Source organism: Sphingopyxis sp. Geo48 (assembly GCF_949769155.1).
Classification (GTDB): Bacteria; Pseudomonadota; Alphaproteobacteria; order Sphingomonadales; family Sphingomonadaceae; genus Sphingopyxis.
Window position 1 is genome coordinate 279,330 of sequence record NZ_CATKPA010000004.1, and the last position, 57,671, is coordinate 337,000.

A 57,671-nucleotide genomic window follows, 5' to 3' on the forward strand; every position below is an offset into this window, starting at 1 on the left:
GTCACGGCCTTGCGGGGGATGGGGAATGCAACAGTCCGGTCGTTCAGACGCGAACGAATTTCGATGGTCATCAAAGCGCGGTGGTTGCAGTCTGACGATCGAATATCATCGATTCGTAGCCCGAATTCCGTACCGATTGAAGTTCTGAACGGTAATTGCCGAGACCACCGAGATAAAACATCACTGCGTTTTTCTTGCCAGGAATGTTCGCCCCGAAAATCCACGATTCCGCCTTAGGGAACAGTGTCATGTTGGCAATTGTCCGGCAGGTTTCCACCCAGGCATCTTCGGCTTCCTGCGTCGGCTCGATAGTGGAGCGGCCGTCAGCTTCCATGGTTGCAATCGTGTCGGAAATCCATTCCACCTGGCTTTCGAGACTGGGAGGAAGGTTTGTGAATGGACCGTTGGGGCCCAGGATCATGAACATGTTCGGAAAGTCGGCTTCCATCATCCCGAGGTAACCCAGAGGGCCATCGGCCCACTTGTCCCGGATGGTGACGCCACCGCGTCCCCGAATATCGATCTTCGTATAGTTTCCATCGACCGCATCGAAACCTGTAGCGAAAATCACCGCGTCAAGTTCGTGTTCGATCCCACTGGCCAAGCGGATGCCTCTTGTCGTGAATTCTGCGATCGGATCGTCCTTGACGTCTGCCAGCGATACGTTTTTCCGGTTGTAAACACCGTAATAATCCGTCGCGCACAGCGGGCGCTTGGCATAGATATCGCCGGGCGTCAGTTTCCGGGCGATTTCTGGATCCTTCACGATCTTGGCAATTTTCCGCTTGATGAAGTTTGCCGCCGAGGTGTTAACCTCATCGCTGATCGCGACATCGTTGAAGGTCTCGAACATGAAGCGGAATCCACCACCGCGCTGCCACGCTTCCTCGAATACGCACTCCCGCTCGGCCTCGGGGACGTCGATTCCCGCAACGGTGCTCTCGACAAAACCGAAGGCGACATTCGAACTCTTTATCTGCTTCCAGATTTCGTCATAGTTGGCCTTGTAGGTATCGATCGTCTCAGTGTCTTCGGGCCAGTTTCCGATCGGAACGACGTATTGGGCAGATCGTTGGAATACGGTCAGGTGCTTTACCTGGGGCGCCAGGGCAATGATCACCTGAATTCCGGTTGAGCCCGTCCCGATTATGCCGACACGCTTTCCGCTGAGATCGACCCCTTCAGGCCACGCGCCTGTATGGTAAATGTCACCGGCATAGTCGTCGATGCCACAGAACGTCGGCTTGTTGATCGCCGAAAGAAGTCCCAGGCCGGTAATGAGATACTTGGCCGATGCCGTCTCACCCTTGTCCGTTACTACATGCCATAGCCCAGTCGCTTCGTCGAAACGGGTCGATACTATCTTGGTGTTGAACTGATAGCTGCTGCGCAAGTCGAAGCGGTCAGCGACATTGTTGAGATATTCCAAAATCTCGGGCTGAGTGAGATAGCGGGTCTGCCAGCTGCCTTGATCAAGGAGTTCCTTGTCGAATGAGAAGCGATAGCAGAAGCTCTCGGTATCCGAGAGCGCTCCCGGGTAACGATTCCAGTACCAGGTCCCTCCGACATCGCTCGCATTGTCATAGGCCTTTACGTGGAGACCCTGGTCATTACGCAGCTTGTGGACCGCATAGAGCCCTCCGAAGCCTCCGCCGATCACAATTGCGTCAAAGTCCGCGCCAGGGGTCTTTGTCGCGGTCACATTTCTGATCATATTTACCTCCAGCGCGGGATTTCCGCGCAAACCATTGTTGCAAGATGCGTTTTTCCGGCGGTCAAAGTGCGCGATACCACGCTGAGATCCTGAGCAATTCGTCGTCCGCCTCATGCGCGCGCCCGGCAAGGGCCGGAAAGACATGCTGCATTCCGGGGACGACCGAGAGGGTGACGGAAACGCCTGCGTTGCGAGCTTTTTCGCTCAACGACTCGGCATCGCTCAGCAATGCCTCGGCTCCACCGGCATTGATATAAAGCGGCGGGAAGCCCTGAAAGTCATTCTCGAGTGGATTGGCCAGCGGATCCAGCGGGTCCGCAGTGCCGCCAAGAAACATCGAGATCATGCCCTCGAGTATCTGGCGCCCGACAAGAGCGTCCGTCGCCGCGTTGGCTTCGAGTGTCGCGCCACGCAGCGCCATGTCCAGCCAGGGAGAAAAAGCTATGATGCTGCCCGGAAGTTGCCGGCCCAGCTCACGGAGCCGAAACGCAATGGCAATGGCGAGATTGCCGCCCGCACTGTCCCCCGCAGTCGTTATGAATCCAGGGTGGAAACCTCTTTCGATCAAACCGAGATATGCGGCGATCCCGTCTTCGATCTGGGCAGGGAACGGAAATTCGGGGGACCGCCGGTAATCGGGAATGAACGCAGTTACGCCCAGAGCGCTGGCAAGATGCCCTGCGAGCTTGCGATGACTATCTGCCGATCCCACGGCGAAACCTCCGCCGTGGGTGTAGAGAATGACGCGCGCGGAATCGGCGTCTTGCGGAAATGCCCATATTCCCGGGACTCCGCCGACTTCATCTGATTTGTAGCTTACGCCCTCGGGTTCACGTGCTGGTTTGCCCCACTCGTCGAACATACTGCGCAAATCGGCAATCGACATTGCGGGATTGGCGGCCATCCGGCTGCTCCAATCCTCGTACAATTCGCGCAGGAAATCTGCTTCCCGATTGTCCGCCATTTGGCCTCTCCATCCATCTTTTTTTGAACGCCCCAATCGATCGTTGTCCGAAACTTCGGGCGGCCGAGAGCTGATCCAGTGGAGAAGCTATGTCGTGCTTGGCTTCAGGTCTTGAATTTTACTGCGCGTTCCGTTGTCGTTTTTTGCGGCCACCCAGAGGCAGGTCTCCTAGACCCGCTCCAGCAGCAGCGCGCTTCCTTGTCCGACGCCCACGCACATAGACACAATGGCGTAGCGCCCGGTCCCTTGAGCAAGTTCAATCGCTGCGCTGCCCGTAATCCGTGCCCCGGACATGCCCAGCGGATGACCGAGCGCGATCGCTCCGCCGTTGGGATTTACGCGATGATCTTCATCATCCAGACCCAACGACCGCGTGCAGGCCAGCGCCTGGCTGGCAAAGGCTTCGTTCAGTTCGATCACGCCGATGTCGCCCATCGTCAGCGATTGCCGAGCGAGTATCTTTCTGATCGCCGGAACCGGACCGATACCCATGATCCGGGGAGGAACCCCAGCTGCCGCAGCGGTCACCACTCGGGCAAGGGGTGTCAGCCCATATCGACGAACAGCTTCCTTCGACGCCAGCAGCAATGCTGCGGCACCATCGTTCACCCCGGATGCGTTTCCTGCCGTGACGGTCCCGTCGGTACGCACGATTGGTCGTAGTCGAGCGAGGTCATCTATGGTCGTGTTCGGTTTCGGATGCTCGTCAGCGTCAATTATCGCGGCTTGCCCCCGCTTCACTGGGGCGCTGACCGCCACGATTTCCCGCGCCAATCGTCCGTTGCTGCCTGCTCTGGCAGCCTTGGCCTGCGACCGCAGGGCAAAGGCATCCTGATCGGTCCGCCCGATCGAATACTCCATCGCGACGTTTTCGGCGGTCTCGGGCATCGAGTCGACGCCATAGCTCGTCTGCATCGCCGGATTGACGAATCGCCATCCAATGGTCGTATCCTCCATGGCGACAGCGCGTGAGAACGCGGTTTCGGCTTTTAGCTGAACAAACGGGGCTCGACTCATGCTCTCCACGCCGCCAGCGATCACAAGCTGGAGTTCACCGCACCGTATCGACCGGGCACCAGTGATAACCGCCTCAAGACCTGAGGCGCAAAGGCGATTCAGGGTCAGGCCGGGAACTTCCTCGGGTAGGCCCGCGAGCAGGGCAGCCATGCGGGCCACGTTTCGGTTGTCCTCGCCTGCCTGATTTGCGCAGCCAAGCAGGACCTCATCGATCTCGACCAGGTCGATCGACCGATTTCGCTCGATCAGGGATCTGATCGGAACAGCGGCCAGATCGTCGGCGCGTACCCTGGCAAGGGCCCCGCCGTGGCGGCCGATCGGCGTGCGGATGAAATCGCAGATGAACACATCAGCCATGTCTTCAGACCTATCTTCAAGTTCAGGCATCCGCGAACGACCTGGCGTCGCGAACCAGGTTCGTGATCAGTGAAGGGACTCTCCAGCCCAGAGGGTCGGCGGACGAAAACTCGGTGATCCTTGCAACCACGCAAGCCGGAGTCAATGTGTCCGCGTGATACATCAGTCCCCCTCGCCAGCGAGGGAATCCGTAGCCATGAACCAAGACCAGATCGATGTCCTGTGTCGAGGCGGCGATTCCTTCTTCAAGAATAAGGCAGGCTTCGACGATCATGGACGTGATAATTCGATCGACAATCTGCGCCTCACTCAAAGTCCGACGGGCAAAGCCTTCTTTCGCCGAGATCGCCACGATGAGGTCTTCGACCAAGGCGGACGGCCGGAGCCGACCCGCGTCATCGTAATCATACCAGCCAGCCATCGATTTACGGCCAAGTCTACCATGCTCTTCGACCAGGCACTCGAGTATGGGAAGCATTCTTGCGTCGGCGCGGCCGTCCAGGCGTTGTCGCTGGCGATTGGCATATGCAATATCGAGACCCGACATGTCCTGGGCTTCATAGGGGCCCATGGCCATGCCGAATCCCCGCATTGCCGCATCGATGCTCGACGGTGTTGCGCCCTCGGCAAGAAGGATGTCCGCCGTTTGGCGATATCGGGTCAGTATCCGGTTTCCGATGAAGCCATCGCACACACCGGCCACGACCGGCACTTTGCCTAGCATCCTGGCGAGCGCGATGCCCACGCCAAGAGTTTCCGGAGCCGTTCTGCCACCACGCACGATCTCGAGCAGTTTCATCACGTGCGCAGGACTGAAGAAGTGCAATCCCAGGAAGCGCGCGGGCTCGGGAACACTTTCCGCCAGAAGATCGACATCCAGGTACGAGGTATTCGTTGCGAGAATTGTCGAAGGCGGCAGATTGTCACCAAGGGCTGCAAAGATAGCCTTTTTGACAGCGAAATTCTCGAACACGGCTTCGATGGCGATGTCAGCCGCCCCGAGATTTTCGAGCCCCACCACCACGTTCGTCAAACTGCTGATACTGTTAGCCTCTTTCTCGGTCAGGACCCCCTTCTTTGTGCCTTGTTCGACCAGCCCCGAGAATCGCCGCCGGGCATCTGCTGCCCGCTGGGCATCCATCTCGACCAAGGTCACCGTGATTGAGGCTCGGGCAAGGGCGTAGGCTATGCTCGCGCCCATATTCCCCCCGCCTACGACAATCGCCCGTTCGATCGGACGGTCTGGTCTTGGGTAACATGACCGGGTTGAAGCGGCGCGCTCGGCGAAGAAGATGTGGCGCAATGCCTTGGCCTGATCGGATCCGCGAAGTTCGAGGAAGGCCTCCCGCTCGCGATTCATCCCGACATCAAGGTCCCAGTCGGTACTCCCGGCCACCAGTTCCAGCGCGCGCTCGGGGGCCTTCTGCCCTCGGGCGCGGCGGGCAGCATCCCTGGCAATGGCCGACACCGCATCTGGATGTGCCGCTGGCGCGGGACGCCGGTCGGCGACCAGCATGGTATCGAGTTGATTCCGGTCCATGCCGAGAGCGGCGGCGACGGGATCGGATGCAACACTATCGACAAGTCCGATATCATGCGCCTCCCGTGCCGACAGCAGCCTTCCGTGCACAATCATGTCGAGCGCGTGGGGGATGCCCACAATACGGGGCAGACGCTGCGTTCCACCAGCGCCCGGCACTACCCCGAGCGTCACTTCGGGCAGGCCCAGCCGGGCCGAAGGTGCGGCAACCCTGCACCGGCAGGCCAGCGCAATCTCGAGGCCTCCGCCAAGCGCGCTCCCATTGATCGCAGCGATGGTCGGCACGGAGAGTTGCGCGATCTCCCGCAGCACGTCGTTCAAATGCGGCTCTATCGGAGCATCGCCAAATTCCCGGGCATCGGCCCCGGCCACGAACGCCTTGCCTGCCCCGGTTATGACAATTCGCTCGGGATCGCTGGCGGCGGCCGTGCGTATCGCCGCAAGCAGGGCGGCACGTACCGCAGCCTTCAGGAGGTTGAGCGGAGGATTGTCGATGGTCAGAAGCGCAACACGATTTCGCCACTCGATCCGCACCAGTTGCCCATCGCTCACGCACAAACTCCTGCGAAACGCGAAACGAATTTCGTGTTGAGGTAGCCATCGAAAGTCTCGCTGCCGCCTTCGGTGCCATATCCACTGTCACGGACCCCTCCGAACGGGGTTTCGGGCAAGGCCAGTCCAAAATGATTGATGCTGACCATGCCGGCCTGCAGGCATGCCGCAGCGCGGTCCGCGCGTTCAAGCGAGTTGGTGAAGACATAGGACGCCAGGCCGAACGGCAATGCGTTTGCCCGATCGATGGCATCGCTCATGTCGTCAAAGCGCGAAACCACGGCGATGGGGCCAAAAGGTTCATCCCGCATCAGCGCGATACGATCGTCCGCAGTATCGACGATAGTCGGTGCGAAGAAATAGCCCGCATTCCCCTGTCGTGTGCCGCCGGCAAGGATGGCGGCTCCACCGGCGCGCGCGTCGTCGACCAGGCGTTCCATTTCGGCAATCCGCCGGGCGTGACACACTGGCCCCATCTGGATATCGGGCTCAAGGCCGTCACCCACTTTGACCGTCGCAAAGGCATCAACCAGAGCTGCGACAAAGCGTTTGTGAACGCTCGCCTGCACAAAGAACCTGGTCGGCGATATGCAGACCTGTCCTGCGTTGCGCAGCTTGTTGCCGGCCAGCACCCTTGCGGTCGCCTCGGCGTCTGCATCATCGAAAATCAGGACAGGCGCATGACCGCCAAGTTCCATCGTGGCGCGCTTCATGTGACGACCAGCGAGTTCGGCAAGGCTCTTGCCGACTTCGACCGATCCGGTGAAGGTGATCTTGCGAACATCGGGATGGGCCACCAATGTTTCTGAAATCATTGCGGCATTGCCCCAGACGAGATTGAGGCATCCATCAGGCAATCCCGCTTCCTGCAGATAGCGGGCGATGGCCATACACGCAGACGGGGCTTCCGCAGGGCCTTTCAGGATCATTGTGCAACCGCAGGCCAATGCTGCGGCAACCTTTCGCACTGCCTGGCTCAAAGGGAAGTTCCATGGCGTGATTGCCAGGCAGACGCCCACCGGTTCCCGCAGAACCTGCTGCTGTACAGCAGGGGATCGCGATGGGATTATGCGACCGTAGATGCGACGCCCTTCTTCGGCGTGCCAATCGATATGATCGGCCGAAGAACGCACTTCAACAATCGCTTCGGCCAATGGCTTTCCCTCGTCGAGGGTAATGGCGGCTGCAATTGCCTGTTCGTTCTCACGAAGCAGATTGGCAAACCTGCGCAGTATGGCGCTGCGATCAAGCGGCGAAAGCTGCCGCCACCCTTCGAATGCCACGCGGGCCGATCTCACCGAAGCCTCGAGATCATCGGGCGTCGCTTTCGCGATAAGCCCGATCTGCTGGGCGGTCGCCGGGTTGATGACGGGCTGGGTTTCGCGCTCTTCCGGGCCGATCCACGTGCCTGCGATGAACAGTGCGATGTCTGCATAGTCATGTTGAGTCATAACAATCCTCTTCACCGTCGAGTTTTGGCAACCACGCGGAACTGGACAAACCCGATTTTATTCCGCTCTGCGGAAATATATTCCGCAATATTGACAAACCTCTTACTACCAGTGTAGAGACATTTCAAGTCGGCAACGGCCGGGGTGAGAGGAGTATTGCGGTGCGACCGCGCAAGGAGCTTTCAAAACAGGAAGGTACGGACCGCGATTTCGTGGTTGCCCTGGCGCGTGGACTCGAGGTCTTGCGCGCTTTCCGCAGGGAGGGTGAGGCGCTGGGCAACGGCGATTTTGCCGCTCGGACCGGCTTGAGCAAATCGACCATATCGAGATTGACTTATACGCTGCACCGCCTTGGCTACCTCAGCTTCGACCCGGAAACAGCCCGATACCGCCTCGCCCCGCCGGTACTTTCGCTGGGATTCTCATGCCTTGCCGGATTGCCGGTCATAGATCTGGCCAAGCCGTACATGCAGGAACTTGCAGACTATTCGGGCATGCCTGTTGCGCTGGCAGGCAGGGATCGCCTGACGATGATATACTTGGAGCGTTGCCGCGGCTCGAACCCGATCACGCTCGCGATCGACGTGGGAGCCCATATCAAACTGGCGACCACGGCCGTGGGCCGCGCCTTTCTGGCGGGGATATCCGAAGAGCGCAGATCTGAAATTATCGAGGACATCCGCCACCACGAGGGTCAGGCATGGCCGGCAATCGAGAGAGGGATAAATGATGCTCTCGAGACCTACGCCAAACACGGATACTGCCTCTCGATCGGCGAATGGAAGGCGGATGTGAACTCCGTTGCCGTGCCCTTCATCCCTGCAAACGGTGCGCCCGTTCTGGCCTTCAATTGCGGCGGGGCGGCATCTCATCTGACTCGCGACTGGATCGAAACCGACATTGCTGCCCGGCTGATTGAACTTGTCCGCAACGTCAGCGCCATTTCGCCCTGAGCCTTTAGGAAGCCCATTTCATGTCAATGGACAACGAAACTCTTTCACAGTTCCTGGACACGCTGGATCGCTTTGTTCGCGAGCGGCTCATTCCGTGCGAAACCGAGGTGGCCGAGAATGATGCAATTCCCCAGGCTCTTGCCGAGGAAATCCGGAACATGGGTCTTTTCGGCATGTCGATACCCGAGGCGTTTGGTGGCCTCGGCCTGACCATGTCCGAAGAGGTAAAGGCGGCATTTATTCTTGGTCAAGCATCTCCCGCATTCCGATCTCTGTTCGGCACGAACAACGGCATTGGATCGCAGGGTATCATCATTGACGGCACGCCTGAGCAAAGGGAGCACTACCTGCCTCGCCTAGCCACGGGCGAATTGATTTCATCCTTTGCCCTGACAGAGCCCGATGCTGGCTCCGACGCTGGCTCACTTTCCACATCCGCGAAGCGGGACAGCGAGCACTTTGTGATAAATGGCACCAAGCGCTATATTACCAACGCTCCGCTGGCAGGGTTATTTACGGTGTTCGCCCGTACCAAGCCGGGAACCAAAGGTTCCTCCGGGGTCACCGCCTTCCTCGTGGACGGGACTACCCCTGGTATCTCGTTCGGTGCACGCGATCGCAAGATGGGACAGAAGGGATCGCAGACCTGCGATGTGATCTTCCAGGATGTGCGTGTGCATGAATCGTCGATCATCGGCGGGCCTGAATTCGAAAACAAAGGGTTTCGGACAGCGATGAAGGTCCTTGATCGCGGCCGCTTACACATATCAGCTATATGCGTCGGGGCCGCCGAGCGGCTGATCAAGGAAAGCCTCGCTTACGCCCTGGAGCGTAAGCAGTTCGGTGAACCCCTAGCCGAAAAGCAGCTTATTCAGGCCATGCTGGCTGACAGCAAGGCCGAGGCTTTTGCCGCACGATGCATGATCGAGGAAACCGCTCGTCGGCGCGACGCGGGCCAGGACGTGTCAACCGACGCGGCGTGCTGCAAGATGTTCGCCAGCGAGATGGTCGGCCGGGTCGCGGATCGCGCAGTCCAGATTCATGGCGGCGCGGGCTATATGTCTGAATACCCGGTGGAGCGGTTCTACCGCGATGTGCGCCTGTTCCGTATCTACGAAGGCACCACCCAAATTCAACAACTGATAATCGCCCGAAACATGATCAAGGAAGCCGCCTTCTGATCGGAGCAACTTCCTCACCGGAGAAACTTATGGACCTCAACTTCCTGTCTTGTCCGCGCATTATTTGCAAAGCGGGATCGCTGTCCCAAGTCGGTGACCTCGTCTGCGAGCTGGGAGGCAGCCGAGTCCTGCTCGTCACCGATCCTGGCATTGTGGCTTGTGGATTTTCCGAACAGGCCATGTCCAGCCTCGGTGCGGCAGGCATCGCGGTCGAGATTTTTGACCGCGTAGCAGCAGATCCGCCCATGGCAATCGTCTCGGAAGCTGTTGGATTCGCCAAATCGTTCGGAGCCGACGCAATTATCGGCCTAGGTGGAGGAAGCTCCCTCGATACGGCCAAGGTGGTCGCGCTGGCAGCGGCGAGCGGCCAGACTATCGACGGCATGATTGGTGTCGGCAAAGCAATCGGCCAAAGGCTTCCACTCATCCAGATTCCCACAACCGCCGGCACTGGCTCGGAAGTGACGTCGGTTTCCGTCTTGACCAGTGCCAAACAGGAAAAGCTGGCTGTTTACGCGCCGCAACTGCTTCCAGACATTGCGCTGCTGGACGCAGCGCTTACACTCGGCATGCCTCGCAAGATCACGGCAGCGACCGCACTCGATGCCATGGTCCACGCCATCGAGGCTTCGACGAGCAGGACTCGCAAGAATTTGATTTCCGACGGTCTGGCAGACAAGGCCCTTTCGCTCCTGGGGCAAAACTTGCCGCGCGTCCTCGACACCCCATCGGATCTAGCCGCACGCGAAGCAATGTTGCTGGGCGCAACCCTTGCAGGCATGGCATTCATCAACGCCAGCGTGGGTTCGATCCATGCACTATCGTACCCGCTGGGAAGCCATTTTCACGTGCCGCATGGACATGGCAATGCTCTGGTTGCTGCACCAGTGATGCGCTTCAATCTGGTAGTCGCAGAAGCTGAATACGCGCATCTTGCCAAGGTATTCTTGCCGAATCGGACCTTTGCAAGCAACGCGGAGGCTGCCAATAGTCTCATTTCGGCAATGGAGGAAATGTTCGCAGCGAGCGGTCTGGAAACGCGGCTATCGCAGCTGGGCATTTCTGCCGATGCCGTTCCGGCGATGGCGCGCGAAGTCACCACGGGACTTACTCGCCTGATAGCCAACAATCCTTGCGACATGTCTTATGATGATGTCGTGTCACTATACGAAAACGTGCTATGACCTCGGGTCCCCTCACAGGAATCCGTGTCGTTGACCTCAGCCGTGTTCTCGGCGGACCATACTGCACGCAAGTTCTCGCCGACTACGGCGCCGACATCATCAAGATCGAACCACCTCAAGGAGACGAGACGCGAGGATGGGGCCCTCCATTCAAGGATGGTCTCAGCGCCTATTTTTCGGGCGCAAATCGCAACAAGCGATCGATCGGCATCGACGTTGGCAAGCCCGAAGGACGCACGGTCGTGCTCAAGCTGCTGGAGAGCGCGGATGTGCTGGTCCACAACTTCAAGAGCGGGACTTTGGAAAAATGGGGGCTGGGCTACGATCAAGTGCTTCAAGCGCTGTTCCCGAAGCTTGTCCTTTGTCATGTGACGGGCTTCGGCGCTGACGGTCCCCTGGGCGGACATCCGGGTTATGACGCGGTGGTCCAAGCAATGACCGGATTGATGAGCATCAACGGCGACCCCGGAAACGGGCCGGTCCGTATGGGCACTCCGGTGGTTGATATCGGGACCGGCCTTATTGCCTGCAATGCAATCCTTGCCGCATTGATCGAGCGCGGCAGATCGGGGCTTGGCCAGAAAATCGAGGTTCCGCTCTACGACTGTGCGATCAGCATGCTGCATCCTCAGGCCGCCAACGCCCTGATGTCAGGCAAAATTCCGGTAGCAACGGGCAACGGACATCCGAACATCGTGCCTTATGACATGTTTGAGACGCGCACCGGAAAGATCTATCTTGCCGTTGGCAACAATGGCCAGTTCGCCAAACTTTGTGCAGTTTTGAAACGCCCGGATATTGCCGTGGACGCCCGCTTCGTCGATAATGCCGCAAGAATCGCGCATCGCAGGGAACTTGGCGAGTTGCTGACGCAATGCCTTGCCGAGCTTGAGGCCGAAACTCTCGAACATATGCTGCTGAATGCCGGCGTGCCGACAGGCGTTGTGCGCAACGTGAGCGAGGCGCTGGCGCATCCCCATACCATTCACCGAAACATGGTGGTGAAGATGGGCAATTACAGCGGCACGGGAATTCCGGCACTGTTCGGCCGGACGCCCGGGTCTATCCGCAGTGCACCGCCAAGCTTCGGGCAGGACAGCCGGTGCATTCTGCTTGAATCTGGGTACAGCGAAGCTCAAATTGCACAGATGGAAGAGCAAGCCATAGTGTTTGGTGCAGGAGAGAACGAAACTGGCCAGGTTTGAAATGGCCGATCTCGACTGAGATTTTTCCAATCACCATGCGCTCTGGGTTGGGGGGTGAGCCATGAATGATCTAATTCCGCCAGAAGATATCACGAAATGGATTCCTGGACGCAAAACGATCGACAGCACTGCACAAGGCTGGCGCGGATTAACATTAATGGGTTATCGTTACGCTGGCCTCGAAGTCGAGATTCCGCCGATGCGGGATTATATGATCGTGGTCTATCAAGACGCCGATACCAGCATGCGCCGTCGTTGCAATGGCCCTTGGCAAACCGAGAAACTTCGGCCGGGCTCCATTTCCCTGCTCACACGGGGTGAACAATCGACGTGGCAATGGGACGATGCGATCAACGTCAGGCATATCTATCTTGGCCATAGTGCGATCAGCGAAACCGCTGCCCAAATATTTGACCGGGACCTCGCGAGCATCGATATTGCAGACCGTGTTTGTACGACGGATAATATGATCCAATTCTGTCTAAATATGCTTGAACAGGAATACAGTGGTTTTGGAGTAGGCGAGTGCCTCTTCATTGATGCATTACGAACGCAACTTGCAGTCCACCTGATCAGAAACTATGCTGATATTGCAATAAAGGAAACTCATATTGGTACTTTAGGATCAAATTTGCGGAAGGTGGTTTCAGAGTACATCGAGGAATCGCTAGGCGATCGAATTCATCTCGAGGATTTGGCATCGATCGCGGGATTAAGCCCGTTTCATTTTTCCCGAAGGTTCAAGCTCGAATTCGGCGTGACACCACATGCATTCGTAATTCAACGAAAAATTAAGAAAGCAAAGGCATTGCTTCTCAAACGGGATCTGCCTTTGAAAGCGATTGCGGCTGATTGCGGTTTCTCCGATCAAAGCCATATGAACAGAACATTCAGAAAGGTGTTAGGCATTACACCAGCGGAATATCGCCGATCTGCCTAGCACTACTTTGGCAGAAATGTGATTTTGGGGATTCCCCTGACGTCGAATGCGTGATTCATGGAGAGCCAGCTTTGACGGAGGCTGGCGATGGGCGAGAACTGGCAGGCAGACTTGGAGCGGTGGCTTGGAGCGGTGGCTTGGCCCGTATTTGGAGGGGCTGGGGAACAAGACAGGACGTCGGATGTGTCCGGCCTATATCGCCGGCCTGATTGGGCCGGGTGATCGCAAGAGCATTCAGCCCATGGCGGCCCGGTCGGACGCGGTCGCTTATGACCGGCTGCATCATTTCATCGGTGCCGGCCTGTGGGACAGCGCCCCGCTGGAAGCGACCTTGTGGAGCCAGGCGGACGAACTGGTTGGCGGTGACGACGCTTGGCTGATCATCGACGACACCGCCCTGCCGAAGAAGGGCAAGGCGTCAGTGGGTGTCGCACCCCAATACGCCACGGCGCTGGGCAAGAACGCGAACTGCCAGACGCTGGTGTCAGTGACGTTGGCCTCCGGCGAAGTTCCACTCATGCTGAGCTTGCGTTTGTTCCTACCGGAAAGCTGGACGAGCGATGTTGGGCGGATGGACAAGGCCGGCGTGCCTGCTTCCTTGCAGGAATATCGCACGAAGCCAGAGATCGCGATCGAGGAGATCGATCGCGTTATCGCGGCCGGGGTGCGCTTCGGCTGCGTGCTGGCCGATGCCGGTTATGGGTTGTCCGCTCCGTTCCGGCAGGCACTGAGCGAGCGCGGCCTGTGCTGGGCCGTCGGCATCCCCCCGGCACCAGAAGATCTACCCGGCCGACGTGCAACTGATCTTTCCGGTCGCTGGTCGCGGGCGGCCCCGGGTGCGGCACGTGCCGGACGTCAAATCCCGGGCCGCACACACCATGCTCGAAGCCGCGAAGTGGCGTCAGGTTAGTTGGCGCAAGGGAACGAAGGGACGCCTAGCCGCACGCTTTGCCGCCGTGCGTGTGCGCATCGCCGACGGAGCTCCCCAGCGGATCGGCTCCGCCGGAGCCCAGCACATGCCGGGGGAGGAAGCCTGGCTGGTGGGCGAGCATCGCTCGAACGGCGAACGCAAATGCTATCTCTCGAACCTGCCCGCCGGCACCCCGGTCAAGGACCTGGCCGGCGCAATCAAAGCGCGCTGGATATGCGAGCAAGCTCATCAGCAACTCAAGGAAGAGCTCGGCCTGGATCACTTCGAGGGCCGGTCCTGGACCGGACTCCACCGCCACGCTTTAATGACCATGATGGCCTATGCCTACCTCCAAAGCCGCCGGATCGCTCAGGCGGGACGGAAAAAAAAGAGTCCTTGGCCCGCCGCCGCAACCCACACTGCCAGCAGTGCGCCAAGCCATTCTTGACCACCTGTCACGCTCTCCACCGCCCCAATGTCCTCGCTGCGGATGCCTCTTGAACGCAAGGTCAACCAAACTTCTGCCAAAGTAGTGCTAGGGTCTCGGCCTTTGCATACCATTCGTGCCCCGCAGGGAGGTCCCCAAGCTCGATGTGGACAGCGCCCAACAAAGTGCATGGTCTATAGTCGCTTGAGGTCAGTTGATGCGCTTCGCTTGCCAGTGCCTTCGCCTCGTCGAGGCGGCGCAGGTCACGCATTGCTCCGCCACGCGTTGTCGCCAAGGCCGACCTAAGTTTGGGATTTGATCCGACCTTTGCCAAGGCCGCGTCGGTCAGACGCAAAGCTCGCTCCGGTTCACCAGCCTTACGCCAATGCCCGCTCGCATTCACGGCATTCCAGGGATCACCGCTGCTTTCCCATGCTTTGGTCAGGGCTTCGGCTTCCAACGCATGCCAGGCTCTCTGCAGTTCGTCGGTCCAGCAGTAATCGGCCTCGGTCTTGAGCCATGCGAGGTCCTCGACAGTGAGGCGTTGCCCGGTGGCGACCTGCCTGAGTAGCGCCATCACGCGCCGATAATCTTCGCTTTCGATATATCCCACGCCGAAGCGTTGCCGCAGTTCCTTGGCCTCTCGATTTCGACGGAGGGCGGGGTCATTAGCCATGGCGGCGAAGGTTGCCTTGACCGCAGCGGCTCTGGCATCAGCGCGTTCCGCCAATTCTGCCGCATCCTTCACGGCCTTGACCGAAGCCTCTTCAATGCGCGCGGCTTGCTCCTGCTCGGCCGCGGCCTGAAACTCTCCCAGGGTTGCCTTACCGTCCGTCAAGGTGACGAGTGCATGCAGGCCGGTCGTGGCGAGAAACTGCCGCTGTAGCGTGGCCACCTGCTCGCCTGCATCGATCCTCAAGAGAATCCCGTTTAACCGGGCGCCCAGTTGAGTGGCGCCGGGGAGGTCCTCAAGAAAATAGCGTTCCGCTAGGTCCGTGTGGTGAGATCGTGTCATTGCCCTATTTTACGCTCGCGGTCCTGCGCGCCGAGGATATCTTCACTTCCGACATCGTGCGACTTTCTATGTGGCACGCTGGCCTTTTGGATCTCTTAACATCTCAAGGCGAGCTCGTCGTATGGCCGTGAGCCTATTGCCTGCTGTTGACATGATGCTGGAAGAAAAGGAGCTCGGCGCCATGCAAAGTGAATCGACCATCCGCCGCCTGCATGTCCCGGTATTGCGACCCGAAGACGTGATCCATCACCTCGGATCTCCAACGCATTGGCAGCCAGGTCGTTCTGCCAAATCGGTGGCTGATCTCTGGTTTTCTGTGAACGGGCTTCCGCCTTCAGTGAAATCGGCTCTCAATCATGACCCCGCGTTCAAGGGAGCTACATTGGTCGATGCGTTTTTTGAGCGCCCGGTCGACCTTGGTGATGGTCAGCGACCGAGTCAGACCGACCTCATGGCGATCCTTCGTCTTAATAGGCACCTTGGTGTTCTGGCCGTCGAGGCGAAAGTGGACGAGACTTTCGGCCCGACAGTCCAGGAGTGGCTTTCAGAAGCAAAAGGGGATGCGACCGCACGCCCGGCACGCCTGGAGCGGCTATGCCGAAATCTCGATCTCGATCCGGCGACGGTCGGGAAAATTCGATACCAACTCATTCACCGCACGGCCTCCGCAGTCATCGAAGCCCAACGCTATTGCGCGCGCGATGCAGCGATGATCGTTCAGAGCTTTTGCCCGAAACGCTCTTGGTTTGACGACTACCGGGCCTTTGCCGAGGCCATGGGTTTTCCAGATGCGCCAGTCGGCGCAATCACTCCGGCAAAGGTCTGCGACGGCGTTGCGCTGCGGATCGGATGGGTAGCGGAGCCAAACGGAGGGGCGATCAAGCGGCTCGGGACGGCACGAACCGTTCCTGCGCTCACGGAATTGGGCCGGGTACAGCTGTCGAAATCCTTCTTCATGCGTGATATGCTCTATTCGGAAGTGGCCATGGTCCACGGGCTCAACAACGCGCCCGATGACCCGGACCTAGCCATTAAGGCGGGCAAGCGGCTGTGCGAGGACCTGCTCGAGCCACTGCAGGATCAGTGGGGGCGGATCGCGATCCGCTCGGCTTACCGCTCGTGCGAGGTGAACGGCTTCTGCAACGAAATGCAGCGCAAGAAGAAGGCTGGCTACACCTGCGCGTCCAACGAGAGCAACTACGCCGGACACATTTGGGATCGCCTTGACGCCGGAGGCTGCTTGGGGGCGATGGCCTGCGTAGTCGTTCCCAGTTTCTGGGCGAACAATCAGGAGCCAGGTGATTGGCGGATCCTGGCGCGATGGATTCACGAGAATCTGCCTTATTCGACGCTGTATTTCTTTCCGACCTATTGGGCGTTCAACATCGGCTGGCATGAGCGGCCCGAACGGACGATCAAAAGCTATGCGGAGCCGGCAGGCCTATTCACGCCTTAAGATGGAAAAGCGAACAGACGTAATCATGGAGGCAAGGTCGCCTGTCTCGGGTCGACGCCAAGTCAGCAATAGCTCGACCGCACCCTCCCTTGCGCAATCAGCAAGCCTCCGTTAAGGCGTTACCTATTAGGTAACGAAAATGAGCCATTCTCTTGGATATCGATTTTCGAAAGCGCAAGCTCGAGAAGACCTTCAATGCGCAGGCAGAATTGCTCAAAGCCTATGGGACACCCATGGCCAAGGCGATCATGAAGCGCATGACGGTGCTTCGTGCTTCGCGCGACCTGAGTCTGGTGCCGGTTACGCCTCCCGAACGAAGGCATCAGCTGACCGAGCACCGGGACGAGCAGTTTGCAGTCGACTTGGTTCATCCCAAGCGACTGATTTTTGAAGTGAACCATGATCCAATCCCTCGCAACGAAGACGGGGGAATCGATCTAACCAAGGTGACAGCGATAACGATCATCGAAGTGGTCGATTATCACTGATGGAGAATGCAACGATGGCGACCGCAGCCAATCAGTTCCGACCGGACTATGCCGTTCCACCCGGCTGGATCCTCGAAGAACGCCTGGAAGTCCATGGCATGTCACAAGCTGAGTTCGCTCGGCGATGCGGGCGCTCGGCCAAGCTCATCAGCGAGATTATTGCCGGCAAGGCACCACTTGAACCGGAAACTGCAATCCAGTTCGAGAAGGTTCTCGGAGTTGACGCCGATCTGTGGCTCTCGATCGAGTCCGGTTACCAGCTCCATCGAGCCCGTGAGGCTGACGCAGCACGGGCAAAGGACGCTATCGCCTGGTCGAAGACATTCCCCATCAATGACTTGGTAAAGCGCCGCTGCTTCCCAAAGCCCGTCAATCCCGTCGACGCGGTCTCGAAGCTGCTTGCGTTCTTCGGCGTAGGATCGCTCGACGCTTGGAATAGCCAGTACGGCTTGGCGAAGGTTGCCTATCGGCACTCACCGTCGTTCAAAAGCAATGAAGTTGCGCTCGCGACCTGGCTGCGTCTCGGCGAACTCGATGCGGAGCAGCAGGAGTGTGCAGATTATAGCGAAACGCAGTTCAAGCTGGCGTTGAAGCAGATCCGTGCCCTCACGCGTGAACCCGTCGAGCGAGCCGTTCCCCTTGTGCGCGCGCTCTGCAACGAGGCCGGTGTCGCAGTCGCTTTAGTGCCGCCGCTTGCAAAGACCGCGCTTAGTGGCGCCGCATGGTGGATTTCGCCTCGTAAGCCCGTGATCCAGCTCAGTGCACGCCATAAATCAGACGACCATTTGTGGTTCAGCTTCTTTCACGAAGCCGCGCACATTCTGCTCCACAGCAAGAAGAACGTTTTCGTCGATGACAAGTCGCGCGATGGCACCGACGAGGAAAAGGAGGCCGATGCATGGGCCTGCAACACTCTCGTTCCGACTTCCGCGTGGAGACAGTTCGTCGCAACCGAACCGCGCAGCGAACGGGCGGTTCTCGACTTTGCTGACAGCCAGGGTATCGCGCCAGGCATTGTCGTCGGCATGCTTCAACACAGCGGCATCTTGCCTTGGACCCATTTGAATGGCCTGAAGATCCGCCTCAAGTGGTCAACCGGCGCCGAGGATTGAGCGGTCGTGCGCCTCGCTCTGACGGGGCAACGCTCGAGCCGGCGGATTCACGCTAGCTGCATGCCGATCCAGATGACGCGCCCTACGATCTGTATCGCGTTTCTGATTAGTCCATCCCAGTTGGGATAGTTTGGATTGTCAGTCAGTACGGCGATGCGGTTTCGCGCCGGTTCGAGCGCGATCCTTCGTACCAGCAATCCGGTATCGGCTCGGATGACGTAGAGTCCGTCGCGAGGATTTTCGTTGGCGAGATAGCGCTGAATCAGCACCTCATCGCCATCCCGCAATGTCGGATACATCGCGTCGCCTTCGATTCTGACGATCGAAACTCCCGTCGGCTTGTGACTGAGACTGCGCAGCCATGCCTCGTCGACCAGACGGACACGCCCAAGGCTATCGTCAGCATCGGTGGCGCCAAGAACCGGGATCGCAATCGTCGATAGCCCCGCGCTTTCCGGAACCTCGTCTCCGCCAAAGACAGCGGCGGGGACGCCAAAATGAACCGACAGCTGCGCGATGTCGCTGTCGTCGAGATGCGCCGGGCTACCCCGCTTGATGAACTGTTGGATGTAGGCCGCATTCCGGCTCAGCAGGCGCGAGACTGACGAATAAGATTCGCCCCGTTCCTTGATTAGCTCGTCGAGCGCGCGGCGAGGATCGAGCTTGGCCATTCCTACGATTTCCTAGAACATGTTTCGTAATTCGAAGGAGCAATCCCATTCGGCGAATCCATTTCCGATTGCTACCCTCACATTGGTTTGCGGACGTCGGAAGTTTGCAGGGCTCCTGCCGCGAGATTAAATGACGCCGCGCCAAAATGCTATGTTTTCATGGAGGATAGTGTTGGCAGGTCGGAGGTACTGGGTTGGTTTGGATACCGGAGTTGCGGAAACAGCAGTGTGCCTCATCGACGAATTCGGTGAAATCCTGTTCGAAGGAAAACGAGAAACGCATGCTGGCCAGATAAAGGATATCCTGCGCCCATTTGGTGTCGAAGCGGTGCAGCGCATCACCATCGAAGCGGGCGTAGGCACTCACATGGTGCGTGAACTCCAGGCTCAGGGCTTTCCCGTCTATGTCGCTGAGGTTCGTCGTGCCTCCAAGTTCCTCGCTATCCGGCGGCAGAAGACTGACTCCAACGATGCGAGAGGGCTTGCGGAGCTCGGCCGCGTCGGACGCACCATCGGGGCAGAGGTCTTCGTAAAGCCACTCGACTGTCAGAACTTGCGCAGCCTCCTCAATGTCCGCAAGAACCTCATTCAGCAGCGCATGAAGATCGACGCCCTGGTTCAGTCCATCGTCCGTTTGCACGGAGGAAAGCTGAAGACGAGCAGCGGGGTTGGCAGGCTCGCGAGCGGCATCGAAGATCAGCTGGAAATTCTGCGGGCGGACGGGCTCGATGTCGATGCCGACGTCCGGCCGCTCATTTCGATTGCGGAAAACCTTCGTTCGCATATTGCAGGAATGGACAAGCGGCTCCGTGCGGCAGCTCTTGCTCATCCGGTTTGTTCAAACCTCATGACCGTCCCTGGCGTCGGTCCAATCACCGCCTTGTCCTTTTACAGCGCCATCGGCGATCCGTCGCGCTTTCAGCGAACCCGCGATGTTGGCCCCTATTTCGGATTGACCCCAACAATCCATCAGTCGGGCGTTCTCGCCCGGGTCGGCCGGATCAGCAGGTTCGGTAGCAAGCTCACGCGGACTCACCTGGTTTCGGCTGCCACCGTCTTGCTGTGCTCGACAAAGACGGAAAGCGCACTGCAGGCATGGGGGCTGACACTGAGGAAGAAAGTAGGCTTGTCGAAAGCCAGGGTTGCTGTGGCTCGAAAGCTGGCGGTCGTCATGCTTCACATGTGGAAGTCTGGATCCTCCTTTGACCCGGCTCGCACATGACAAGTTCCTCCTGACGGAGGGGCAGGCCTGGACCCCGCATCGTTTTCTGGGGCTCTCACCCCGGCGTAGGTAATTGGGCCAGGCCTGCCGATCACAGCCGCCAGACTATCCATTCCAATCGCGTGTTGGACGAGATCGCCTGAGAGTACGCGGGCCAAGTTGGAACGCTTCATGAACGGTTTTCTGCGGGCCTTTCGGTCCCTACAAGGCTAGATTTTCTGCTTTTGTTCACGGTGCAAAAATGGCGGAAATCCGCCATTTTTTGAAGATTCGAGTCCTAGCAAAAGACTCGAACCTCTAAACCACACCGAAATGCGGGCTTTTGTGCGGGCCTTCGCAAAAACCACATCGTCTATGTTGCTGTTATAACACAGAAAAAATTATTCGATGCGGGTCCTCTTCTGGGCACCATCTGTTCTCCTCGGAATGTCCGAGGACGTCCAGTAAGCGGCTGGTTTCTCACCGCTTTTTCGATGAGACTCGCTGAGTGGAATCCAGGCTGATCCAGCCGGAACCATCAGCGTACCATCAGCTTTGATGGTGTTTTTGATGGTTTCGGTCAGCCTATCGAAGGTGAAACCATCATGTCGCTTACCCACATCCAGATTTCGAACGCTAAGCCCAAGGAAAAAGCCTATAAAATGGCTGACGCCGACGCCCTGTACCTCGTGGTCAGGCCGAGCGGCGCAAAAGTCTGGCGAATGAACTATCGCTATCTCGAACGGCAAAAGACGCTGTATTTCGGGTCGTGGCCCGATGTCGGCATCGCGTCCGCTCGGGAACTTCGCGACGAGGCGCGCAAGAAGCTTGTCGCCGGGCTTGATCCCGCAGCGGAGAAGAAGGTCGCGCGGATCACCCAGAAGATCGCGCAGGACAATACGTTCAAGGCGATCGCCGAGGAATGGCTGGTGAAAATCGAACGAGAAGAGCGCGCGCCAGTCACGCTTCGGAAGGTGCGATGGCTCCTCGACATCGCCGAACCGATGATCGGCAGTCGCCCGATATCGAAACTCACCGCGCAGGAAATCCTGGCCGTTCTCCGTAAAGTCGAGGCGAACGGCCGATATGAAAGCGCGCGGCGCATGCGGAGCGTGATTAGCCGAGTGTTCCGCTACGCCATTGCGACCGCAAGGGCCGACCGCGATCTGGCGGCCGATCTCCGTGGTGCGCTGATCACTCCGAAGGTGAAGCACCACGCCGCCATCACGGCCCCGAAGGAAGTCGGCGCGCTGCTCCGCGCGATCGATGGCTACGCTGGTCACGAGCTCACCGCGGTCGCGCTTCGATTGACGCCGCATCTTTTCGTCAGACCGGGCGAACTGCGCCAGGCAGAATGGGCGGAGATTGATTCCCATGATGCCGTCTGGTCGATCCCGGCAGAGAAGATGAAAATGCGCCGCTCGCTTTGCGTCCCCCTGTCACGGCAAGTTCTTGCGATGCTCGAAGAGCTCCACGCCCTTACCGGCCATGGGAGATACCTCTTTCCGTCCTTTCGGACGCCCCGCCGTTGCATGTCGGAGAATACTGTCAGCGCCGCGCTTCGGCGGCTGGGCTACAGCCGTGAGGAGATGACGGCTCATGGATTCCGCGCGACGGCCGCCACTCTCCTCAATCAGATGGGAATGTGGCACCCGGATGCGATCGAAAGGCAACTGGCACATCTCGATGCCAATGCGACGCGCCGGGTCTACACCCGCGGCGAATATTGGGACGAACGTGTTCGCATGATGCAGCATTGGTCCGATTATCTCGACGAGCTGCGCGATGGGGCGCAAATTCTGCGCCCCGCCTTCGGCAAGAGTGCGACCTCGACCGCCTAGCGGCCGATCAGGGCCTTGAGGCTCGTATAGAGGACCAGCGTGGACCGGCCGACTTTGACGACCTCAAGGTCGCCGGACACGATCAACTCGTAGATTCTTGACCGACTGAGCCCTGTCAGTTCGACTGCGGTCGGAATCCGCACGGTCAATGGCTCCATGAAGACGATTTCGGACCGTGACAAATCGAGATCCTGCATTTTCCTTGTCCTCGGGATGGATCAATGTCGCGAGCGCGGTTCCAACGCAGCATTCGCCATCGCAAGCGTGCCGGTTGCTACGCCACCTCACAATAATCAGGGCAGGATCGTGCCGTTGAGCGGTGTCGCCGCGCCGCGTGACTTCGTCACCAGGTGGCCGCGAAAAGCACGGCAGGAGAGAGGGGGAGCTTGAGCGAAGTCTGATCTGATTGCGAGAATTCCAATGTCTGTTGCCCTTTCGACTCTCCATGATTCCGAATTGGAGGCTGCCGGGGCCGCACTGGTCAGGGGCCTTGGCGGTTTCTGGCAGGGGTCGACTGGAATGTGTCGCTGCCCAGCCCACGATGACCGAACGCCGAGCCTATCGGTTCGCGTTGGCGACACCCGACTCTTGTTCAAATGCTTTGCCGGCTGCGACACGCGCGACGTGCTGCGCGCCATTCGGCGGCTCGATCCGAATGCCTTGGGCGCAAAGGGCAATGGAATCGCCAAGCAGTTCAAGCTCGACCGATGGCTGCAAAAGCGCGCCTTCGATCTTTGGAGGGTCGGACGGCCGATAAATTGGACTATCGCCGAGACCTACCTACGCAATCGGTCGATTCACATCGCGCTCGACTCTTTGCGCTTCTGCGACCGAACTCCGCTCGGCAAGGGCAAGGCGGCACGGTTTCGCCCGGCGATGCTCGCCGCCGTTACCGACGATTCCGGTCTGCTCGCCGTCCAGAGGACCTTTCTCGATGCCCGCGGGCGGCGTGCACGCGACCTTCGCCATCCTCGACGCCTGCTAGGCAACCCCTGCGCCGGTGCTGTTCGGCTCGCTTCCGCCACCGAGACGCTTGGGATTGCCGAAGGTGTCGAGACAGCGGTTTCGGCGATGATTCTGCTCGGCATCCCGGTCTGGGCGACGCTCGGCAATGAACGCCTCCCCCATGTTGCCATCCCGAAATCCGTGAACCGCCTCATCCTGCTCCCCGACAATGACAATGCGGGACGCTTGGCCGTGCCGCTTGCAACCGAGGCCTATACGGCACCCGGGCGGCAGATCGGCACGATCTGGCCGTGGCACGGGCGGAACGACTGGAACGATGTCCTACGGGAAGGAGGGAAGGGGGTGGGGGACTGGCGGCGCCGAGTGGCCTGATGGTCGGGCCTCCGCCGCCAGGAGACGGACTATGACATATCCGATCGTATACGCGCTTGCGCGTAACTGCGTCGCTTCCCCGCTGAATGTCCGAACGGAAAGCGACTCCGACGCCGACGCCGAACTGGAAGCGATGATCGGCCAAGCCGGCTTCGTGCTCCAGAACCTGATTGGCACCGCAATAAAACGCAAGAAGGACAGCTACAGCATTTTCGGCGGCGGCCGGCGTCTCGCGCGGGTTCATGCCCTGATCGAAAAGGGCCAGCTTCCCGAAGACTTCTGCGTGCCGGTTATGGTGATGCCGGACGCGAAAAACGCCATCGAGCTCAGCCTCGCTGAAAACCAGAAGCTGCCGATGACCGCCGCCGATGAATGCACGGCCTTCAAGAATATGATCGAGAAGGAAGGCAAAACCCCCGCGCAGGTTGCCGCGCGGTTCGGCAAGACCGAGCGTTTCGTGCTCGGGCGCGTTCGTCTCGCCGATCTTCACGAGACGATCTTCGAGGCGCTCCGCAAGGGCGACATCACGCTCGAGGTCGCCAAGGCCTATGGCAGCACGTCCGACACCGTTCGTCAGGCCCGTGTGTTCGAGCAGTATCAGGACAGCTATTACGGGGACGACGTCTACACCATCCGGCGCGAGCTCGCCTCCGGCAGCTATCGCGGCGGTGACCCCAAGGCGCTGCTTGTCGGCCGCGAAGCTTATCTCGAAGCGGGCGGACGGATCGACTCCGACCTCTTCTCCGACAGCGCGTCCGAAAACTGGATCGACGGTGACATACTCGACCGGCTGACGGATGAAAAACTCGCGGTCGAAGCCGAGGCTATCCGCGAACGTGAGGGTTTTGGCGAAATCCGTGCGCTGCCGACGACGCGCGTCTCCTACATCGAGCTTGACGGTCTGAGCCCGGTTCGCGGAGAGATTCCGCCACCCACGGCAGAGGATGAAGCGCGCTGCGCCGAGATCGAGGCCGAAATGACCATCATCGGCGAAGCCGCGAACGAAAGCGACGACGGCATCACCGATGATGACGAACAGCGTTATCGCGATCTGGAATCCGAACTCCGTGAAATCCAGAATCGTCCGCCGGTGTTGTCCGATGACCAGAAGGCCTCGGCGCTCGCCTTCGTCGTCCTCGGTGAGGATGGCCAGCCCCGGGTTCATCATCAGGTCTACCGAACCCCCGAAGCGATGAGCGAAACCGATGACTCGGACGATGACCGCGACGATGCGGCTCCTGGCGGAGCATCAGGCAAACCCGCGATCAGCCAGCGGCTTGCTGACGAACTCGCAACGATGAAGGCGGAACTGCTCCGCGTCCATGTCGCCAGCGACCCGCGGTTCGCGCTCGATCTCGGGACGTTCGTGATGGTCGATGCCGCGCAGCGGCGTTACGGGGCGAGCGATCTCGCGAGCGAACTGAGGGCCGATGCGGCGCCGTCGCGCGTCATCGGGTTCGAGAGCGGCACGACGGCGGCCGAGGAATGGGCTAAGCTCGAAGCCGGACTCGATCGGAGCTGGATCGACCCCGATGCCGGTGTCACTGGCCGCTACGATGCCTTCTGTGCGCTTGGTGAGGAAGCACGCGCGGCATGGCTGGGTTGGGCGATCGCCCGTACGATCCACGCCGTGCCCGCCAAGACGACCGGCAGCGATTTCGTCGACCATCTCGGCTGCAAGCTCGGGATCGATGTCGCCGCCTGGTGGCGACCGACCGCGAAGAATTACTTCAAGCGGCTCACCAAGACGACGATCCTCGACCTGTTCGCGGAAATTGGCGGCAGCGAACTCGGCCAACGCTATGGCGCGTCAAAGAAGGATCTCCTTGCATCCTCGGCCGAACAGCTCTTCGCGGGCAACATCATCGTGGAAGCCGACGTCAAGGAAAAGGCGCTCGCCTGGCTTCCCGACGCGATGCGCTTCGAGCATCCCGTCGCTGCGCTGGCGAACGACGATGCCGACCTGGAGCCTGCTGATGCCGCCGAAATAACGTTCGACGACGAAGCGGTCGGTGATGGCGACGAGGACGAACCGATCGCCGACGCGGCCTGACCCGGCAAAGCCGACCTCGATTGGGGCCGTGACCACGCGTCGCGGCCCCTTTTTCATGCCGCCTTCCACCCTGGAGGAGAGGGGGGAGGGCTGTGTGCGGCGGGGGCAGGTGCCCCGGAGCCCGTTCAGGAGATCTTCCATGACCCTTCCGCTTCTCAATCTCGCCGAGACCCCTGATTCCAGCGCCCGGGAAAAGGCCGAGCGTCTTCACGGCGTAGCGCGGGCTCTGCAATCCCGGCTCGCCGACCCGCATTCGGTCACCCGTTCGCTGCTCAAAGGGCTCATGTCGGAGGCGTTCGGCGGATCCGATGCCGACGGACACTGGTCGATGCGCGACGCCTATGATGCGCTCGAAGCGGCGCAGGCTTCGAACATGTTGTCGCTCGGTGAAGACCAGAACCCGGACTGCCCGCCCGAAGATGCCTTCGCAGCCATTCTTGCATTCGAGAAGGCGCTACCAACGCAGACCTATCGCAGCGAGCATCAAGTCGAGATGCAACAGTTCAGCACGCCAGACGCGCTGGGCTGGCTAGCGACACGTGCAGCGGCGATTACGGCCGACGACCATGTGCTCGAACCGTCGGCGGGCACCGGCATGCTCGCCGCCCGCGCGATCGCCACGGGCGCCTCCGTAACGCTCAACGAACGCGATGCCTGCCGCGCCGCACTGCTCGCTCTCGTGACGAACAGCGACGTCACCACACACGATGCCGAATTCATTCACGACCGGCTGCCGACGGATGTCCGTCCGACCGTCGTCCTGATCAATCCGCCCTTCAGCCGTAGCGAAGGCCGCGGCGAGGATCGCCATGCCGGCGCTCGCCACCTTCGCTCCGCGCTCCTCCGTCTTGCCGACGGCGGACGCTGCGTTGCGATTATGTCGCCGGGATTCGCGCACGACGGCAGCGGTGCCCGCGGCTATGTCTCGGTCGCCGAGATCGGACGTCCGCGCGTTGAGATCACCATTCTCGGCCGCCCGTACGTCAAGCATGGCACCGGCATCGCCGTTCGGCTGATCGTCTTCGACAAGGGCTGGATCGGCGAGACCGAACGCCACACCGTCGACTCGATCGAGGCGGCGCTGCCCATCGTGCTCGCGCTCCCGCCGCGATTGGGATCGTCCGATGAGCCGCCCCCGGCCACCCCGGCGGTGATCCCGTTCCGTCCGGCGCTCAAATCCGGATCGGCATCGCTCTTTTCCGGGCTCGCGAGCCCCAAGGTCATCGCGCCGTCGCGGATCGCCGCGAAGGACGATCGCGCCGAGCCGCTTGCTTACTCGGTTCGCGACGCGCCGCTTCCGGTCGGCGATCCGGTCGGCATCTACGCTCCCTGGCGGCTTGCGCGCATCGATATACCGGGCGCGACGCCGCATCCGGACAATCTCGTGGAATCGCTTGCCATGGCGTCGGTGCTGCCGCCGATCCCGCGATATCGGCCGCTCTTCCAGAAGCGGGCAAGCAGCGCGCTGTCCGACGCCCAACTCGAAGCGATCATCTATGCTGGCGATGCCTTCTCGCGCGACCTGCCGGGCCGATTCGTGCCCAACGAGGCGGGCGACCAACTCCGCGAGGATGCCGACGGGCACGCCTATCGCATGGGTTTCTTCATCGGCGACGGCACCGGCGTCGGCAAGGGCCGCGAGGGCGCCGCTATCATCCGCGACCAGTGGAACTGCGGCAACCGCCGCGCCGTCTGGATATCGAAGGGCGCGACGCTCCTTGAAGACGCGCGCCGCGACTGGACCGCGCTCGGCGGCCTTCCGATCGACATCCAGCCGCTCGATGCCTTTCCGCTTGGGCAGTCGATCGGCATGGCGAGCGGCATCCTCTTCCTCACCTATGCGACGCTCCGCTCGCAGCGTCACGATCAATGCTCACGTCTCCAGCAGATCCTCCAATGGGCGGAAGGCACTTTCGAGGGCGTGATCCTGTTCGACGAATCCCATTCGATGGGCAATGCGGCGGGCACCAAAGACGAATATCGCCAGGCCAAGGGGTCTGAACAGGGATTGGCCGGAGTGCGCCTGCAGAACGCACTGCCGCGCGCCCGGGTGGTCTATGAATCGGCCACCGGCGCCACCAAGCCCGAGAATCTGAGTTATGCCTCGCGGCTCGGGCTTTGGGGGCCCGACACGGCCTTCGTGAACCGCGACGCTTTTCTCGCTGCGATGACCGACGGCGGTATCGCGGCGATGGAAATCGTCGCCCGCGACCTCAAGTCCATGGGTCTCTACACGGCGCGTGCGCTCAGTTTCGCCGGCGTAGAATATGACCCGCTCGAGCATCGGCTGACGCCCGACCAGATAGAGATCTACGATGCCTATGCCGACGCCTGGGCGATCGTTCACCAGAACCTCGACGAGGTGCTGAAGGCGTCGAACATTGTCGACCGCATGTCGGGCGAGACGATGAATGCCATGGCCAAGGGATCGGCGCTCAGCCGGTTCGAGAGCGCCAAGCAGCGCTTCTTCTCCCAAGTGCTGATCGCGATGAAAATGCCGACCGTCGTTCGTTCGATCGAGGAGGAGCTGGCAGCAGGCCATGTCGCCGTCGTGCAATTGACCAGCACGGCCGAGGCGATCCTCGAGCGCCGCCTTGCGGGCCTTTCGCCGGACGAACGCGCCAACCTCGCGATCGACGTCTCGCCGCTCGATACGCTGATCGATTATCTGAAGACAGCCTTCCCGACGCGTCAGATGCGCGCCTTTCGCTCATCCGACGGAGCATTGCGCTCCGAGCCGATGCACGATGGCGACGGCAATGCTGTCCTCTGCCAGGAAGCGGTCGAGGCGCGCGATAATCTGGTCGAAAGCCTCTGTTCGATGCCGCCGGTCCCGGCCGCGCTCGACTTCCTTATCGCGCATTTCGGAACCGACGCGGTCGCAGAAGTCACTGGCCGCAGCCGTCGCGTTGTCATTGACGGGCAAGGCCGACAGAAGCTCGAGCGCCGCAGCGCCAGTTCCAATATCGCCGAGACCGACGCCTTCATGTCAGGACGCAAGCCGATCCTCGTCTTCTCGGAAGCGGGCGGCACCGGGCGCTCCTATCACGCCGACCTGGATTGTCCGACCGCGAACAAGCGGCGCATCCATTTCCTGCTCGAACCGGGCTGGCGCGCCGACATCGCGATCCAGGGTCTCGGCCGCACGCATCGGACGTACCAGTGGAAGCCGCCGGTGTTCCGGCCGGTCACGACTACCTGCAAGGGCGAACGCCGCTTCATCAGCACCATCGCGCGCCGTCTCGATACCCTCGGCGCGCTCACGCGCGGCCAGCGTCAGACCGGCGGCCAGAATCTATTCGACCCCGCGGATAATCTCGAAAGCAGCTATGCTCGCGAAGCGCTGACCCAATGGTATCATCTGCTCCATGCCGGCAAGCTCGCGAGCATCGGTCTCGAGAAGTTCCAGATTATCACGGGCCTGAAGCTCGTCGACGAGAATGGAACCCTGCTCGACAAGCTGCCGCCGATCCAGCGCTGGCTGAACCGCATCCTCGCGCTACGCATCGCGACCCAGGATGCCATTTTCGAGGAATATATGGGGCTCATCCAGGCCCGCGTCGACGCCGCTCGCGAGGCCGGCACGCTTGATCTTGGCGTCGAGGCGATCCGCGCCGAGCGTATCGTCGAGCTCTCGCAGCAGGTGCTGAGGGAGGATCCGGTATCCGGCGCCGAGACCCGGCTGCTCCGCCTCGAGCTTCACCTCAAACCGCGCGTCACGGGGTGGGCGCGCCTTGACAAGATCTGGGGCGATTCCGCGGATGGCCGGTCTCTGCGGAACAGCCGTTCCGGGCGCGTCGCCCTTTGCGTTCCGTCCTGGTCGATCACCGACGACGACGGGAGGCCCGTCAAGATGATGGAGCTTGTCCGCCCGACAGGTTCGAACCGCATCCAGCTTGCCGGGCTCGCGCACACGCACTGGGAGGAGATCGACCGCAAGAGCTTCCAGAGCTTCTGGGAAGCCGAAGTGACCGAGGCGCTCGACAAGGTCGATATCGAGACGATCAGTGTCGCAACGGGTCTCCTGCTCCCCGTCTGGAACAAACTGCCGCAGGACGACGTTCGTGTCTGGCGGATCGACGACGCGGCGGGGACGTCGATCCTCGGCCGCATCGTCATGCCCGGGGCGATCGAGAAGCTGCAATCGGCTTTCGGCCTCACTTCCTCGATCATGCTCACGCCTGGCGAACTGATCGAGGCTGCCCGGCATGGCGACGGCGCCTTGATCCCTGGGCTGCACGGCGCACGTCTCGTGTCGGCGATGGTGAACGACAGCCGCCGGATCGAGATCCGGGACTTCCGGCCTCAGGACCGCGAATGGCTGAAAGCGCGCGGCGCGTTCAGCGAGGTGATTGCATACAAGACCCGGCTCTTCCTCCCGGCGGGAAAGGCCGATGAAATCCTGAGCACCATCATCGCCGAGCCGCCACAGTGAAATCGAACCTCTCATAGGGAGAGGGTCATGTCGCGGGCCTATGGGCAGGTCGACCGGCAGTTCGTCGACGGTTTCGACACCGCGATGCCCGTGCTGGAAGCCGGGCGAGCATGCCGCCCGCGACCTTGCCGACCGATTGCACCATATTCGAGCTTCTCGACGAGGGGGGACTTGCTGAACTTGGCTCGTCAAACGCGGAACCTACGCGCCTCCATGCTCGCCCCGCGAAAGCAATTCTCCGGAGGAGGGAAGGGGGTGGAGCGGGGAGTGGCGGCGGAATTGTCTGCCGACCACCAAGAAGATGGAGGTTCCCATGGCAGACCGGGCATCCGCCATGATCCGGATCGGCGGCACGATTTCTCGCAATCTGATACCCGCGCTTCTCGAAGCTATCGAATGCGATGGCGGGAAAGCCGATTGGGAAGGGAATTCGATCGAGTTTTCCCATATTGCCGACGGGCATATCCTGGAGGTTTGTGCCTATGAACTGATCGGCGGTCAGTTCGAATGTGTCGAAGCCTTCTGCTGCAATCACGGCATCGCCTTCGTTCGGCGCTCGGACGCGTGTTCCGGCGCATTCGGACCCGAGCGCGCGGTTCATACGGGCGATCGGGCGCCCCGACACTACGAGGTAAATGACGCTGACCAGATCGTCCTCAATCAACGAGAGCTGAACGACCTTGGTTCGATCGCTGCGGCGAGCGCCTGGTTTCAAGCGGGCGATTTCGCTCTGCCGCCCTTGTCCATCGGAACCCGCGAAAGCCCGTCCTTGTGCCGGGAGAATGGCGATGGCTGAACATTATCTCGAGGCAAGCTTCAGCTTCGCCTGCACAGATGCCGAGCTGGCGCTGCTCAAGGAGATATTCGGGGCGGCCAGCGACATGATGAGCGGTATCGTCGCACCGGCGCCAAGCCCGAAAATCCTCGAACTCTTTCCTCCTGAAGACGAAGATGATCTGTGGAGCGGCCTTGGCACGATATTCTGCGATGCGTATTTTCCCGATTTCGGTGCCCGTTTCGAGGCGGGAACTGCGTCGATCGACGGGGTCGGTCAGATCGCGCATATCTATGGCACGCCAACCTTCCAGCCCGACCCGGTCGCAACGGTCATCCATCGGTGCTGCGCCGAATCCCTTCTTCGCGCCGCTATCGGTTTCGAATGGTCGGAAAGCTGCTCCAAACCTCGCGAGGGCGAGTTTGGCGGCGGCTGGTGCGCCATCTTCGCGGATCGCATCGAGATGCATTCGACAAGCGAGGCCTTGTCGGCGGCGCTCGGGCAGTCCGCGCCGAGCGACCCGCCTCACCTGGAACGTGATGCCTGGACCGAGTATCCAGCCCACCCGCTCGCGGATTGGAAATACCAGATCGCGAACGACGACACACGCCTTGGCTATCGGGACTGGATTGCGGCGCGCGTGCTTGGCGAGCCGCACGATACTGCCGGGGACACCGACGCGACCTCGCCTGTCCCGGAGGCGCCCGGACTCTACCTGCATCTCTATCACGGCCGCAAGGATCCCGACGAAAATCTTGAAGACTGGGGGAGCGAAGGACCGGTGATCGGCCCGCTCGCCTATGTGCACACGACCTATATGTGCGACGTCAAGTTCGCGGCGGCTCCCGATGTCATGGACCGATTCTTCCCGGCGGTCATGGCCGAATGGTGCGCACGCGGATTGTCCAACGTCGCGGGTCCGCTCTGTGATTGGCGCCTGACCATCTTCGACGACTATGTCGAATATGACGGCATCTACTATGGCGACTGGACCGTGTTCGCCGCCACGCCCAGTGAGGTCGATGAGCGGTTCGCCAAGGTGGCGAAGGCGGCGTGATGGCGCACATCGTCAAAGGCTAGGCCCTCTGCCAGAAACCGGGCTGCACAATGTCCCGGCACCGCGATCCCATTCTCGAGGTTGTCTGCCCCAACTGCCACGCCGCGGTAGGTGTCGGCTGCCGCCGGCCGAGTGGGCATAGCGGGCCATTCGTCGAATTTCACACCTCGCGCGACATCCTCGCTGACCGCGAGGGCAAGTATGGACCGTGCCCGCTCGGGCTCTGCGGTCTCGGCTGCGTTTCGCCTCAACTGGGCCTGCCGCTGTTCGATTGAACCGCGGCGCCGCCAATCGGAGAGGTTTCCGCAATGCCCGAAATCATCCCCATCACCGTCTATCAGTTCGACGAACTGGACGAGCGCGCTAAGGACAAGGCGCGCGACTGGTATCGTCAGGGCGCCTTCGACCATGACTGGTACGACTTCGTCTTCAGCGACTTCGAGGCGATCTGCGACATCCTCGGTATCACGCTTCGCACCAACCCGGTTTCCCATGTCGGAGGCACAAAGCGCGAAGAGCCGCAGATATTCTTCACGGGCTTTGCCAGCCAGGGAGACGGCGCCAGCTTTGCCGGCAGCTACGCCTATCGGCCCAGATCATCGAAAGCCATCCGGGTCTACGCGCCGCAGGATGCCAGGCTTCACCAGATCGCCGATGCGCTTCGCTACATCCAGCGCCAGCATTTCTACCGGCTCAGCGCCGATATTCGCCACCGCGGTCGCTATTACCATGAATATTGCATGGACATCGCGGTCGAGCGCGAAGGGATCGCCTTCGGTTCCCCCGCGGAAGAAACCATCATCGAAGCACTGCGCGACCTTGCCCGCTGGCTCTATCGGCGCCTCGAAAGCGAATTCGAGTATCTGACGTCCGAGCAGGCCGTAGATGAGGCGATAACCGCCAACGGATACACCTTCGTGGAGAATGGCAAGCCGTTCGGCTGACCACGTCTTTCCTTGCCTCGCTGATGGGCGTCGATGGCAAGACGGTCACGTTCTGCACCGCCTGAGGGCTGCTCAAGGCGAACCGGCGCGGTACCGACCAAACGAGCGCGCACCACGCCATCTGACTGCCGGTCGGGAGGGAAGGGGGTGGGAACGGGGCGAGCCGGTCAGTGATTTCGGTCCGGCTCGACGTTCCACTCTTGCCGGAGATTTCCCATGACCAATCTTGTCCCCGCTGCCGACCGTCCGGTCGGCGGCGCCTATCGCGTCGATATCTCCCGCGGCCGCAACATCGGCCGCGTTTCGTCCGAATGGTTCTCGCGTCCCGACGACGAGCGCTTCCTCTCGCTGACCGATCTCTATGATGTCGTTCGCGCCCGCGCCGACCGGGCAACCACGCGCGTCGTCGACAGCAAGGCGATCCGTGTCGAGGCGCGGAGCGATAGCCCCGAGCGACTCTCGCTGATGGTCCCCGACGAAGAGCGGCCCGTTGCGCCGACGAACTGGGCATTCGGACAGCTTTGCAGCCTCGTCGGCGCGCCCGCGTCCTATCTTCGCGAGCTTCCGGCTGCGCTTGCCGGCATCAATCTTCAGCACGGCCTCGTCGCGCACCGCGGCGAGCAGGTGAAACTGCTGCAGACCGACGACGGGCGGACCGAACTTCGCGCCGCGACCGGGCCCGAATATGGCCGTATCTGGGATTATGAGCTCGTGGAAGCGGTGATGAAGATCGCCGGCGACGGCATCGGGCAAACGCGGTGGAAGGTCCCCGGCGTGCTCGACTGGTCGAGCATGCACTATAATCCTTATGTCGACGTCACACGCGACACGACGACGCTTTATGCCTCCGACCGCGACGTCTTCATCTTCCTGGTCGATGACACGCACCCGATCGAGGCGGGCAAGCTACCCAATGGCGATCCCGATCTCTATTTCCGCGGCTTCTACTGCTGGAACTCCGAGGTCGGCGCGAAGACGCTCGGCATGGCGACCTTCTATCTGCGCGCCGTGTGCATGAACCGCAACCTCTGGGGCGTCGAGAATTTCGAGGAGGTGAAGATCCGCCACTCGAAATTCGCAGCCAACCGCTTCGCCCATGAAGCAGCGCCCGCGCTCGAGCATTTCGCGGACTCTTCGCCGATGCCATTCCTGAGCGGCATCAAGACCGCGCGCGAGCGCATCGTCGCCCGCAAGGATGAGGACCGCGAGACGTTCCTGCGCAAACGCGGCTTCTCGAAGCCCGAAACCGCAAAGATCGTCGCGACGGTGCTCAATGAAGAGGGCCGCCCGCCTGAGACGATCTATGATTTCGTGCAGGGCATCACGGCCTTTGCGCGCACCAGGACCAACCAGGACAGCCGGCTCGAAGTCGAGGGCAAGGCCCGCAAGCTTCTCGAAACCGCCCACTGACGTCCGAAGCCGCCGGTTCGTTCGATCCGGCGGCTTCCTTCCCATGGAGACCCGCCATGACCGATGCGCGCTACCGCTTGCTCGATACGATGCAGGACCTCATGTCCAACTATCTCCTCGACGAATGCCCCAACGATGTGACGTGGGAAGATTTTGACCCTGACATCGATGGGCTGCGTTCGAGCGTCGCGGACCTCATCGACAGGCATTGCCGAGGCGCGGTCTCAACCGCCGTCGTCGCTACCTACCTTGTCGATGTCGCATTTTTCAGCGGCGACGATTGCTTTGCGAGCGCAGTCTATACGATCGATGCTTCGACACCCGAGGGGGCGGAGCACCACGCGCTGTCGATGTCGCTCGACTGCATTTACAACGACCCGCGCATTCCGGACCTCTCGCGCGCCGCGACCGCGAGGCCGATGGACGATCCCGACGCGCCGATATGATTGTCGATCGGTCCCCACGATGGCGCGAACGGCGCTGTCGCTGGCTACCGAATGCGACGAATATCGGCCCAGGCTCCCTTTCCGTGGACGTCATCGACACGCGCCGACAGGCCTCATCCTTCGTGAAGGTCATCACTTCGCGAGATCAATGCCGGACGCCCGGCATGTCCCTTCTTGCTTTGGGAGCATGACCATTGCCGAAACGGTTCCGACGATGTTGAATCCATTCCAGCGAATTTGCGCCGTCGCATACGGTGAAGGCGACTTTGCCCACATCGAAAGCATCGAGGAGACCCACGATTTGGGCGATCCGCTCTTTGCCTTTCTCATGGCTGAGCTAGCATCGAGCGAGGGCTGTGATTGCCGGAAAGAAGCGCTGCGCCGCCTAGAAATGGCTGCAGCTGATATTCGCTGCGTTATCGACGCGATCGATCAAACGATTGTCATTTGATCGATCCAGCATGCCCAAGCGCCGTAGTTCGCCGAGTGCCGGCGCAGGCTCACATCAGCCGAACAGGATTATATCATGTCTGACATTGGCATCCGCGCCTTGGCGCAACTGCTCGCTCGTGCCCGTGCCGCCATCGAAACGCCGGCCGACCTCGATGACGCTGCCCGCGCCGCGGTGATCGAGGATATCGCTGCGTTCGAGGATTGCCTTGCGCGGGGATTGATTCCGTGGGGCTTCGACATCCACATCGGTTCAATCGATCATAAGCATGGCACCAACCATTATGCCGCGCTGACTCAGAAAGCCTTGATGGCGGAAGTCGCCGAATATTGCCGCGAGTGGTGGTCCGATATCGAAGATGGGCGCGATCCGGCGACGCTCGACGATCAAACGATCGCGGACATCTATTTCGATGATCATCCGAGCGAGAATCTCAAGACTGACCGCGTCCATATCGATCCGCTACTCGCCGACATGCAGACACTGGGCCCCGAAACCGGGCACTATTGCGTCATTGCCACGGCGCATCTGTCGACTGCGACGGCAGCCATGCTTGATGAATGGTGCGCGGCGGCAACCTCCGACCGGCCGATCAATGTTGCGAGTACCATATACGGATGGTTCGTTCCGGCGCGCGAGGTGGATGAGCCGGCGCAGGCCAAGCTACCGGCCGATCTTCTTGCCGCGATGAGATTTGCTCGTGCACATGGCTTCGACCATATCCTGTTCGACTGCGACGCTGGCAGCGTCGAGGCATTGCCGAAGCATGACTGGTGAAGCCGGTCCTTGGTATGTTTGGCGTAATTCCCATTAAGCCTGCGACCGCGCATCGAGCATTTCCAGCCGATCGGCGGCAAGCTCCGCGACATTGGCCTGGATCACATGGCCGCGATTGCGCAGGATTTCGCCGAGATCCCTGACCATCGTGATCAGATCGCCGGTCGCAAGCGGGCCATCGAGCGCGCGCAATAGATGGCGTTCTTCCTCGTCCAGTTCGCGCATCGTCATTCTCCGCGGGACGCAATTTTGGGCAGGCACGTAATCTAGCACATTCGGACGATCGTCGGCTGCGCAAATTCTCCTCTCGGCGATGAATTGCAGCGCCACGACGTGCACTGCACGAACCCGAGCCCGAGGGGCGCCCGCTCGCTTGCCTCCCGCTCGCCATCGATCGACAGATGTGGAACATCGCGGCTGCGGGCACTTGGGGTGCCTTCAATATCCCTGCGAAATGGGAGGAGAGAGGGAAGGACAGGGGCGGGCGCAATAGGCGTCCGGAGAAGGAACCTGTCCCATGTCATACGATATCGCGTTCCGCTTCCAGCAGGCGCTCGATCCTTCGGCACTCTCGACGCTGCCGGCCTGTCTCCACGCGCTGATCGCGGCGATCAAGGATTGCCGAAATGCCGGCAATCCCGACGAAACCGATCCCGCAGTACTGTTGCTCGCGCGGCATCTCGGTGCCGTTGCGGGCGCCACGGGCGGCGGCGACACCGCGCTTCGGCGCGCCTGCTTGGACCGCATCGCCGACATGCGCGGCAAATCCGCACTCGTGGTGCTGGCGCATAGGGGTGTCAGCTACGACGAGCAGGCAAAGAAGCTCTTCCATAGCGACGGCCGAAAGGCCCTGAAGCGGCTTGCCGAGGCCCTTTGCATGGAGGACGGCACCTATGATCTTCGATCGATCAAGGGCGGTATTGCCGTCAGCGGCGAGATCATCCTTCATACCGAGGAAATCTATGTCCAGCTCCGGCTTGGCATCGGATCCGGCCGTGAAGTGATGTTCCGCCGCGTCGCCGGGCGGAAGGATTATTGCGGCGACCGCAACCACTGGGCCGCGGTCGGCGAACTGCTCGAGCCTGACCGCCTCGCCGCGCGCATCCGGCGCGAACTGCACCTCGCCGAACCCGGAACGCCGCCGATGCGGCTGGTCGCTTGAGGAGAACGTCGATGAAAGTCATTGTCTCGCGTTCCCGCATCGCGGGGGCGCTGCCCCATTATGTCTATCGCGCGCTGGTTCCGGCCGAGGGTGTTGCGGTGGAGCGTATCGCGAGCGCCGGCACCGTTCACGCGCCCGGGGTCGCCGGTCGTATTGCTTGCATTCGGATCGCTCCGCTCATTGCGCCCGAGCGCTACCTCGCGATGCGCCCTGTCGAGCGGACGGCGCTTGCCTCGCGCGTCGGGGCAGTCGGACGCCGGATCGAGTGGCTGATCATTCGCACCTTCTTCCGGGAGATGACCGCGGACTCGTTACCGATCGTCTTCCAGCTCGATCCTGATCCGGGCGACGCCTGCGTCTGGGCCGACCTCGACGACCTAACCGGCATCTTTGATGCCGTCGAACCTGGGTTCGCAAGCCTCTCAGCTATCGACCTCGGTCTGCGTCAGCGCGACAGCCTCCGGGCTGCCTGATTGCCGTCATCGACGAGCCGCCCAAGGCGCCTGCCCTGGGCATAGTTACTTCACCCCAGCAGAAAGGGCCTGCGATGACGGTCATCGGACATAATGACATCCGGAAAGTCGAGAACTTCGACAGATATGAGATTCTCGCGCACCCGCTTCCCCATCGTGATAACCGCATTTTCTATCCGGCGGAACCCGATGGTTTTGGCGCCGTCACCTATGCCTCGCACGATGTGATGATTGCGAGGCCGACCGGGATCGGTAGCAAGGGCCGGCTCGCCATACTGATGCACCATGGCGGCGGTCGCCACGCTCTCGAATTCTACGAAAGCACCTTGCCCATCGCCTCGGCGCTGCTCGCGCTTCCGGAACGCGAGCAATATGCGCTCGCCTATACGATCTTCGAGCAAGCGGACGAATGCTCCGCCGGAGCGCGTGCCGCCGAGGCGCAACGATGGGCTGAGGCCTATGCTGAGGGCCGCATCCGGAAACGGCGTCGCGGGCGCGCGCGGCAAATCTATGTCGAAACCGCGGCCGAGAAGGCACTTCGCTCCGCCTGAAGCCTGAGCCGCCCGCACTCAATCGCTCGCGACCGATCGTCATCGGCCGGGAGGAAAGGAGGCGGGGACGTGCGGCGGCAATGAGGCTGCCGCGCAACCGGAGTATTCCCATGACGCTTCCCGCTCAAATCCGCCCTTCCGTCGGCGAGCAGCTTATCACTAAGGTGTCGCGCCTCTTCAACGGGACGATCACCGACGTTCTCAACGAGCTGTTCCAGAATGCCCGCCGTGCCGGTGCGCAGCGAATCGCCGTCGATCTCGGCGAGCATGAAGGCAATCCAGCCCTCTTTATTGCAGACGACGGCACCGGCATCGATGATCCCGCCGCCTTCGTGACGCTGGGCCGCTCTGACTGGAGCGACCAGATCGCACGGCGGGAAGACCCTGCCGGAATGGGTGTGTTCAGCCTCGCCGGCAAGCGCGTTACTGTGCGATCCTTCTCGAGAGCCGCCAATGCCGGATGGACGGTCACGTTTCCCAAGGACGGTTGGCAGGGCGAAAATCCCCTAACGGTCGAAGCCTACGAGGTCCGCAAAGGCACACAGCTCGTCATTGCCATGCCCGCCGAATGGTTGCCCAATCTCCAATCGCGGGTCGAAGCAGCGGCGAAGCATTTCCCGTTGCCCGTCGAATTTCAGGGCGCAGTCTTGCCGCGCGAGGATTTCCTCAAGGGCGCCTGCCGGATCGAAGAGTGGCATGGCTGCCGGATCGGAATCTTCAGCGATTCCTATGACATCGCGAGCGATCCGCGCATCAATTTTCATGGCATCAAGGTTCCCTGCCGCATGCCCGCCATCGGGGAAATCGACGCACGGCGGAAATGGACGGTCCGGATCGACATCGTCGACGCGCCCTCGCTCCAGCTCGTTTTGCCCGCGCGCAAGGAGATGGTCGAGAATGCCGCACTCGCCGATCTGCGGGTTGAAGTGCAGGCGGCCATTTTCCGGACCATCGCGCTCAAAGGCCAACATCGCCTGTCGTTCAAGGACTGGAAGCGCGCTACCGAGCTCGGCGTTGGCCTTCCCGAAGCCAGCCCGTGGCTCTGTGCATGGCGCCCGCGAACCGCGGACGGCAATGCCTACGTCGAGGACGAGCGCGTCGAAGCTGTCCCAATGATCCTGATCCCCAGGCACGAGGCCGATATCGAACAATGCGCGGCGAAGGTGTTGACCGAGGAGAAGCTCGGCTTCCGACCTGTCTTCGCTGAAGACAAATTTGCCGGCTATCGATGGTATGATGTGCTTCCGCGCGTCCCCCGCCTGTCCTTTGCGGTCGAACGGGAGGGCGAACTGTTCCACTATGCCGACGACGACCAGATGCTCGATCATGTTGAATCGGGCTGGGTGACTGCGATCACCCTTAATGTTCCGATAGTTCGCTGCGCCGGGCTCGATGAACCCGCCGCCACGCTTCGCCTTCCCGTCGATATGCTCGTCTGCGCGAACGCGAGCAGCCATATCGGCGAAGCACATGTTTTTGTCCGGGAGGGCGCAATCGTCACGCCGCAGGCGCTCGCGCAGCTGATCGAGGATGCGGTCTTCACTTATGACGAGGATTGCGATAGCGACAGCTGGGGCAGGCAGCATGACGATTTCATCCGCGATGCGCGTAACCTGGCGAACAAGCTCCTCCTCGGAAAGGACGAGGCGCTTCTGGAACAGATCCGATCGGCCTTCCGCGACGATGTCCAATGGCTGATCCCCGAGGGTCGAACACTCACCCTCAAGGCCGATGTCGCCAAGGTTCTAATCGATCTGGCAGTCGCTGATCCTGAAACCGAGCCCACCGCTGCATAGCATTCGGACCATGACAGGCTGGCGACCTTGCGTCCGCTTCTACCCTTACCCCCACAGCCGGAGTGATCCATGACCGCCCTGTCACCCCTTCGGACGCGGCTCGCCTCGTTCGACCACGCCTATGCCGTTGCGATTCAGCTCCGCGGCGCGACCGGTCGTGGTCAATTCATCGTGTGCACCGGCAAGCCGATTCAGCCATTTCGTGTCTCTCCGACATTGCCGCCGCTAGGTGAACATCTGCTGGTCTGGGTAGCCTGAAGCCGACATTCCCTGGGCACACATTTGGTGTAGGTGCCATTTATGTCGGGTCAACGACGTCACAAGAGGCATGTCGGTCCGTCAGATTCCTAAGCCAAGCGTCGAGACGTCGAGCTTCGATGGAATTTGGTCGGGAATGCGCCTTATTCTGTTGAAAAACTATCCACACGGCTTTGGGCGCCTCGACACAAGTAAAAATATTAGCACATTTCTAATTGCTACATAACTTTGGATCGCCAATTGGGTTCTTATTATATGTTTATTACGGAAGAGGCATGGATGAGGTGCGTCGTCCGAGTTTTTCAACAGAATACGCCTAATCGCGGTCATTCGAGAAATCAGCGGGCCTGCCCATAAGCTGTCGTTCGTTTACCCCCGCGAGGATGGCAGCTACGCGCCTGATGCCGGTCGTTTATCCGATTTGGACCATCGCTTTAAAGCTGCCATGACGACCGGCCAGCTAGGTCTGCCGAGTGACAAGTTGAGTTGGTAGCATTGCGGATCGGGGCCTGCTACCGTCCAGCGCTTGCATCAGTTTCTCCACCAGTAACGCGCCTGCGACTCCGGTCTGCTGGGCGATGGTCGTGATCGACGGAGTAAAATGCGCCGCGGGCGGAATGTCGTTGTAGCCGACGAGCGAATAGTCGCGCGGGGTCAAATGCCCCTCTTTGCTGAAAGCGCCGATAACCGCCATCGCTGCGGTATCGGAAAAGGCGAAGACTGCGTCGGGGCGGACGGTACAGGTTTTCAGATAGGCGTTGGCCTGGTCGTGAATCGCGGAAAAAGCCATGGACTCGATCGACAGAACATCGATCTCGACATCCGAATTTTTGCGGGCTGCTTCCTGCAGCCCTTCAAAGCGCAGGCGGATTTCCTCGTGCTGGCGGCTTCCGACGAACAGCCAGCGGCGGCGATCATGCAAAAGGAAGCGTTCACCGGCCAGGCGTCCTCCAAGGCTGTTATCGCTTCCGACCGCGCAGTAGGCGCTCGCTTCATTGACCGCTCCCCAGACCACCATGGGAATATCCTTGCGGGCGACCTTTTGCAGCAGCGCGTCGCGCGCGCCTTGGCCGAGCACGATGAAGCCGTCGGCACCGCGCGACTGGTAAAGATCGACAAAGCCGTCGATCGTGTCCAGCCCCGACGGCGATAGCAGCAGGTCGAGATCGCGGACCGACAGGGCCTCGGAAATCCCGGCGAGCAACTCGAAAATGAAAGGGTCGCCGATCGCGCCTTGCCGATGCGATCCGAAGTCGAGCACGACCGCGATCGCATTGGCGCGTTCGCGCCGCAATTTCTGGGCATGACGGTTGAGCGCATATCCTTGCTCGCGTGCGACCGCCAGCACACGCTCGCGTGTATCCGCGCTGACCAGCGGGCTTCCGCTCAACACCCGTGACACCGTCGGCTTTGAAACTTTTGCAATGCGCGCGACGTCGTCCATCGTCGGCCGGGTTGTGCGCGGCATCGTGGTCGTATCGCTGCTTTTTTGCGCCATTCTGCGTTCATATGGCAGCTGCAGGCCCTGCGCAATCGCCAATAGTCGCCATTATGAAACTTTGTATTGAAATGCATTTCATAAAAACCTATCAAATTGCGCGAACGGGCGATATGGTCCGTCATGGGGAGGATGATCGATGGCAATCTCGCGCAAATTTTTGACGTCGCTTTGCTGGGGCGTGGCACCGTTGGCACTCGCTGCCAATCCGTCGTCGGCCGCAGCGCAGGATGCGCCGCAAGCTGACTCGGCGGGCGGCGGGCTTGAAGAGATCATTGTTACCGCTCGCCGCTTCGAGGAGCGCGCGCAGCAGGTGCCGATCGCGATCACCGCGTTCAGTCAGGACGGCTTGCGCGAGAAGGGGGTCAACACCGGCACCGACCTTCAGAACTATACGCCGTCACTGTCGGTGCTCGGTGATGTCGCTCGCAACCAGGAAACCTATTCGATCCGCGGCATGGGGGGCAATGGGGGACCGGGGACCGGGAGCGGCCCGGGTGTCGTCGGCTATTTCGCCGAAGTGCCGACGAGCGTCAGCGGACCGGGCAGCTTCTACGATCTTGCTTCGCTGCAGGTGCTGAAGGGACCGCAGGGGACGTTGTTCGGCCGCAACACGACGGGCGGCGCGGTGCTGCTCGAACCAGCGCGCCCGAAGATGGGCGTGGTCGAAGGCTATGCTGATTTGACGCTTGGCAATTATAATCGCCGCAGCGGGCAGGGCGCGCTCAACATTCCGCTGGTCGATGACGTGCTGGCGATTCGCGTCGCCGGGCAGTTCGACAAGCGCGATGGCTATGTCCGCGATGCCGTCACGGGTTTCGACTATCTCAACCGCAACAACTACAGCCTGCGCTTCGGGCTGCAGTTCAACCCGACCGACACGATCCGCAGCTATACTGCGGTCAGCTATGTCGATGTGAAGGAGCATGGCGGCGGCAGCATCCTGCTCGCGGTCAATCCGGCACGTCCCTACGCGGCCCTGCTGCAGCCCTACCTGCTGGCGCAGCAGGCGCGAGGTGTGCGCGAGACGGCGCTCAGCGTCCCGACCCGCGAAGTCGCGAAGGCTTTTCTTGCGCTCAACAATACGGAGTTCGATCTTTCGGACACGCTCACACTGAAGAATATCTTCAGCTATGCCCGCACCCGCTCGACGAGCGCGACCGATCGCGATTCGACGCCGTTGCCGATCGCCGATCTGCTCGGCGCCTACCCCGGCAGCTATAACAACAATCTCCGCACGATTACCGAAGAGCTCCAACTGCGTTACGACGATGGCACCTTGCGCATCCAGGCCGGCGGCTTTTTCCTCGACCAGAAGACACCGTCGCCGCTGACCTTCCAGACCGTCAACCCGATGCAGCAACTCGGCCTGCTCGGCGGCGGACCGCTGATCCTGCCGCCCGCGCTGCAGGCCGCGCTCGGCTTGCCGACGCCGCTCGCGCCGGCGCTCAGCCTGCAACCCACCGCGCATGTCGACGGGCGGAGCAAGGCGGTCTATGCGCAGATGCAATATAAGCTGACCCCCGATCTTACCGCCACGGCCGGCTTTCGCTGGACTTGGGATCGTTTCGGCGGCGACATCCAAGCCTATCAGGATCCGCAAAGCTATCAGATATTCAACCAGCTTGCCACGCTCGGGGTGATCACTCCGGCGCAAGCGGCGCAGGTGGTCGGCCTGAATGCCAATCTTTGCGTATACGACGCGTTCAAGGCGGTGGCGGCGGGCGGCTTCCCGACGCTCTATTATCCGAACTGCACAACACCGACGTTCAAGGGCAAGAGCGACGGGCCGACCTGGCAGCTCGGTCTCGACTGGCAGGCAAACCCCGATACATTGCTTTATGCCGTGTCGCGGCGCGGCTACAAGTCGGGTGCCAGCAACCCGATCGTATCGCTGTTCCTCGGCGAGGAGCATCCGCTGTTCGCGGTCCGCCCCGAGCAGGTGACCGATCTCGAACTCGGCGTGAAGAAGGATTGGAACCTCGGCGGCGACGCGCGGGCGCGCACGAACATATCCGCCTTCTATACCTGGTACAACGACATCCAGGTGATCCAGCGCGCATCGATCGCGGGCTCCGACATATTGACCAACGCCAAGAAGGCGCGGGTCATGGGGCTCGAGTTCGAAGGACAGCTCGTGCCGGTGCGCGGTCTGACATTCAGCGCGGTCTATTCCTACAATTCGGCAAAATATCTCGAATATGACTCGATCGCGATCCCGGCGATCCCACAGGCGTTGACCGCGGCGCAGCCGAGCCGCGACCTGTCGGGTACCCCCTTCTCCTTCGTGCCGAAGCACAAGTTCAGTCTCAACGGACGGATCGACCTGCCGTCGGTCGAGGGCGTGGGCGAAATGGCGTTCAACGCCAACTGGACCTACCAGTCGAGCCAGCGGGTGACCCCGGAGGCACAGCCTTTCGACACGATCGCGGGCTATGGCCTCGTCAACCTGCGCTTCGAGTGGAACAACATGTTCGGTGCGCCCATCGACGCCGCGATCTATGGCACCAACATCTTCGACAAGGAATATCGCGTCACCGCGAACCCGGGCTATAATAATTCGGGTTTCATCAACTCGATCTACGGAGAGCCGGCGCAATATGGCGTGCAGCTTCGCTATCGTTTCTGAGCGCACGGCGATGACGCGATCTGCTTTCCCCTTCTTCCTAGCGCTGGCGATCGGCCTTTCGGGGCCGGCGCAGGCTGGGCAGGCAGTCGCCTCCGCCTCTGCGCCGGGCGTCTTCGTTCCCGACGCCGCGCAGGCGGCGCTTGTCGCCAAGGCGCGCCGCGCGGGGGCGACCGACATCACGACGCGTCCGGCTCCGGACGGCGGGATGATTGTGAACGGCAAGCTCGACGGGCGTATCTTCGTGCTCGCCATTCCGGCGAACTGGAACCGCGAGGTCGTGCTGATCGGGCAGGGGTATGCGACACCCGATTCGACCCCGAAGGTGCCCGAAGATCCGACCGCGCCGTCCGAAAGCGGCGGCGTCCTGCGGCATATTTATGGCGAGGGCCTCGCGGTCGGCGTCGCGGCGTTCGACAAATCGGGAATTGCGACCGAAAGCGGCGCCAAGAACGCGATGCGGTTACACGCGCTGACAACGCGGCTCGGTGCGAAGCGGCATTATGCCGTCGGCGGATCGATGGGCGGCAGCATCGTTCTGGCGCTGATAGAGCTCTATCCGAAGGCGTTCGCGGGCGCGGTATCGATGTGCGGCGTGACCGAGGGCTGGCGGCCGCTCGTCCAGCAACTCGCCGACACGCGCGGCGCTTATGATCTTCTGACCGAAGGAACGCCCTATGCGCTTCCCGGTGCGCATGATCTGACGCGTTCGGGATTGCCGACTGAGCCGCCTGCGGGCGACCCGAACTCCGGGGATGCCTTTCGCGCGCAGCAGAAGATGCGCATCCTGATGCCGATCTTCGCGCTGTTCCAGGCGGCCAAGGCGAGGCCTGACGGGCGCGAGGCGCGGATCATTCGGCAGGTCGCGGCAGTGGGCGGCTTCGCGCCCGACCCGGCGGCGATCGGCGCGCCCGTTTATGCGGCGGTTCTCGGTATGGACGATATCGTCGCGACGATGGGCGGTTTGCCGATCGGCAACGGCTCAAAGACCTATGCGCCCCCGGAAATGAGCGCGGAGGAGACAGCCGATTTCAATCGGCGCATGCAGCGTTACAACGCCGCTCCGCACGCCATTGCCTATGCGCGGCAATGGCACGAACCAACCGGAAAATTTCGCGTTCCGCTGGTCACCGTGCACCAGACGATCGACTCGCTGGTACCCTTTTCCCAGTCGGAAGGATTGGGGCGGATCGTCGCTGCGGCAGGTAATGGCGCACGAATAGCGCAATATGCCGTGCCGCCTACGAAGATGCCGCTGCCCGGGGGCTTCGACGGCTATACCCACTGTGGCTTTTCACCCAAGCAGAACGCCGATGCCTTCGATGCGATGCGCGCATGGGTACGCACCGGCCGCCGTCCGGGACCGGAGGCGGTAAAGTGACCGAAGACCGGCTCGCACTCGATCGTCGGCACATGCTTGGCCTGGGCGCTGCTGCTATCGCGACGGTGGCGAGCGGCCGAGTGAGCGCGGCGTCGAAACCCGCGAAGCCATTCCTGTGGGGAGCTGCGACTGCCGGACATCAGGTTGAGGGCAACAATGTCAATGCCGACATCTGGCTGCTCGAACAAGTCGATCCGACGGTGTTTGCCGAACCGTCGGGCGACGCGTGCGACAGCCTGCACCGTTGGCGCGAGGACGTCGCGATCGTGAAGGCGCTGGGGCTCAACGCATATCGCTTCTCCGTCGAATGGTCGCGGATCGAGCCCGCACCGGGACAGTTCAGCCAGGCCTATCTCGATCATTACGCGCGCATCGTCGATCGTTGCCGCGAACAGGGCCTCGCGCCGGTCGTCACCTTCAACCATTTCACCACGCCACGCTGGTTCGCGGCGGCGGGAGGGTGGGAGAATAGCGATGCACCCGATTTGTTCGCTCGCTATTGCGACAAGGTCGCGCGTGCGATGGCGGCGGGGATGAGCCACGCATTGACCTTCAACGAACCCAATCTGGCGCTGGGCGGGCGCTGGTCGGCGAGCCCGCCGCCGCCTGCCTTCATGGATCGCATCGCCGCCTGCGTCGCGGCGGCGGCGAAGGCGAGCGGTTCCGACCGTTTCTCGTTACTCAACACGGGCGATCCGGCGCCGATGATCCCGGGCGTCACTGCCGCGCATGTCAAGGGCCGCGAAGCGATCCGCGCGGCGCGCGGCGACCTTCCGATCGGATTGAGCCTTGCCATTCCCGACAATGTCGCGGTCGTGGAAAACAGTGCGATCGAGCGCAAGCGCGCAGACGTCTACGGTCCCTTCTTCGCGGTGATGGACAAGGATGACTTCGTCGGCGTGCAGACTTATGGCCGTGCCTATGTCGGGGCCGAACGCGACGTCGAAATCCCCGCCGACGTACCGCGCCGGCCGGGCGGCGGCGAATGGTATCCTGCAGCGGTCGGCAATGTCGTGCGCTACGCGCATGAGGCGACCGGCTTGCCGGTAATGGTGACCGAAAACGGCATCGACGCCGCCGACGACGCGGAGCGCGAGCGCTTCATCCCGGAAGCGATCGCCTCGGTCGAGGCGGCGCGCAAGGATGGGGTGCCGGTGCTTGGCTATATTCACTGGTCGCTACTCGACAATTTCGAGTGGTTCTCGGGATACGGCCCGAAATTCGGTCTCGTGGCCGTCGATCGTCAGACCTTCAAACGCACGGTCAAGCCCAGTGCGAAGCGGCTCGGCGCGATCGCGCGCGCTGGCGGAACCGGCGCCCGTTGAGAGCCGCTGCGTCTTTTCTGTGGGGCACCGCGACGGCAGGGCATCAGGTCGAGGGCAGCAATGTCGCCGCTGACATTTGGCTGCTCGAGCAAGTGCGCGAAACCCGCTTCGCCGTGCCGTCGGGGGATGCGTGCGACAGCTTGAACCGCTGGCAGGAGGACATTGCGATCGTGAAGGCGCTGGGGCTCAACGCCTATCGCTTTTCGGTCGAATGGTCGCGGATCGAGCCCGCGCGTGGTCAGTTCAGCCGCGCCTGGCTCGACCATTATGCGCGCGTCGCCGCGGCTTGCTGCGATGCCGGACTTGCCCCCGTCGTGACGCTCAGCCATTTCACGTCGCCGCGCTGGTTCGCGGCGGCGGGGGGCTGGAGCGACGCGGAGGCGCCTTCACGGTTCGCACATTTCGCCGACATGGTCGGGCGCCGGCTCGCGGGACTGGCTCGGCACGTGGTGACGTTCAACGAACCCAATCTGCCGTTGATGGGGCGCTGGGCGCCGACGCCGCTTGCCGATCCGGTGCGCGAAGGACTGGACGCTATGCTCGCGGCGGCGGCGCGCACGACCGGGTCGGAACGGTTCGACGTCTGGGTCTACTCGCGCGGCGACGACGCCGACCTCGAACGGCTGCTTGCCGGACACCGTAACGCCCGCGCGGCATGGAAAGCGAACGATCCCGCCGCGCTTGTCGGATTGAGCCTCGCGCTGCCCGACGCGCAGGGTGACGATAACGCGATTGCTGCCTATCGCCGCCATGCCGAGGACCCTTTCCTCGCTGCGGCGCGCGAGGATGATTTCATCGGCGTCCAGACCTATGGGCGGCTGCGCTTCGGACGCGATGCGGTCCTGTCGCCGCCCGCCGGTGCAGAGCTTACCCAGAGCGGAGACGAATTTTATCCGCAGGCCCTCGGTGCCAGCGTCCGTCATGCGCACGCCCGGACCGGGCGGCCCGTGTTCGTGACCGAAAACGGGATCGCCGCCGCCGATGACGCGCAGCGCTGCCGCTATCTGCCCGCTGCCATCGACGCGCTCGATGCGGCGCGAAAGGAAGGCGTGCCCGTGCTCGGCTATATCCACTGGTCGCTGCTTGACAATTTCGAATGGCGGCGCGGGTACGCCCAGCATTTCGGGCTGGTCGCCGTCGATCGCGGAAATTTTCGCCGCACGCCGAAACCGAGCGCGCGTCTCTATGCCGATCTGGTGAGGGCAAGATCATGATACGACCCTGGCTGACGCTTCTTCTGGGTCTGGCGCTGGCGCCCGCCGCGTCGGCGCAACTCGTCAAGGCGCCGTGGCCATCCTTCCTGTCCGCCGAGGCGCGCGCGGGGCTGGAGGCGAACGACGCACGACCGCCAGAACCCGCGACGATCGAGGGGCGCCGCGCCCGCGCCGATGCGATCCAGCAGGAGATCGGCGCGCCGCGGCTCGCGCGCTACGGCGTGACCATGAAGGACGACGTGATCGCGGGTGTCCCCGTGCGTTTTTTCACGCCGGCGAAGGGCGCTGCCAAGGATCCGGTTCTCCTCAACTTGCACGGCGGCGGATTCCTCGTCGATGCGGGGTCCATCAGCGAGAATGCAGCGGTGGCGGCGCTCACCGGCTATCGCGTGGTCGCGGTGCGCTATCGTCTCGCGCCCGAAAACGGCTTTCCCGCCGGGGTCGAGGATGCGGTCGCCGTTTATCGCGCGTTATTGAAGGAGCATGATCCGAAAGCGATAGGCGTTTACGGCACATCGGCGGGCGCGATCCTGTCGGCCGAACTCGTCGCGCGATTGCGCGCCGACAAGCTGCCGCAGCCCGCCGCGCTCGGCTTTTTCTCGGGCGCTGCCGATCTGTCGGCGGTCGGCGACAGCGCGGGGCTATTCGCCGACGCGTCCGGCGTCGATGCGCTCGCGCGCCTCTATGCAGGAGAGCGGACGACGCATGATCCGCTCGTCTCGCCGCAACGCGGGGACCTCGCCGGCTGGCCGGCGACGCTCTGCCTCGCGAGCACGCGCGATTTCCTCCTCAGCGGCACCGCCGACTTCTGCCGCGCGCTCGACGGGGCGGGCTCGCCCGCGAAGCTCATCGTGTTCGACGGACTACCGCACGCCTTCTGGGCTTATATCGACGCGCCCGAAACCGATGCGGCCTTCGCCGTGATGGCGCGGTTTTTCATCGCAAGTCTGGGAGCGGAAAAATGAGAAAGATACTGATCCTCGCCGCGCTTCTGGCGGCTTCACCCGCTGCGTCGCAGACTTCGGTTCCGGCGTTCAATCTCCCGGCGTCGAACCAGCTCAGCGAGGAGGCGCGGCAGGTCCTCGAACGCATGAAGCAGGCTACGGCGCCCGCCGAGATCGTCGGCGACGTCGCTCGGCAGCGCGCCTTCTATGGTCGCTACAATGATGACAGGCTCGCCGAGATGCGTCGCCATTTCCGTACCCGCGAATGGCGTACGACAATGAACGGCGTCACAGTCGATGTCGTCGAGCCGGCGAGCGGCGTGGCGGGGAGCCAAAAAGGCCGCGTTCTCATCAATGTTCACGGCGGAGCGTTCATGTGGGGATCGGGCAGCGGGGCGCTGGTCGAGGCGATCCCGATCGCCGCGACGATGGGGATCAGGGTGGTGACGGTTGATTATCGTCTGTCGCCCGAACATCGTTACCCCGCCGCTTCCGAAGACGTGACCGCCGTCTACAAGGCGTTGCTGGGGCAATATCCGGCCGCCAACATCGGCATCTACGGCTGTTCGGCGGGCGGGGTCATCACGGCGCAGGCGACGGCGTGGATTCGCCGTGAAAAACTGTCGCGCCCGGGGGCCATAGGCACCTTCTGCGGGACCGGCGCGCCCTATTCGGGCGACAGTCCTTACCTGGCGGGTCCGATCACCGGCGGCGCGGTGCTCGCGGCGCCGGCGCTCCCCGACGTCCTGCCGCTCCCCTATATGCAGGACGCGGCGCCCGGCGATGCCACCGCCTATCCGCTGGTGTCCGACGCGGAGGTGAAGGCGATGCCGCCGACGCTGCTGCTCGCGGGCGGTCGCGATTTCGCCGCGAGCGCGCTGACGCTCGCGCATCGTCGTCTTGCGGCGGCGGGCGTGGAAAGCGAGCTCCATCTGTTCGACGGGCTACCGCACGCCTTCTTCGTCTGGCCGGATATGCCTGAGTCCACCGAGGCCTACGGGCTCATCGCCTCCTTCTTCGATCGGCATCTGGGACGGCGCGCGCGCTGATGCGAACACGCACAATCATAACCCTCGCTCTGACCTATGCGCTGCTCGGCTTGATGATGAACAGCGTCGGCATCGTCATTCTCCAGTCGATCGCCCATTTCGGCGCGACCAAGCTGATGGGGTCGACGCTCGAGGCGTGCAAGGACCTGTCAGTCGTCGCCGCCTCTCTCCTTCTTGTCGCTGCGGTGCCGGCATTCGGTTATCGCTGGTCGCTGGTCGCTGTGCTCGTGCTGATGGCGACCGCCTGCCTGCTGGCGTCGTTCGCGACGAATTTCATTGCGATGCAGGCGCTATTCGTGCTCACTGGCCTGTCGTTCGGGATTACCAAGATTGCAACCTATTCAACCATCGGGCTGATAGCGCGCAATCCCGCCGACCATGCAAGCATCACCGGACTCGTCGAAGGGGTGTTCATGGGTGGCGTCCTCGCTGGCGCGTGGATTTTCGGCTGGTTCATCGACGCGGGCGATTGGCTGCGCGTCTATTGGCTGCTTGCCGCGCTGTGCGTCGTGACGTCGTGCGCCTGGCTCGGCATCCGGCTCGATGAAGCTCCTGTGCCGGTCGCGAAGCGGAGTGCCTCTGTTGCAGCGGGATGGAAAGACATGCTTGCCCTCGCGGTCTTGCCCGCCACCGTCGCCGTGCTCGCTACGCTGTTTCTTTATGTCCTGATCGAACAGGGTGTGGGAACCTGGCTTCCAACCTTCAACCGCGAAATCCTTCATCTGCCCGCGACGACCAGCGTCCAGATGTCGAGCATCTTCGTCGCAGCGCTCGCGCTCGGGCGCTTGCTTTCGGGGCTCGTACTGCGCCGCGTCGCATGGCTGCCGGTGCTTCTCGCCTGCCTCGCCGCGCTCGCGCTGCTGGTCGTCGCTGCGCTGCCATTGGCTGAAGGCGTGCGACCGCGCGCCGATACGGGATGGGCGAATGCACCATTCGCCGCCTATCTTTTCCCGCTGATCGGCCTGTTTCTCGCGCCTATCTATCCGACGGTCTGTTCGGTCGCGCTCAGTGCGCTGCCGCAACACAGGCACGCCGCAATGATCGGGCTGATTGTCATCTTCTCGGCCCTCGGCGGCACGATTGGCTCGTTCGTCGTCGGATTGCTGTTCCAGTCGCTCCCGGGTGCGGCGGCCTTCTATTTTCTGCTGGTACCCATAGCGCTCGTGGCGCTTGCGCTATCGCTTGTGCGTCGCCGGATCGCGGGGGTTACGGCATGATGGTTACAGACACACCCGCCCAATTGTTCGGTCCGCTGTTCGCTGCGGTGCAGGAGACGGGGCTTTTTCCAGATTCCAAGACATTCGCCGATGCGCGTCCGCTGCGCGCGCCCGCGGCGATCCTTGCCGACTGGCAAAGACAGCGACCGGGAACGAGCGAAGGCCTCCGGCACTTCGTGTTCGCCAACTTCGATATTCCGCAAGATTTGCCGACGCCTTCACCCGATGGTCTTGAGCTTGCAGCGCATATCTCGGCGCTTTGGCCGCTCCTGACCCGCGAGTCCGCCAATCCCGCGCCCGGATCTTCGGAACTATGGCTGCCTCACAGCTACGTCGTTCCCGGCGGCCGTTTTCGCGAGCTGTATTACTGGGACAGCTATTTCACGATGCTCGGCTTGGCACGATCGGGCCGTTACGATCTTATCGAGAATATGATCGGCGATTTCGGCAGCCTGCTCGACCGGATCGGCCATATTCCGAACGGTACGCGCAGCTATTACACGACCCGGTCGCACCCGCCCTTTTTTCACCTCATGGCTGCACTATCGCGCGATGATAGCGTCGAAGGCCGCCGTCGTCGATTGGACTGGATGCGCAAGGAACATCGCTTCTGGATGGCGGGCGCCGAGGATCTCGCGCCGGGAGGCGAAGGGCGACGTGTCGTGAGGCTGGACGACGGGGCGCTGCTCAATCGATATTGGGATGACAGCGACAGGCCACGCGACGAAAGCTGGCGCGAGGATGTTGCGCTTGCGGACGAAGCTCCTGCGCGCAATCGGGGTGAGCTTTGGCGCGACATTCGCGCCGCGGCGGAGAGTGGATGGGACTTCAGTTCGCGCTGGTTTGCCGACCCGCGCGCGCTCACGAGCATTCGCACCACCCGGCTAGTTCCAGTCGATCTCAACGCCCTGCTTTTCGGTCTTGAGCAGGCTATTTCGAAAGCCGCATCCGGTCTTGGCGAGAATGACCTGTCGTATGATTTTGCTGCGCGCGCCGAGCGTCGCGGACGGGCGGTCGCGGCGCATTTATGGAATCCACTAGGCGGTCATTATGCGGACTTCGATCTCGACAGCGGCCGCGTGTCGGATCGATTGACCGCTGCCGCCGCCTTTCCGCTCTTTGCCGGTATTGCATCCGCCGCGCAGGGACGCAGCACGGCCGTCGCGCTCGAACGATTGCTCCGCCCGGGCGGATTGATGACGACGTTAAGTGAAAACGGACAGCAATGGGATGCTCCCAATGGCTGGGCCCCGCTGCAATGGATCGCGATTATCGGTCTGCGCCGCTATGACGAAATGACGCTCGCCGACGAGATCGCAGAGCGCTGGCTCGCGATGGTCCGAGCCCATTATGAGGCGAGCGGCCAGCTTCTCGAAAAATATGACGTCGTCGCCTGCGCTGCAGGATCGGGCGGCGAATATGCGACCGAGACGGGTTTTGGATGGACCAACGGCGTGACGATCGAACTGCTTGCAACGCGCCGAGGTGGCGCATCCGATATAGAGGCGATAACGACAGGAGGCGTGAATGGATAGCAAGAGTAGAGGCGGATATTTTGCCCGGCTGATTCCGGTGCTTCTCGTGCTGGCCACTCCGGCCGCGCTATCCGCCGAGGAGCTTCAGCCCGCGGCTCTCACCACCGCGCAATCGGTCCTGGCGGCGGACGCTCGCAAGCTTGGCGCAACGGATATCGCTACCTTTGCTGCACCCGATGGCGGCTTCATCCTTGCGGGCAAGCTGGCGGGCGACCAGTTCTCGGTGGCTATTCCCGCGAAGTGGAATCGCGAGGCGCTTCTCTATGTCCACGGCTATTCCACTCCGGGAACGCCCGTCGCGGTCGCGGTCGACCCGCTCGCCAAGGGAACGGGCGCGAGCGGCGTGCTGCTCGAAGCCTATCGCGACGGATATGCTGCCGGCCACAGCGCCTATGACAAGCCCGGAATGGGGGTTCAGACCGCCACCGAAAACACGCTGCGCCTGCGGGACTTTCTCGCGAAACTCGGCGCGAAACGATTTCTGGTCGCGGGCACGTCGATGGGCGGCAACATCACCCTGTCGCTGATCGAACAATATCCGAAAGCCTTTGCCGGTGCACTGTCGTCCTGCGGGGTCACCGACGGATGGGAAAGCCTGTTCGGCCAGCTCATCGACATGCGCGCCGCCTATAATCTGCTCACCGAAGGCACGCCCTATGCGCTGCCCGGTGAGCAGGACCTGACCCGTTCGGCCTTGCCGATGGACCCGCCTGCGGGTGAGGCGGCAACCAGCGAGGCGTTTCGCTGGGGCCGGATCGGCCAGATCGCGATGCCCGTGCTGGCGCTCGCGCAGGCAGCGCAGGCCAATCCGGCGGGGCGCGAGGCGCGCATCATGAAGCAGGTGGCCTCGATCGGCGGGTTCGAGCCTGAACCGGCGTCGATCGCCTTTCCGCTGGTCACCGCGACGCTCGGCATGGATGACCTCAACCAGACGCTCGGCGGCAATATCTATGGCAATATGGGCAAGGTCTATGCGAGCCCCGAAATGACGCCGGAGGAAGCCTCGGCCTTCAACGCAAAGGTCCAGCGCATTGTCGCGGACCCGCGCGCGGTCGCCAATGCGCGCCACTGGCATCAGGCAACAGGGCGCTTTCGCGTCCCGTTGGTGACGATCCACAATCGCATCGACTCGCTCGTCCCTTATGCACAATCGGAAGCACTGGGCCGTATCGTCAAGGCCGCGGGCAATGAAAAGCGGCTCGTCCAATATACGGTGCCGGGCACGAAGGCGCCGCTGCCGGTCGGCGGAGTCGAAGGCTACACACATTGCGGCTTCAGTCCCGAGCAGTCGGCCGCGGCTTGGGAAGCGCTGCGAGGCTGGGTCGAGACCGGCACGCGTCCTGCCGTAGATGCCGTAAAATAGCTCGGGGGCGTAATATGCAGGGCTGCGTCAGCCGCCGCGATTTCCTGCAGGCGAGCGCGATCGCGGGAGCCATCCTGTCGAGCGCCGGTGCGCGCGCCGCACCGCGCATCGCAGCGGCCGACGTGGACGCGCTGCTGGCCCGCATGACCCTCGACGAAAAGCTTGGCCAGCTCGCTCAGGCGCGCGGCGAGCGGAACGACACGGGCCCCTTCGTGCCAGCTGGAAGCGAAGCCGATGTCCGTGCCGGCCGGGTCGGCTCGTTTCTGAGCGTCTATGGCGCCGAAACGACCCGGCGCCTCCAGCGGATCGCGGTCGAAGAAACCCGTCTCGGCATTCCGCTGCTCTTTGCCGACGATGTGATCCACGGATTCCGCACCATCTTTCCAGTGCCGATCGGCGAAGCGGCGAGCTTCGACCTGGCGGCGGCCGAAGCGGCGGCGCGGATCGCGGCGATCGAGGCGACCGCCAACGGCCTCCACTGGACCTATGCTCCCATGGTCGACATGGCGCGCGATCCGCGATGGGGCCGCGTCGTCGAAGGCGCGGGCGAGGATGTCGAGCTCGCTTGCCGCTTTGCCGAGGCGCGTGTGCGGGGATTCCAGGGACGGAGTCTGTCGGACCCCGATGCGATGCTGGCGACGGCCAAGCATTTCGTCGCATATGGCGATGCCGAAGGCGGGCGCGACTATGATGTCGCCGATGTATCCGACCGAAGGCTCGCCGAATATTATTATCCTCCCTTCCGGGATGCGATCGCGGCCGGCGCCGCGAGTGTCATGGTCGCGTTCAACGAGGTCAACGGCGTACCGATGCACGCCAATCGCGATCTCCTGACGGGCGTACTGCGCGGCGACTGGCATTTCGACGGCCTGATCGTCAGCGATTACACGGGCGTCCGCGAACTCGTGGCGCACGGCGTCGCAGCGAACGACGAGGCGGCCGGAATCCTCGCGCTGGAGGCGGGCATCGATGTCGACATGGTGAGCGGCATCTATGTCAATACGTTGCCGGGCGCGGCGCGGCGCGGGAAGGTCGATGTCGCACGTATCGACGCGGCGGTGCGCCGCATCCTGTCGGCCAAGGCGGTGCTGGGATTGTTCGACGACCCCTATCGCAACTGCAACCCGGCGCGGGCCAAACGCCAGACGCTTCGCCCCGCGCATCGTGCTGCCGCGCGCGATCTGGCGCGCAAGAGCATGGTGCTGTTGCAGAACGAGGGCAATATCCTGCCTCTATCGAAAGCGCTGCGGTCGGTGGCGGTCATCGGACCGCTCGCCGACGATCGTCGCTCGATGCTCGGAAGCTGGGCCCCCACGGGCGTCGCCGGCGATGCGATCACGCCGCTCGAAGGCGTGAAGGCGGCGCTCGGCCCGAGGGTGAAAATCTTCGGCGCTGCGGGCGGCGATGCGGCGCTGGACGCCGCGCGCGGCGCCGACGCCGTCGTCCTGTGCATCGGCGAGCATTGGGACGAGAGCGGCGAAGCGCGCAGCCGGGTCGCGCTCGACCTCGCGCCCGACCAACAGGCGATGGCCGACACGATCCTTGCGCTGGAAAAGCCTGTCGCGGTCGTGATCTTCGCCGGCCGACCGCTCACCATCAACACCCTCGCACACCGCGCACCCGCGATATTATGGGCCTGGTATCCGGGCGTCGAAGCGGGGCACGCGCTCGCCGACATCCTGTTCGGCGACGTCAGTCCCTCGGGTCGTCTACCGATGAGCTTCCCGCGGGCCGTGGGTCAGATCCCCATCCATTATGACCGACGCAGCACGGGGCGACCGGCTAGCGAAAGCGAACGGAACAGCGCCAAATATGTGGATGCGCCGTGGACTCCGCTTTATCCGTTCGGACATGGTCTCGGCTATTCGCCGGTGCGCTATGCGGGGTTGGAGTTGTCGAGCGAGCGGTTGGCTTCGGATGGCGTGCTGCAGGTAGGCTTTTCCGTTCATAATGCGGGCGCGCATGCGGTCGAGGAGGTCGTCCAGCTCTATCTGCGCGACGATGTCGCCAGCACGACGCGACCATTGAAGGCGCTCAAGCGTTTCGCTCGCGTCGCGCTCGCGCCCGGCGAAACAAAGCCGGTCCGTTTCACGCTCGGCGCGCGCGATTTCGCGTTGCTCGACCACGATCTCCGGCCGGTAGTCGAACCGGGAAGTTTCACGCTTTACGTCGGTGGCAGTTCGGCAACCGAACTCGAAGCACATTTTACGATCGAAGGCGAAGGGAATCGGGCAATATGAGGCTATTGTCGAAGCCATTTCCGCCGCGCGCGGGCGGATTTCTTGCGCTGGTTATGATTGTGCTTCTGACCTTTCCGGCCACGCAGCCTCTTCATGCGAAGACACTGTCCACGACGGCCCCCACGCTGGCACCCTTCGAAGCCGCGCCGCTCTCGATCGGCGTTTCCTGGTACCCCGAACAATGGCCGGAAAGCCAATGGGAAGCGGACCTCGCATTGATGCGGCGGGCGGGCGTTTCGGTCGTGCGGCTCGGCGAGTTCGCCTGGGCGCGGCTCGAACCGCGCGATGGCGAATTCGATTTCGGCTGGATCGATCGCGCGGTGGCGCTTGCCGGGCGCCATGGCATTCGCGTCGTGCTCGGCACACCGACCGCCGCGCCGCCGGTCTGGCTGACCGAGGCGCATCCCGACGTGCTTCGGGTCAACGAGGACGGTAGCGTCGAGGGGCACGGCGAACGCCGCCAGTTCTCTTTCGCCAGCGCGACCTATCGCCGTTATACGGTGCGCATAGCGGGAGAGATGGCGCGGCGTTACGGGCGCAACCCTGACGTGGTGGGTTGGCAGATCGACAATGAGATTGGCGTACCTTCGTTCGATCGCGAGGCGAAGGCACGGTGGGCGAGGTGGCTCACTGCGCGCTATGGTACGGTCGAGGAACTCAATCGGCGCTGGACGACCGATTACTGGAGCCAGCGATACCAGCGCTTCGATCAAGTGCCGCTGAAGTCGAAAGGACCGCAGAACCCGGCACTGCTGCTCGACTTCAAACGGTTCGCCAGTTTCCTCTGGGCGGAATATGTCGACGAGCAGGCGGCCGCGATCCGCACCCACGCGGACAGGCGGCAGTTCGTTACCACCAACTCGACCGCATGGAACAATAATTTCGACCAGTATCTTGTTCATCGCGGCCTCGATCTCGCCGCATGGGATGATTATGTTCCGAACGGCCGTCCTGACTGGACCGCGAATGCCCTGCATCATGACGTCGTTCGTGGGTACAGGCAGCGCAATTTCTGGATCATGGAAACCCAGCCCGGCCGCGTTGACTGGGGGGCGCTCAATCGATCGCTCGACCCCGGCCAGACGCGCGAACTGGCGTGGCAGGCGGTCGGCCGTGGCGCCGATGCGATCCTCTACTGGCAGTGGCGCAGCGCATTGAACGGGCAGGAGCAATA

At 61.9% G+C, this 57,671-nt stretch carries 47 protein-coding genes and 1 pseudogene (1 of these 48 only partly in view); 38 read left to right on the forward strand and 10 right to left on the reverse strand.

Going from position 1 to position 57,671, the window contains the following annotated elements; genetic code table 11:
* Window positions 1–70 precede the first annotated feature (70 nt).
* From QOL79_RS15465 to QOL79_RS15485, 5 genes are all read right to left on the reverse strand, one after another.
* Window positions 71–1,714, reverse strand: a complete 1,644-nt coding sequence (locus tag QOL79_RS15465; RefSeq protein WP_029995535.1) for a flavin-containing monooxygenase — start codon at window positions 1,712–1,714, stop codon at window positions 71–73.
* Between the two features lie 61 nt (window positions 1,715–1,775).
* Window positions 1,776–2,678, reverse strand: coding sequence for an alpha/beta hydrolase (locus QOL79_RS15470; RefSeq protein ID WP_029995534.1), 903 nt, complete (start codon window positions 2,676–2,678; stop codon window positions 1,776–1,778).
* Between the two features lie 168 nt (window positions 2,679–2,846).
* Entirely contained in the window at window positions 2,847–4,052 is a 1,206-nt protein-coding gene (gene pcaF / locus QOL79_RS15475; RefSeq protein WP_029995533.1) for a 3-oxoadipyl-CoA thiolase, read from the reverse strand.
* Between the two features lie 22 nt (window positions 4,053–4,074).
* Entirely contained in the window at window positions 4,075–6,144 is a 2,070-nt protein-coding gene (locus QOL79_RS15480; protein ID WP_223806615.1) for an FAD-dependent oxidoreductase, read from the reverse strand.
* Window positions 6,141–7,595 carry an NAD-dependent succinate-semialdehyde dehydrogenase gene (locus tag QOL79_RS15485; protein WP_029995531.1) on the reverse strand — a complete coding sequence of 485 codons (1,455 nt, stop codon included), beginning with the start codon at window positions 7,593–7,595 and terminating at the stop codon, window positions 6,141–6,143. Before QOL79_RS15485 ends, QOL79_RS15480 begins: the two co-directional genes overlap by 4 nt.
* 161 nt (window positions 7,596–7,756) lie before the next feature.
* On the opposite strand from QOL79_RS15485, the gene QOL79_RS15490 reads away from it, so the two are divergent.
* From QOL79_RS15490 to QOL79_RS15515, 6 genes and pseudogenes are all read left to right on the forward strand, one after another.
* Window positions 7,757–8,548, forward strand: coding sequence for an IclR family transcriptional regulator (locus QOL79_RS15490; protein ID WP_029995530.1), 792 nt, complete (start codon window positions 7,757–7,759; stop codon window positions 8,546–8,548).
* Between the two features lie 20 nt (window positions 8,549–8,568).
* On the forward strand, window positions 8,569–9,729 hold the full coding sequence (locus QOL79_RS15495; protein WP_029995529.1) for an acyl-CoA dehydrogenase family protein: 1,161 nt from the start codon (window positions 8,569–8,571) through the stop codon (window positions 9,727–9,729).
* 29 nt (window positions 9,730–9,758) lie between these two features.
* Entirely contained in the window at window positions 9,759–10,913 is a 1,155-nt protein-coding gene (locus QOL79_RS15500) for an iron-containing alcohol dehydrogenase (protein ID WP_029995528.1), read from the forward strand.
* Window positions 10,910–12,118, forward strand: coding sequence for a CaiB/BaiF CoA transferase family protein (locus QOL79_RS15505; protein ID WP_051170537.1), 1,209 nt, complete (start codon window positions 10,910–10,912; stop codon window positions 12,116–12,118). Before QOL79_RS15500 ends, QOL79_RS15505 begins: the two co-directional genes overlap by 4 nt.
* A 61-nt stretch (window positions 12,119–12,179) precedes the next feature.
* The gene (locus QOL79_RS15510) at window positions 12,180–13,058 is read left to right on the forward strand and encodes a helix-turn-helix domain-containing protein (RefSeq protein ID WP_081663831.1); all 879 of its coding nucleotides are present in this window, start codon (window positions 12,180–12,182) and stop codon (window positions 13,056–13,058) included.
* A gap of 46 nt (window positions 13,059–13,104) precedes the next feature.
* A pseudogene (locus tag QOL79_RS15515) lies at window positions 13,105–14,416 on the forward strand (IS701 family transposase).
* Window positions 14,417–14,477: 61 nt separating this feature from the next.
* Here the strand turns inward: QOL79_RS15515 and QOL79_RS15520 are convergent.
* On the reverse strand, window positions 14,478–15,410 hold the full coding sequence (locus QOL79_RS15520; RefSeq protein WP_129405073.1) for a tetratricopeptide repeat protein: 933 nt from the start codon (window positions 15,408–15,410) through the stop codon (window positions 14,478–14,480).
* A 151-nt stretch (window positions 15,411–15,561) separates the two neighbouring features.
* On the opposite strand from QOL79_RS15520, the gene QOL79_RS15525 reads away from it, so the two are divergent.
* The 3 genes from QOL79_RS15525 (at window position 15,562) to QOL79_RS15535 (ending at window position 18,466) form a co-directional block, all read left to right on the forward strand.
* Window positions 15,562–16,866, forward strand: coding sequence for a DUF6946 family protein (locus QOL79_RS15525; RefSeq protein ID WP_225011210.1), 1,305 nt, complete (start codon window positions 15,562–15,564; stop codon window positions 16,864–16,866).
* Window positions 16,867–17,018: 152 nt separating this feature from the next.
* On the forward strand, window positions 17,019–17,354 hold the full coding sequence (locus tag QOL79_RS15530; RefSeq protein ID WP_124809294.1) for a killer suppression protein HigA: 336 nt from the start codon (window positions 17,019–17,021) through the stop codon (window positions 17,352–17,354).
* A 14-nt stretch (window positions 17,355–17,368) separates the two neighbouring features.
* Window positions 17,369–18,466, forward strand: coding sequence for a HigA family addiction module antitoxin (locus tag QOL79_RS15535; RefSeq protein WP_164975688.1), 1,098 nt, complete (start codon window positions 17,369–17,371; stop codon window positions 18,464–18,466).
* Between the two features lie 47 nt (window positions 18,467–18,513).
* Here QOL79_RS15535 and QOL79_RS15540 read toward each other — a convergent pair whose 3' ends face one another.
* The gene (locus tag QOL79_RS15540) at window positions 18,514–19,137 is read right to left on the reverse strand and encodes a S24 family peptidase (RefSeq protein ID WP_124809296.1); all 624 of its coding nucleotides are present in this window, start codon (window positions 19,135–19,137) and stop codon (window positions 18,514–18,516) included.
* 151 nt (window positions 19,138–19,288) lie between these two features.
* On the opposite strand from QOL79_RS15540, the gene QOL79_RS15545 reads away from it, so the two are divergent.
* Window positions 19,289–20,359, forward strand: a complete 1,071-nt coding sequence (locus tag QOL79_RS15545) for an IS110 family RNA-guided transposase (protein WP_223806618.1) — start codon at window positions 19,289–19,291, stop codon at window positions 20,357–20,359.
* 584 nt (window positions 20,360–20,943) lie between these two features.
* Entirely contained in the window at window positions 20,944–22,179 is a 1,236-nt protein-coding gene (locus tag QOL79_RS15550; protein ID WP_054588751.1) for a tyrosine-type recombinase/integrase, read from the forward strand.
* On the opposite strand, the gene QOL79_RS15555 is transcribed toward QOL79_RS15550, so the two are convergent.
* Window positions 22,176–22,376, reverse strand: coding sequence for a MerR family transcriptional regulator (locus tag QOL79_RS15555; protein ID WP_054588750.1), 201 nt, complete (start codon window positions 22,374–22,376; stop codon window positions 22,176–22,178). The genes QOL79_RS15550 and QOL79_RS15555 overlap by 4 nt on opposite strands.
* Before the next feature lie 427 nt (window positions 22,377–22,803).
* Here QOL79_RS15555 and QOL79_RS15560 point away from each other — a divergent pair, with 427 nt between their 5' ends.
* The 11 genes from QOL79_RS15560 (at window position 22,804) to QOL79_RS15605 (ending at window position 35,865) form a co-directional block, all read left to right on the forward strand.
* Entirely contained in the window at window positions 22,804–23,517 is a 714-nt protein-coding gene (locus QOL79_RS15560) for a DUF7146 domain-containing protein (RefSeq protein WP_235588038.1), read from the forward strand.
* A gap of 31 nt (window positions 23,518–23,548) precedes the next feature.
* Window positions 23,549–25,570 (forward strand): ParB/RepB/Spo0J family partition protein, encoded by a 2,022-nt coding sequence (locus QOL79_RS15565; protein WP_054588748.1) that lies wholly within the window; start codon window positions 23,549–23,551, stop codon window positions 25,568–25,570.
* A 139-nt stretch (window positions 25,571–25,709) separates the two neighbouring features.
* A complete protein-coding gene (locus QOL79_RS15570) occupies window positions 25,710–30,005 on the forward strand; it encodes a strawberry notch family protein (RefSeq protein ID WP_283420066.1) in 4,296 nt (1,431 codons plus the stop codon).
* A gap of 313 nt (window positions 30,006–30,318) precedes the next feature.
* Window positions 30,319–30,801, forward strand: a complete 483-nt coding sequence (locus tag QOL79_RS15575; protein WP_062769979.1) for a hypothetical protein — start codon at window positions 30,319–30,321, stop codon at window positions 30,799–30,801.
* A complete protein-coding gene (locus QOL79_RS15580; protein WP_054588745.1) occupies window positions 30,794–31,837 on the forward strand; it encodes a hypothetical protein in 1,044 nt (347 codons plus the stop codon). Before QOL79_RS15575 ends, QOL79_RS15580 begins: the two co-directional genes overlap by 8 nt.
* Window positions 31,838–31,887: 50 nt before the next feature.
* Entirely contained in the window at window positions 31,888–32,112 is a 225-nt protein-coding gene (locus QOL79_RS19610; RefSeq protein ID WP_420496811.1) for a zinc finger domain-containing protein, read from the forward strand.
* Window positions 32,113–32,145: 33 nt separating this feature from the next.
* Window positions 32,146–32,781, forward strand: a complete 636-nt coding sequence (locus QOL79_RS15585) for a DUF8835 domain-containing pootine (RefSeq protein ID WP_054588744.1) — start codon at window positions 32,146–32,148, stop codon at window positions 32,779–32,781.
* Window positions 32,782–32,997: 216 nt separating this feature from the next.
* The gene (locus tag QOL79_RS15590) at window positions 32,998–34,191 is read left to right on the forward strand and encodes a DUF932 domain-containing protein (protein WP_283420067.1); all 1,194 of its coding nucleotides are present in this window, start codon (window positions 32,998–33,000) and stop codon (window positions 34,189–34,191) included.
* 56 nt (window positions 34,192–34,247) lie between these two features.
* Window positions 34,248–34,637: a hypothetical protein gene (locus tag QOL79_RS15595; protein WP_234715582.1), complete on the forward strand. Its 390-nt coding sequence runs from the start codon at window positions 34,248–34,250 to the stop codon at window positions 34,635–34,637.
* A gap of 187 nt (window positions 34,638–34,824) precedes the next feature.
* Window positions 34,825–35,088, forward strand: a complete 264-nt coding sequence (locus QOL79_RS15600) for a hypothetical protein (protein WP_058804208.1) — start codon at window positions 34,825–34,827, stop codon at window positions 35,086–35,088.
* Between the two features lie 75 nt (window positions 35,089–35,163).
* A complete protein-coding gene (locus tag QOL79_RS15605) occupies window positions 35,164–35,865 on the forward strand; it encodes a DUF5983 family protein (RefSeq protein ID WP_234715581.1) in 702 nt (233 codons plus the stop codon).
* Window positions 35,866–35,898: 33 nt separating this feature from the next.
* Here the strand turns inward: QOL79_RS15605 and QOL79_RS15610 are convergent, their stop codons facing one another.
* Entirely contained in the window at window positions 35,899–36,090 is a 192-nt protein-coding gene (locus QOL79_RS15610) for a hypothetical protein (protein WP_054588741.1), read from the reverse strand.
* A gap of 292 nt (window positions 36,091–36,382) precedes the next feature.
* Here QOL79_RS15610 and QOL79_RS15615 point away from each other — a divergent pair, with 292 nt between their 5' ends.
* From QOL79_RS15615 to QOL79_RS15635, 5 genes are all read left to right on the forward strand, one after another.
* A complete protein-coding gene (locus QOL79_RS15615; RefSeq protein WP_054588740.1) occupies window positions 36,383–37,027 on the forward strand; it encodes a hypothetical protein in 645 nt (214 codons plus the stop codon).
* Window positions 37,028–37,038: 11 nt separating this feature from the next.
* A complete protein-coding gene (locus tag QOL79_RS15620) occupies window positions 37,039–37,500 on the forward strand; it encodes a hypothetical protein (protein ID WP_054588739.1) in 462 nt (153 codons plus the stop codon).
* A 74-nt stretch (window positions 37,501–37,574) separates the two neighbouring features.
* On the forward strand, window positions 37,575–38,051 hold the full coding sequence (locus tag QOL79_RS15625; protein WP_054588738.1) for a hypothetical protein: 477 nt from the start codon (window positions 37,575–37,577) through the stop codon (window positions 38,049–38,051).
* 110 nt (window positions 38,052–38,161) lie between these two features.
* Window positions 38,162–39,847, forward strand: coding sequence for an ATP-binding protein (locus QOL79_RS15630; protein WP_054588737.1), 1,686 nt, complete (start codon window positions 38,162–38,164; stop codon window positions 39,845–39,847).
* Between the two features lie 69 nt (window positions 39,848–39,916).
* Window positions 39,917–40,105: a hypothetical protein gene (locus QOL79_RS15635; RefSeq protein ID WP_082665232.1), complete on the forward strand. Its 189-nt coding sequence runs from the start codon at window positions 39,917–39,919 to the stop codon at window positions 40,103–40,105.
* Window positions 40,106–40,565: 460 nt separating this feature from the next.
* Here the strand turns inward: QOL79_RS15635 and QOL79_RS15640 are convergent, their stop codons facing one another.
* Entirely contained in the window at window positions 40,566–41,603 is a 1,038-nt protein-coding gene (locus QOL79_RS15640) for a LacI family DNA-binding transcriptional regulator (RefSeq protein WP_235588039.1), read from the reverse strand.
* Between the two features lie 139 nt (window positions 41,604–41,742).
* Between QOL79_RS15640 and QOL79_RS15645 the strand changes: the two genes are divergently transcribed.
* The 11 genes in view from QOL79_RS15645 to QOL79_RS15695 are tightly spaced (at most 14 nt apart) and all read left to right on the forward strand, a layout consistent with a single transcriptional unit that may run on beyond the window.
* Complete coding sequence (locus QOL79_RS15645) at window positions 41,743–44,232, forward strand: TonB-dependent receptor (protein ID WP_082665233.1); 2,490 nt, start codon at window positions 41,743–41,745, stop codon at window positions 44,230–44,232.
* A gap of 10 nt (window positions 44,233–44,242) precedes the next feature.
* Window positions 44,243–45,610 carry an alpha/beta fold hydrolase gene (locus QOL79_RS15650; RefSeq protein ID WP_149037677.1) on the forward strand — a complete coding sequence of 456 codons (1,368 nt, stop codon included), beginning with the start codon at window positions 44,243–44,245 and terminating at the stop codon, window positions 45,608–45,610.
* Window positions 45,607–46,935, forward strand: coding sequence for a glycoside hydrolase family 1 protein (locus tag QOL79_RS15655; protein ID WP_234715579.1), 1,329 nt, complete (start codon window positions 45,607–45,609; stop codon window positions 46,933–46,935). The genes QOL79_RS15650 and QOL79_RS15655 overlap by 4 nt, the downstream gene beginning before the upstream one ends.
* Window positions 46,932–48,149: a glycoside hydrolase family 1 protein gene (locus tag QOL79_RS15660; RefSeq protein WP_201022964.1), complete on the forward strand. Its 1,218-nt coding sequence runs from the start codon at window positions 46,932–46,934 to the stop codon at window positions 48,147–48,149. Before QOL79_RS15655 ends, QOL79_RS15660 begins: the two co-directional genes overlap by 4 nt.
* Complete coding sequence (locus tag QOL79_RS15665) at window positions 48,146–49,114, forward strand: alpha/beta hydrolase (RefSeq protein WP_054588735.1); 969 nt, start codon at window positions 48,146–48,148, stop codon at window positions 49,112–49,114. Before QOL79_RS15660 ends, QOL79_RS15665 begins: the two co-directional genes overlap by 4 nt.
* Window positions 49,111–50,142, forward strand: coding sequence for an alpha/beta hydrolase (locus QOL79_RS15670; RefSeq protein WP_054588734.1), 1,032 nt, complete (start codon window positions 49,111–49,113; stop codon window positions 50,140–50,142). The genes QOL79_RS15665 and QOL79_RS15670 overlap by 4 nt, the downstream gene beginning before the upstream one ends.
* On the forward strand, window positions 50,142–51,359 hold the full coding sequence (locus tag QOL79_RS15675) for an MFS transporter (RefSeq protein ID WP_234715578.1): 1,218 nt from the start codon (window positions 50,142–50,144) through the stop codon (window positions 51,357–51,359). Before QOL79_RS15670 ends, QOL79_RS15675 begins: the two co-directional genes overlap by 1 nt.
* Complete coding sequence (gene treA, locus QOL79_RS15680) at window positions 51,356–52,894, forward strand: alpha,alpha-trehalase TreA (RefSeq protein WP_054588732.1); 1,539 nt, start codon at window positions 51,356–51,358, stop codon at window positions 52,892–52,894. Before QOL79_RS15675 ends, treA begins: the two co-directional genes overlap by 4 nt.
* Window positions 52,887–54,257 carry an alpha/beta hydrolase gene (locus tag QOL79_RS15685; protein ID WP_054588731.1) on the forward strand — a complete coding sequence of 457 codons (1,371 nt, stop codon included), beginning with the start codon at window positions 52,887–52,889 and terminating at the stop codon, window positions 54,255–54,257. The genes treA and QOL79_RS15685 overlap by 8 nt, the downstream gene beginning before the upstream one ends.
* 14 nt (window positions 54,258–54,271) lie before the next feature.
* Window positions 54,272–56,497, forward strand: coding sequence for a glycoside hydrolase family 3 N-terminal domain-containing protein (locus QOL79_RS15690; protein ID WP_054588730.1), 2,226 nt, complete (start codon window positions 54,272–54,274; stop codon window positions 56,495–56,497).
* Between the two features lie 5 nt (window positions 56,498–56,502).
* Window positions 56,503–57,671 carry the 5' portion of a beta-galactosidase gene (locus tag QOL79_RS15695; RefSeq protein ID WP_082665240.1) on the forward strand. It continues 949 nt past the right edge of the window, so only the first 1,169 of its 2,118 coding nucleotides appear in the window; the start codon lies at window positions 56,503–56,505; the stop codon falls past the right edge of the window.

Bases quoted from the DNA above. Each gene is read 5' to 3' on its own strand.
- QOL79_RS15465 (WP_029995535.1), bottom strand. From the start codon at position 1,714: ATGATCAGAAATGTGACCGCGACAAAGACCCCTGGCGCGGACTTTGAC.
- QOL79_RS15470 (WP_029995534.1), bottom strand. From the start codon at position 2,678: ATGGCGGACAATCGGGAAGCAGATTTCCTGCGCGAATTGTACGAGGAT.
- pcaF (WP_029995533.1), bottom strand. From the start codon at position 4,052: ATGGCTGATGTGTTCATCTGCGATTTCATCCGCACGCCGATCGGCCGC.
- QOL79_RS15485 (WP_029995531.1), bottom strand. From the start codon at position 7,595: ATGACTCAACATGACTATGCAGACATCGCACTGTTCATCGCAGGCACG.
- QOL79_RS15495 (WP_029995529.1), top strand. From the start codon at position 8,569: ATGTCAATGGACAACGAAACTCTTTCACAGTTCCTGGACACGCTGGAT.
- QOL79_RS15500 (WP_029995528.1), top strand. From the start codon at position 9,759: ATGGACCTCAACTTCCTGTCTTGTCCGCGCATTATTTGCAAAGCGGGA.
- QOL79_RS15505 (WP_051170537.1), top strand. From the start codon at position 10,910: ATGACCTCGGGTCCCCTCACAGGAATCCGTGTCGTTGACCTCAGCCGT.
- QOL79_RS15510 (WP_081663831.1), top strand. From the start codon at position 12,180: ATGAATGATCTAATTCCGCCAGAAGATATCACGAAATGGATTCCTGGA.
- QOL79_RS15520 (WP_129405073.1), bottom strand. From the start codon at position 15,410: ATGACACGATCTCACCACACGGACCTAGCGGAACGCTATTTTCTTGAG.
- QOL79_RS15525 (WP_225011210.1), top strand. From the start codon at position 15,562: ATGATGCTGGAAGAAAAGGAGCTCGGCGCCATGCAAAGTGAATCGACC.
- QOL79_RS15535 (WP_164975688.1), top strand. From the start codon at position 17,369: ATGGCGACCGCAGCCAATCAGTTCCGACCGGACTATGCCGTTCCACCC.
- QOL79_RS15540 (WP_124809296.1), bottom strand. From the start codon at position 19,137: ATGGCCAAGCTCGATCCTCGCCGCGCGCTCGACGAGCTAATCAAGGAA.
- QOL79_RS15545 (WP_223806618.1), top strand. From the start codon at position 19,289: ATGTTTTCATGGAGGATAGTGTTGGCAGGTCGGAGGTACTGGGTTGGT.
- QOL79_RS15550 (WP_054588751.1), top strand. From the start codon at position 20,944: ATGTCGCTTACCCACATCCAGATTTCGAACGCTAAGCCCAAGGAAAAA.
- QOL79_RS15555 (WP_054588750.1), bottom strand. From the start codon at position 22,376: ATGCAGGATCTCGATTTGTCACGGTCCGAAATCGTCTTCATGGAGCCA.
- QOL79_RS15565 (WP_054588748.1), top strand. From the start codon at position 23,549: ATGACATATCCGATCGTATACGCGCTTGCGCGTAACTGCGTCGCTTCC.
- QOL79_RS15570 (WP_283420066.1), top strand. From the start codon at position 25,710: ATGACCCTTCCGCTTCTCAATCTCGCCGAGACCCCTGATTCCAGCGCC.
- QOL79_RS15575 (WP_062769979.1), top strand. From the start codon at position 30,319: ATGGCAGACCGGGCATCCGCCATGATCCGGATCGGCGGCACGATTTCT.
- QOL79_RS15580 (WP_054588745.1), top strand. From the start codon at position 30,794: ATGGCTGAACATTATCTCGAGGCAAGCTTCAGCTTCGCCTGCACAGAT.
- QOL79_RS19610 (WP_420496811.1), top strand. From the start codon at position 31,888: ATGTCCCGGCACCGCGATCCCATTCTCGAGGTTGTCTGCCCCAACTGC.
- QOL79_RS15585 (WP_054588744.1), top strand. From the start codon at position 32,146: ATGCCCGAAATCATCCCCATCACCGTCTATCAGTTCGACGAACTGGAC.
- QOL79_RS15590 (WP_283420067.1), top strand. From the start codon at position 32,998: ATGACCAATCTTGTCCCCGCTGCCGACCGTCCGGTCGGCGGCGCCTAT.
- QOL79_RS15595 (WP_234715582.1), top strand. From the start codon at position 34,248: ATGACCGATGCGCGCTACCGCTTGCTCGATACGATGCAGGACCTCATG.
- QOL79_RS15600 (WP_058804208.1), top strand. From the start codon at position 34,825: ATGACCATTGCCGAAACGGTTCCGACGATGTTGAATCCATTCCAGCGA.
- QOL79_RS15605 (WP_234715581.1), top strand. From the start codon at position 35,164: ATGTCTGACATTGGCATCCGCGCCTTGGCGCAACTGCTCGCTCGTGCC.
- QOL79_RS15610 (WP_054588741.1), bottom strand. From the start codon at position 36,090: ATGCGCGAACTGGACGAGGAAGAACGCCATCTATTGCGCGCGCTCGAT.
- QOL79_RS15615 (WP_054588740.1), top strand. From the start codon at position 36,383: ATGTCATACGATATCGCGTTCCGCTTCCAGCAGGCGCTCGATCCTTCG.
- QOL79_RS15620 (WP_054588739.1), top strand. From the start codon at position 37,039: ATGAAAGTCATTGTCTCGCGTTCCCGCATCGCGGGGGCGCTGCCCCAT.
- QOL79_RS15625 (WP_054588738.1), top strand. From the start codon at position 37,575: ATGACGGTCATCGGACATAATGACATCCGGAAAGTCGAGAACTTCGAC.
- QOL79_RS15630 (WP_054588737.1), top strand. From the start codon at position 38,162: ATGACGCTTCCCGCTCAAATCCGCCCTTCCGTCGGCGAGCAGCTTATC.
- QOL79_RS15635 (WP_082665232.1), top strand. From the start codon at position 39,917: ATGACCGCCCTGTCACCCCTTCGGACGCGGCTCGCCTCGTTCGACCAC.
- QOL79_RS15640 (WP_235588039.1), bottom strand. From the start codon at position 41,603: ATGGCGCAAAAAAGCAGCGATACGACCACGATGCCGCGCACAACCCGG.
- QOL79_RS15645 (WP_082665233.1), top strand. From the start codon at position 41,743: ATGGCAATCTCGCGCAAATTTTTGACGTCGCTTTGCTGGGGCGTGGCA.
- QOL79_RS15650 (WP_149037677.1), top strand. From the start codon at position 44,243: ATGACGCGATCTGCTTTCCCCTTCTTCCTAGCGCTGGCGATCGGCCTT.
- QOL79_RS15665 (WP_054588735.1), top strand. From the start codon at position 48,146: ATGATACGACCCTGGCTGACGCTTCTTCTGGGTCTGGCGCTGGCGCCC.
- QOL79_RS15670 (WP_054588734.1), top strand. From the start codon at position 49,111: ATGAGAAAGATACTGATCCTCGCCGCGCTTCTGGCGGCTTCACCCGCT.
- QOL79_RS15675 (WP_234715578.1), top strand. From the start codon at position 50,142: ATGCGAACACGCACAATCATAACCCTCGCTCTGACCTATGCGCTGCTC.
- treA (WP_054588732.1), top strand. From the start codon at position 51,356: ATGATGGTTACAGACACACCCGCCCAATTGTTCGGTCCGCTGTTCGCT.
- QOL79_RS15685 (WP_054588731.1), top strand. From the start codon at position 52,887: ATGGATAGCAAGAGTAGAGGCGGATATTTTGCCCGGCTGATTCCGGTG.
- QOL79_RS15690 (WP_054588730.1), top strand. From the start codon at position 54,272: ATGCAGGGCTGCGTCAGCCGCCGCGATTTCCTGCAGGCGAGCGCGATC.